Origin of the sequence: Hymenobacter sp. J193, from assembly GCF_024700075.1 — a bacterium.
Lineage (GTDB): Bacteria > Bacteroidota > Bacteroidia > Cytophagales > Hymenobacteraceae > Hymenobacter.
Genome location: NZ_JAJONE010000003.1, coordinates 170,365 through 222,213, shown reverse-complemented (window position 1 = coordinate 222,213; position 51,849 = coordinate 170,365). Strand labels below are relative to the sequence as shown.

Sequence of the window (51,849 nt, the reverse complement as noted above, 5' to 3'; positions counted from 1 at the left end):
CCAGGCTCTGGATATCCATTCCGAGAACCTGGGCCGGCCTTTCAATGCTTTTTGTAGGAGCGCATCGAACGTGCTTATGAAAAAGAAGAAGTAGGGCGGCGCAGGTGCCGCCCTACTGCGTTCATTATTCCACGTTACCGCCGCCACCGCTGTTGCCGGTGTTGCCTGATGATTTGAGATTTGAGGTGAGTTGAAGCCCCAGAAGAGATAACGACGTTGCTGGCCAGCCACATCATGCTGGTCGATATAGTCCGTTTGCCACTGATGAACTTCCTGGCGGTTTTAACCAGGCCGATCATTTCAGGAACATCCCATAGAGCGCCCTGGTATGATAAGCAACATCAGGGCTTTGAAGGAAGTCATCGTGAGCTGACGCCATTAGTTCTGGTGGCATTCAGTCGCTCTGATAAAGCCAATCAGCGGCCATCAGCCTGCCCTGATGGGGTGGCGGTCCCACTGGCCATGGACAGTGGAGATCAGCCTTGTTCATGTTGATTTGTTGCATCAGGCCACCACGGTGAGGTAGCTCCCAGGCCTGATCCAGGCCTCAGTGATTTTGCTTTGAACTGTCCATGGCAATTAGAAAAGAAAAAATGAGAAAGGGTAATGGTGAAAAAGGAGGGGGAATGGAGGGCCAGGCCTCCATAAAGGCTGGTTCTTTCAGCGTTAAGCACGAGGTCCACTTCGACTGGGTTGCCCAGGTACTCTTGCATACTTGTTTAGGCTGCTTGGTGGGATTAAAGTCGGGCCCGCCGGCGTGCTGCGTGGCAGCATCTTAGGATTCTGCCCGGGGCAGTGGTTTGAGAGCCGCCAAACCGCTTATTCTGTTCCCGTTTGTGGGCTGCTCGCCGCATGCGCTTGATCACCACACGCATCAGGATACCCATGCCGGAAAGCTTTCACCCGGCGCGAGAATCAGATAAAGCGGAAGGGTTCTACGCGGCTTTACGCGATTAACTTAGATTGCATTTCGCCGTTAAAGATAAAGAAAAAACCGAATCAAAAAGACTTTGCGCAATTTTTTCTAATCGCAGTACAGCAATTAAGATTAATTGCGTGGTAAAGGAGGCTTCATTGGGTAGTATTGTCTACTTAATGTCCATTTTCCTTCTTCATCCCCAACTGCCCATGAACTCACCACACCAACGGGGGCCGCCCGCGGCCAAACGACGACTCGGAGCTGGAACGGGCTTCAAAGACCAAATAATTTATCGTGCCCCTGGCCACCGGCTGCTTGGGGTATGACATTACCGACAAGGTCTGTAACGACTCCCGGCATAAGCTGAGAAGGGAGGGGAAACCTGATTGTCAGCAAAAAGTGATGGAAGGCAAGATCTGTGGCAGAGAAACGCCCACGACACGAAGGACAGCGGCTCGGTAGTAGACTTTGTAAAGACCCGATGGTCTGAACCTAGGCCAGACGCGGCAGCAGCTGCGTCAGTACCTGGGAGAGGGCGCTTCGGGGAGGATCGGTAGCAGCTGGCCCCGTGGCCGGAACCGACGCGCACGCGCCAGGCCGAGCGGGGGCCGGATGCCTCGGTGCCGGAGGACCCCCCCAACGGCGAGATGAGTTGCTGAAGCGGACTCTGGGCGTACAGCCGGCCCTGACGGATTGGGGCTTGCTGCGTGAGCGGGGCCTGAGCGACGAGACGATCAACGCCCCGGCCTCTGAAAGGGCAGGCCGCCGGGACCGGGCCAGAACGGCCCGCATAAGAACACGGTGTTCCCGCTGCTCATCGAAGGTGGTTTTTCGTCCTACAGAGGAGCGCAACCAATTTCCCGTCACTGATGCCCGGATCCTGCGACGGCATCTGGGTCAGCCACCCTACGCAGGGCAAGGGGAGCGCCGTAGAGTGTATCGTCATCGGGGAAAGTTTCAATTGACGCCATGAGCAAGTACCAGCTGGAGCAGCCAGGCGGATCAGGGCCAAGTACCATGTACATCACCAGCAGCGGCACCGTCTCGCAGCGGCAGGTGGAGTTGATGCAAAAAGACATCGACCGGCAGCATGGGAAAGAGGTGGTGCTATGCAACGATAACGATGCGGCCGGGGTGCGCTTCAACCCCCACCACATGAACGACTTCCGGGCACCGCGGCAAAACGTGGGCCCTGGAAACAGGTAGTGAAACGCCCGAGCAGCAGCGCGGCAACGTTACTCGGCAACCGAATGCGGGGGCGAGTATCACACGGATTTGAAAGTCACCTTGAAAACCGAGCGCCAGCGCGAGGGGAGGGCGGTCGTGGCCAGCCCGTGGTGAAAGGCTGCAGACGTCAGGCGCAAGGGAAGGGGGAGAGCAAGCCGCGTCGCTGCTGGAGCTGGTCCGCACGCAGCGACCAGACTGTAGCCCGCGTGACGGTGAATTAACGACCAATCGCCGCCAGCTGGGCGGTTTGCTGCAGGAGCTGCACGCCCAGCGTGAAGCGGGCATGTCTGGGGCGGAGCGTAGACAATCGCCTGGGTTTTTGATAGCGGGCCCTGAGTAGCAAGATTATAACTTAGATCTGACCGATCAGCAAACGGAACAGTGGATGCAGCGCGCCCGCGAGCAGGCCGGATTCGACAAAGGGGTGACTGCCCAGCAGGCTATGTTTTCGCCCATCGAGCGCCCCTTGATGCTGGAGATTGTCGAACAAGGCCAGCGGCAGAATGGGGGCGGAGCAGCCGGCCAGATTGAGCAGGGACCTTCGTAAGGCTGGCCTATCAATCCTTGACCGGAAACAGGAAATTGACCACGCCAGTGGTGTGCGCACCACGCACCTGCAGGCGCAGTACCTGGTGACCGACCCCGATCCACAACGCAAGGCAATCAGCAGCTCCAGCGCTGGAAATTATCACGCGCGCCCCTGGCGTCACGCTGACTGAAACCGAGGCGCACGCGCAGGAGCGTCGGCAGCTAACAACCGCCCCCGCTGTTAAGCCAGTAGAGCTGCCGGATAGCCAGTTTTGGGAACAGTAGGGCGGTTTTCAGCGCAGCTACGAAGGAGTTAAGCAAAGGCCTCGAAGAGCAAGCAACTCCCCGCAGGCGGCCCGATTCTGCTGAAATAAGCCGGAATGTACTGGAGCGGGATATTATGCCTTTACCGGCCTTGACCGCGAAAAACCTGAATGGGGCGATAGCGATAGCGGAGAAATTTGCAGCCCTGCAGGAAAAGCGGCAGCCAGGGCCGTTGGTGCTGGGGGCCGTGCAGCAGGCGGACAAGTCAATGCATGAGCGCTACCAGACGGTTCAGGAACTAGGGGGAGTGGTGTGCAGCGAGGCGCTGTAATAGTACTCGATGAAAAAGCCGGGGAGAAAACTGGGCGTACCCGTATGTTCGGATCTGTTGGCTGTGGGCGCCGGCGTGGGCAACATCGTGCAGCGCGAAGTTGCTCCAGGAAACCAAGAGCGATGGATAGATTTGCATTGATGATCCGGCACTCCTGAAGCCAGGCGGCTGCAGGCGTAGAAGCCGTACCGCGGGCCGCTGAGCGCAGTCCCGGCGTGATGGTCGAGGAGCCCGCGCAGGCCTAGCAGCTTGGCGGGGGCCGCCGTATTCAGCCAGGAAGAACAGGCTGCCGGCAGGGCGGTAAACTCGCTGCGCCCAACGTATCCATCCAGCAGGGCTGAATGCAGAATCCTACGCTCGTGACCAGCGTATTTCCAGCTGTAAGCCCCGAGCTGCGGGAGCAGGCCGATGTGGTGCGAAAAGCGGGGGGTTATCGCCCCGTTGGCGGGGCAGAGCTCAGGCAGGGAGCAGACGCAGCTGGTTAGGCTTTCATTTACAGGACTCCGTCATGGGCGCCATCAGCCGAGTTACCCGGCAAATGAGTGAAATGGCGGCAACCGCTACGATGTGGAACGCCGCGTAAGCGTTGGGGAAGCCGGTGAAGGGTGGGCTGGCCCGGTCCGCCTGACAGAGGCCCAGGACGTTATTACGCGTACCCCACAGATCCTGGATGATCTGCGCTCGACGGCGTCCTCATCCTGGTACAGCAGCGCGTCGAAGCGCCGGCGGGCTTCGTGCGCGAGGAGCTACGCATTGCTTATCAAACGGAGCAGAATCCCCTGGGCATCGGGAACGTGCCAGATGCGCCCAAAACGCAGCCCCGGTAGAGTGGAAGAAGGAGCCCGGCAGCAAAGGAGGCCTGCGAAGCCTGGCTAACGCTGACCGGGAGCGATGAGGCGGAGCCACGCCGGCAGCAGGTCGAGCATAGGGCAAACGGCCCGGCGCACGGCGGATGCGCTGGAACGACGTCCGGAGCAGACTGGAAAAAACACCGGTATAAAAACAATCGTCAGCTGACTTTCAAAGCCGTTTGTAGCGGCCGCGGGCAGGAGTGCCAGCGAGCTGGGAGGAGGTATGCACCTTATGGAAGGCCTGGACCAAATTTTTCCGGGAAAAAAGCAATGGAGGGAGCCGGAACTAAAGCCCCAAGCTACGAGGAAGTGCCGCGCAGTATGCACACGCCTGATGCTTCGCATCCGGTTCGTTTTGTGCAGTTGGAGGCTGGTAGTGGTGTGGAAAATGCGCAGCGTCTGCAGGAATCAGTGCGGCAGTTGGAGCGGGCCGGCGGGACCCCCAGCCCGCTGCAGCAGGAGCCGGCAGGGGCGTACATATTTGGCGATGGTCGCTTCACCGCCTGGACCAGACGGAGCTGCCGCAGATCCACCGGCTTTTGTCGGAAACGCAGAAAGGAGGGCCAGCTTCCGGCGCTCAATGAGCAACCCGGCCTTGTCAGCCGAGCGCCTGCTGGAGTTGGAGCGGGGGGGACAGCCGGAAGTAGGGGCGTCAAAAGCGCCAGCATTCGACCTTAGCCACCGAGCAGCAGCGCGGCTCCCCGGCCGTGGAGCACCTTTACCGCTATGCCGAAATCAATATGCCGGGCAGGCGGCCAGCAACGAGGATAAGTTGCGGTGATGCGCAAGGACTTTGAGCAAGCCGGGGCGTCTGTTACGGCCGTGGAACGACACCGCGACCCAGCTGGCCGCGAGCGTTGCGCATCATGGTGGGCTACCGCATCGACCAGCCCGAGCTACCCCAGATACAGGAGTAGCTACGGGCCGCGCAGCAAGCCGATACAGTACTCTACAAGGAACGGGGTGGCTCAGGGCCATGGAACGTAGCTGGGAGTTGGAGCGGCGCTAGCGCGAACCCGGCGTTTCCTGAACTTCGGCCCCGGAGGCAACCCACCCCAAGGACCCAGGCTGCGAGGCTGCCGTTGGCGGGCAACAGGGCACTGGTCCAGCCAGCGTGGGGCAACAAAGCTGGCGATTACTATCCGGCGGAAGGCTTAAAAACGCAGGTATTGCGGGACCGGCGCGATGATGAGCTGGCACCGGTGGCGGCGCAATTGGTAAAAGTAGGAGCGCAGGTAGGCGGTACCCTGCCCGATGGGGCTGGTGGCCGCGAAATGGTCGTCAGCTACCATCCCGCCGCCGTGCCGCAGGACAAAGTGCTGGAGGTATTAGGAACCCACCGCGCGGCCCGCGAGGTAAACCGGGCCACAGCAGGCAAGCACCTCGGTCCCAGGCGCTGAGCGGGCCGTAGAGGCAGCCCCGCCGTGCGCACCCCGGAACGGGCCAATGAACCCGCGCCAGCACCTCCAGCCGGCCGTGGCCACGACGACCAGCGTGAGCGAGCAGCCGTTCCGGACAGTCGGCATCAGTATCGTTGAGGAAGGCCTGCAGCAACGCGCCCAGCAGCTGCGTCAGGATCTGCAGCAACAGGGGGCCATCGTCAGCGAGTTGCAAAAGCGCGAGAGCGGGCAGGACCTGAGCCGCCAGCATTTCACGGCGAGGCTATCCGCTGGGCCCACAGAGCGCCGGCATAGCCCAGACTTTGGAAACAGCAGGCCGCCAACCCGGAATTAACCTGGAGGAATCCATGACGCAGCAGCGGGAGCGGCAACGCCTGTACGGGGGGTGAAGTACCGGCCATCAGTGGCACAACGGTTGCGGCTGCATCGGCCTACGCGGCCGGCCCGCCCCATGGCCCGGGCAATTGGCGGCAAGGGGTGGTGCTGGTAAGCGACACGGAGGAGGAGCGCACGCGCTCGGCCACCGTGCGCGAGGCCCTGCAGAAAGCCGGGGCGCAAGTCGGGGCAGGGGGGAACGGAGCGACGGTGTTCCCGGTACTGCCATCCGCTATTCCTACCAAACCCAGCAGGAGCAGCTGGAGCGCGTAAACAAAGTGCTTGATACGGCCGCGAAGAGCGAAGGCATCGAGGTAAAGGAACAGAAGCCCCAGCAGCCGGGGCCGGAGCTGGAAACGCGCACCGGCAAGTTCAACCAGGCCGTGATTTCAATTGATGATACGCCCGAGAAGGGCAAGGCCCGCGCCGAGACCATCGGCGGCGAGCTGAGTAAGGGAGGGGCCATCGTCGGCGAGGCCAAAGTAGTCGGCAACCACGTCGAGATGCCGGTGAGCTACCATACCAAAACGCCCAACATCCAGCACATCAACGACACCTTGGACAAGGCCGCCAACAGCAGTGGTATCCAGGTGAAGGAAAATGGGGAAGACCGGGGCGCCCGCCTGCAGGGCGCGCGTGACGTAGCCCGGGAATCGGGTGGTGGGTCCACGTTGATGGAGCGTGAACGAAGCTAGCCCTTACTGCTGCTGCATTTTTTCACTTATTCCTGCACCCTGATGAATACATATGACATGTTTGTGCTGCTGGGCTGGGGCCTGTTGCTGGGCGGCATACCCACGGCTGGCTATTACCTCTACCAGTATGGCCGCGCCCTGATGGAACGGCGGCGAAACCTGCCTTTCGACCCCTTCACCCGCCAGGAACGGGCGGCATTATGGAGGCAGGAGATAGACTTCCGCTTTTTCTGCACCGCGTTGGCCTTGTTTGGGCTGATGCTCTGCAACTGGCTGGCAAAATCCTAACCGGGCGCACTGCCATAGCACGAGAAAAAGGCCGTTGGATAAGCTGTGGGCTCCAGCGGCCTTTTTCCCAGTTGCCCTTTCACTTAGTTCACCTATGAATTGGCTGATAATTTCAGTCTAGTCTTAATAAGTCCGTTTACGATTATTCATACTTATCATAAAACGACTTCTCGGACAGCCTCAATAAGTAGCCTTATGTTTGGCTTCTATTTATCATAAATTGACTACTAAAAGACAATATGGCGAAACGGCTTAAGTCTGGGCACATTTTACGGATACCACTATACCACAACTGGGGCTTCGCTTACGCGAAATATGTTAATGTCATTGGTGTACAAGGCAACCAGTCCTATCCAGACCTCATCAAGATTTTTGATTACCGTTCGTTGGTCGATGAACCTATTGACGCGGCTCTCCTGCATACCTACCTGATGCAACCCATCCTACTTGCAGGCCGGCTCCCCACCCTTAGGCATGGATTCTGGTCTATCGTAGGAGCATTGCCACTACTGCCTGAGGATGACGAGTTACCTGATTTGCGGGTTGACGAATCGACTATTGCGGACCGTATGGTGATTTATCAGCAACCCCGGCCTGGTGCCACACTCTATACCAAAAACTTGGAGTTACGTCCTCAATTTGAAACGTCTCTCGCCAATGTTGAGCATTTAGAATTTTTAGGTGCTCGAGGGTCAGGCCTGATTGAAATCAGTGCTACCATGTCGTTCATGCTCCAAGACGGGGTCTATCCTGGCGACTTTTTGACTTAGATGACCCAACTTACAAGTATGAGTACGGGCTTCTCAAGTCTCGTCCCCTAGCTAACTCTCTCTCCTCAAGAATTATATGGACGCGCCCGCCAGCCTAACCAACCAGGATACGTGCCCCTTTAGTAGTAAACAGTACTTTTTCCGTGCTGAGCGCTTCTAGAAAGCGACTCCCTTATCTGAATTTTATCTCTTAACATAAAGTAAGGTATACCCAGGGCCTCGGAAAGCTGGTAAATTTTGGCTTGGTTAAGCGGGCGTAAACGTTTAGTATTTTTCGGTTACGATACCTCTCTATTATGCCCGTCGCTACTCAGCCGCCTCCTATTCGTCACAGACTAACTGCTTACCGAAAGACAAGGATAGAATTCGCCGCCCTGGGACTGCTCCTAGCGTGTTCGCCCGTGAGGCGTGCTCCTTCGAATCCGTATCCCCTCGCGCGCGCTGTTCGCCTAACAGTGCCTGCAACGCGCCTCGTCACGCAGGGCGATTCCATCTCTCTTTCCTTTCGCTTTACGAATGCGTCGACTGACACGGTCTGCTTCAATCCCAGGGCCCTGGTGTACCTGCGCCGCCGACCACAGGGCTACCATTCGGCGATAATGTGGTTGGACTCGACCAGCCTTCGGCCTGCGCGGCCGCTCGTCGCGTTGCTGCCAGGCGATACCCTTTCCGTGCCCCGATCCTTCCCACTTGATACGACGCTGTTATCGGCTCCAGAGACGCCGTGGATGGTGTTCTCGCTGCATCCCTGTCCTACTGCGCGACCTGCCTCGAATCGGCAATGGTGTGGTACCTTGGCCATCGATTCAGTGATACTCGTTCGACCTCAGCACGGGGGAGGTAGGCAGCCCACGCAGGACAGTGCTCACTCTGCCCTTTCAATAGGGTACGCCTGAGGTGGTCCGATTACGCTGGACAGTTTAGGGCACTAAGTTGAAGGAGCTGTTGATGAGCGTGATACGGTGTCTGATAATCAATGCTGGAGTGTAGGCGCTCGTGATTGTAGTAGTCAAAATAGTCGGCTACGCTGGCTTGCGCGTCCGCTAAATCGGCAAAAACGGGCCGCTCTCGGACTTCGAGTACTTCGGTTTTGAGGCGTGACCAGAGGCTTTCGGCCTGCGCGTTGTCATAGCAGTCGCCGCGGCGACTCTGCGAGCGCACTGCCTCGTGGTCGCGTAGCAACTGTCGGTAGGCGTTGCCGCAGTACTGCCCGCCTCGGTCAGAGTGGACGACGAGGCCTGGCGTGGGCGGCTGCGCCCAAAAAGCGCGCTGCAAGGCGCTGGTAATCAATTCTTCGGGCATAGAGGCGCCCACTTGCCAGCCCACCACCTGTTTGCTGACCATATCTTGGTAAGCGCACAGGTAGGCCCAGTCGCCGTTGGCCAGGGGAAGGTACGTGATGTCGCTGACCCAGACCCGATTGGCCTGCGTAGGCTTGGGCTGGTCGAGCAGCCGGTTGGGGGCGCACCGCAGCCCGTGGGTGGAGTCGGTCGTGCGCGGGGTGAAGGCCTTGGGTTGCAGCGCCTTCAGTCCCCGCCGGCGCATCGCCGTGCGGAGCCGCTGCCGCCCGACGCGGTAGCCCTTGCGGCGCAGTTCAACGCGCAGTCGACGCGTACCATAGCAGCGTTTATGCACCCCAAATGCCTTAACCAACGCCGTTTCCCAAGCGGGCTCTGACTGATTTACTACTTGCTGCTGAGCTTGTTGCCATGCGTAATAGCCACTGACAGGTACTTGCACCAACTGGCAGAGCAGGCGCACGGAGTGGTGCCCCCGCTGCGCTTCGATAAAGCGGTAACGGCTCATTGGTTGGGTGTCTGTGAGAAGATGGCAATGGCTTTTTTTAAAATTTCCAACTCCTGCGCCTGCCGCCGATTGGCGGCGCGCAGTTGGCGCAACTCCGCCGCCGTGGCCGGGTCGAGCTCCGCCCCACGGGCCGCCGCCACGGGGGTAAGGGCTTCTTTCTGCCACTTGTAAATACGTTTGGGGTCGATGTTGAGGGCACGCGCCGCAGCCTGGGTCGAGCGGCTTTCACTGGCTAGGCGCAGGGCCTCGGCGCGGAAGGCGGCATCGTAGCGCCGACGTTTAGTGGGTTGAGGACGGTCTTTCATGACGTGCGAAAGTTAAGACCCTATTCTGTCCAGATTTACCCGACCACCTCAAGTACAATAAGTAGAAAAGGTACTGGGACATCAGTCCCAGTACCTTTTCTACTTATTGTACTGTATAGGTCAAGTTAAATTTCCCGTTGGTTAAGGCAACTGAGCGGGTGTTACTGCCCGGACTGCAGACGGTGCCGCTGAATGTTCCACTAATGGTTTTGCGTTGACTGTCGAACGCGATGATCTCAACCATCCGGTTCTGGGAAGAGCAGTTACGCGGATCAAAGTACAAGGCTCGGTTATTCACCATTTCTGTATAATACGGCCCATCTGCAGAAGCCGGATCGGTGATGGTGAAGCGGCCAGTGCGGCTGTTGAAGTCAGTCAACCGCACGACGACGCGTGAGCCATTCGTCGCATTAAAGGTGACCAATAACTCTTTAGAGGCGGGTCGAACGACTGCGGTAGCTGTGGCTGCTGTACTATCAAATGGTTTCCCCTCTACATCGACGGTAGCGGTATTAGCTGGGATAGACGGCTGCGCCTGTTCTTTTGATTTACTGCCACATTGTTGAAGCGAAAGGACGCTCAGTAAAAGCGGCACGGCATAATGCGTTTTCATGGAGGGGTAGTTAGGTAGTTAAGCAATAAAGGTAAACGGTTGTTAGCATCTTTTTAGAGCGTGCTTAAGCAAACCTGATTTAGACACCGCTGACTCAGTAGGCAATCGTAATATACCCCTTATACTGCCGCTGATTGGAGTATTCAATCAGGTAGAAGTACACACCACCTGGCAAGCCACTGCCATCCCAACGGAAATCCCGCTGAGTGGAATTGTATACCTGCTTGCCCCAACGGTTGAATACCTTGATACCTGCGAACCGTTGAGTACAGTAGTCCGGTGGCAAGTCAGGTAATTCAAAGGCATCATTCAGTCCATCATTGTTTGGCGTGAAGATATTGGGAGGTGTAAAGGCTATTGCCTCTGGGTTTTGCACTTCAAAGCGCACGGTCCTACGTTGAGGCTGTGGGTTACACGTCGTTTCCTGCAACTCAAAGAGAACCTCGTAGCCATGTGGCGCTGTCACCGTACAACTCGCATTCCACCGGAATATTCCAGTAGCTCGCCCTTGCCCATTGTGAGGCTCGAAGCTCATCCCAGCAGCCGCCAGCTCAAATCCTACGCCACGTGCCGTGAGCACTAGGGCGTTCTTATCAACATCAGTTCCTTCGATCTTCGCCTCTAGTACAGAACCGGGCAATTGCTGTAGTGGAAGAGGCGTTGTACTCCCGGCAAACAGAGACGAAGTCAGCTGTGGAGCGCTATTAGGGTTGACAATTTGAATAGCCACCCGTAGGATACTGGTTTTTGGCTCGCCACAAGGGGCATCTTTAGCCGTGAACTCAAATTCATACAAGGATTTACCTTCTTGCGGGCAAGGTACCCGCCAAGTGAAATGCCCTTGCTGTACATTGCCAGTAGTCGTCTGCGTAAGCTCGGCCGCAACGCTGGTAGCCGTAAACCCTATCCCTGCCATTGACAGAGAGAGCAAATCGTTGTTCGGATCCGTAGCTCGCAGATCAAACGACACCAGCTCTCCCGGTTGCGCTCGCAGCGGCGTTGTGCCGGCGTTAGCCGTTATCTCTGGTGGCTTGTTGCTAAGGTCAATTCGGATCGGAATAGTAAGGCTCGCCGTTTGCGCTCGATCACAGGCGGTTGAGGCTGCCGTAAAGGTAAACTCATAGAGCAGGTTGCTCGCTGAAGGGCAAGGTACTACCCATCGAAAGGTTCCGCGGTTTTCACCAGCCGCTCTATTCTGGCTGAGCTGTGCGCCTACATCTTGTGGCCGGAATCCTTGTCCTTGCATAGCCAGGCTAACGGTATCCTGATCAGCATCCGTGCCCAGCAGCGCGAATTGCAGCACTTGGCCGGGCTGCACTACGAGTGGACGATTCGAATCGGCAGTAGTGGTTAGCACAGGGGGAGCATTGTGGTTCTCAACCTCAATAGTCACCAGGATACTATCCGCTTGTGGACGGTCACAGGGGGCATCAGCACCCACAAAGGCAAATGTGTAGCTCCCTACCGCGGAGCAGGGTATACGCCACCGGAAGCTCCCGCGGACCTCATGGCCAGTCCGCGTTTGTGATAGCGCCGCACCTACGGCACTGGCCTGAAACCCCTGTCCATGCATAGACAAGGTAAAAGCATCCCGATTCGGATCACGGACGTTTACGTCGAAGGTTATCAGTTCACCCGGCTGAGCCCGTAAGGGAGCAGGCGCGGTAGTGCTCAGTACAGGTGCGGAGTTGGGCACCATTGTAGAAATGAACGCTACCTGCACGGTATCGCGTCGAGGTAAACTGCAGCCATTATCGGCTACAATAACATCTAGCAGGTACACCTTCCCCCAGTATCTATACACGTTGGAAAACACAGCTGAGAGACGAGGGTATCAGGGGCATTCGGGGCATGTACGGTTCCCTGTTTCAGCGTCAAGGAAGGCAATGTGCCTTTGAAGTTCACGGGGCGCAGCGAAATGGTAAGCTGTGTAGCCGTATCAGGATCGGTGAAGCGCAGGCTTAGGCAGCGGTCTGCACCGGCTGACAGGCGCAAGGTGTCTTTACCCGGCTGATACTGCTTTCGCAAGTCGGGTAGCGGACCGTTAGCGCAGGGGTTTGATTGGGAGGGCAATTGAGGACTTTCAATTGAAAATCCCGTCGAACTTCCCCCAAGTTTGATGCCCTGGCGGTATTCTGAGCAGCGAACACTAAAAACGAACAGGCCTAGTTGGGCAGGCCGCACGGTTAGCCGTCCGGAATGCTGGTCGATACCTAAAGCGGGAGCCCCCTTTATCTGGGTGTCGGTAGCATAACCGGGTAACCAACGAATGGGGGAATAGGGTGCCGGGGAAGGCGTTTCAGGCTTGCCATCCGCATCGGTTGCGTGCCCGTTCAGCGGTGTAACCATATCATACACCAGAGAGTCTCCATCCGCATCCTGACCGCCAAAATCGAAGTAGAATAGCTCCTGTATACAGGCATAATCACTGAGGGGCGGAAAGATTTGGGGCGTGGAATTAAGCAGCGGTTGTCCGTTGCGCACCACGGGCGGAAACTCCAAATAAAAGGTTTGCCCCGCGCCTCCTGGCTCCTCAATGTTGTTAATCGTTCCGTTACGGCAACAGCGCTCTACGGCGACATAGTATCCAGCTGCATTTGTATAGTGGCAGCGGGTAATTCTATCAACAGCGTATAGACCAAGCGGCGGGTGCGCAAGGAGGGGCTCTCGCACGCTGGATTGGTGTAAGCGACAAACGTGCTGCTAGTAGTGGTAAACTCACCCGCTGCATAAGCTGATTGTTACCCTTCGCAAAGATTCCAGCCGTGAGCTCATCATCCAGCGCGCCTAGACTGCCATTGACATCATCAAAATATAAGTTCAGCGTAAGTCGGTACTGAGGTGGTCCAGTTAGGCTGGACAGTTTAGGGCACTAAATTGAAGAAGCTGTTGGTGAGCGTGATACGGCGTCTGGTAGTCAATGCTGGAGTGCAGGCGCTCATGATTGTAATAGTCAAAATAGTCGGCGACGCTGGTCTGCGCGTCGGCCAGGTCAGCAAAAACGGGCCGCTCACGGACTTCCAGGACCTCCGTTTTGAGGCGCGACCACAGACTTTCGGCCTGGGCGTTGTCGTAGCAGTCGCCGCGGCGGCTTTGCGAGCGCAGGGCCTGGTGGTCGTGCAGTAGTTGGCGGTAGGCGTTGCCGCAGTACTGCCCGCCACGGTCCGAGTGGACGAGCAAGCCGGGTGTGGGCGGCTGGGACCAAAAAGCCCGTTGTAAGGCGCTGGTCACCAGTTCCTCGGGCATGGTGGCTCCGACCCGCCAGCCGACTACCTGCTTGCTGGCCATGTCTTGAAAAGCGCACAGGTAAGCCCACTCGCCGTTGGCCAAGGGCAGGTAGGTGATGTCGCTGACCCAGACCCGGTTGGCCTGCGTGGGTTTGGGCTGGTCCAGCAGTCGGTTCGGCGCGCACCGCAGCCCGTGGGTCGAATCGGTGGTGCGCGGCGTAAAGGCTTTCGGCTGGAGCGCGTGCAGGCCCCGGCGGCGCATGGCCGCCCGCAGGCGCTGACGCCCCACCCGGTGCCCGTTTTTGCGCAGCGCTACCTGGAGGCGGCGCGTGCCATAACAGCGCTTGTGAACCCCGAAGACCTTGACCAGCGCCGTTTCCCAGGCCGGCTCCGGCCGAGTTACAACCTGTTGTTGAGCCCGTTGCCACGCATAGTAGCCGCTGGCCGGCACTTCCACCAGCTGGCAGAGTAGCCGCACCGGGTGCTGGTCCCGCTGCGCCTCGATGAAACGGTAGCGGCTCATTGGTCCGGTGTCTGTGAGAAGATGGCAATGGCTTTTTTTAAAATTTCCAGTTCCTGCGCCTGCCGCCGATTGGCGGCCCGCAGTTGGCGCAATTCGGCGGCGGTGGCCGGGTCCAGTTCCGCCCCACGAGCGGCGGCCACTGGGGTCAGCGCTTCCTTCTGCCACTTATAAATGCGTTTAGGGTCAATACCCAGGGCGCGTGCCGCGGCCTGGGTCGAGCGGCTTTCACTGGCCAGGCGCAGGGCCTCGGCCCGGAAGGCGGCATCGTAGCGCCGGCGTTTGCTAGGTTGGGGGCTGTCTTTCATGACGTTCGAAAGATAAGGCCCTATTCTGTCCACATTTACCCGACCACCTCATACGTACTGCCCGTTTGGTGCTGCAAGTCCAGCTCACCGCCAACGATATGCGTAGCACTAGCCGATTGTGCCAGTAGCAAAATAAGAATACACCACCCGAGTATCCGACCAATCGTTAAACGAGGTACAACCTGGATCATAGACAACTAAACGCATAAAATCTTAGCCGGCTCAAGATACTACTTCCTAATGGTGAGAGCACCTTTTAGCAACCTGATGTAGTCAAGCGATAGTTTGTTGTCAGGTATCGCATACCTAATTCTTCTTTTCTTGCGTTTTGTCACATATCTTAAACGGACGTTTAACAAATGTGACAAACTGCTATCTTGCGCTTTTTCCACTCCTTTATATAAGGTGTCATGACGCGCTACGTCGCCTACTTCCGCGTGAGCACCGCCCGCCAGGGCCAGTCTGGCCTCGGGCTCGAAGCCCAGCAGGCCGCGGTAAGGACCTTCGTCGGCACGGAGGCGAGCATCGTGGCGGAGTACGTGGAAATCGAGAGCGGCCGTAAGAACGCGCGACCCCAGCTGCAGGCCGCTATTGCATACGCCAAGCAGGAAGGCGCCGTGCTGCTCGTGGCCAAGCTCGACCGGCTGGCGCGCAACGTAGCCTTCCTCGCAACACTCATGGAAAGCCACGTGCGCTTCAAGGCCGTGGACCTGCCGGCCGCCGACGAGTTTACCCTGCACATCCTGGCGGCTGTGGCCCAGAAAGAAGCGACGGCCATTTCCACTAGAACGCGCGATGCCTTGGCCGCCAAGAAGGCGCGCGGATTTCAGCTTGGTACGCCAGCTAATCTAACCGCTGCCTCGCGGGAGAAGGCGCTGGTGTCGCTGCAGCGCAATGCGCAGACCAATCTGAGTAACCGGCAGGCCGCACAACTCGCCGTGTTGTTGCGGGCCACGGGCGTAACGTTGCGGGAGATTGCCGCGCGGCTTAATGAATCGGGCTATCGGACGCGGCGGGGAAAGGCATTTCACCCCATGGGCGTAAAGCGCCTACTGCCGAACTTGATAAGTAAGTACCTGATTTGCTATAGCAAATCAGGTACTTACTTATAGATTACAAGCCACTTTTAACTAACTGTTTGAGTGTCTTACTACTGCCTTCTTTATGTAATCGGCCGCCAGCGTGATTAAGGGATCGCAATATGGCAAGGGACCCGATGACCGTTATAGGTGAGTGCTTGACATCATTTGGTGCTGTTGCTATTGTGCAATAACCGGTGGGATACTCCAGATAGGCTCCTGCTGCCAATTGACGGGAAAACCCATGGCGGAGGGATCTACGTTGGGGTGAATAGCAAATAGCCCCTGCAAACGGAGGCCCAGGCCAAACTCGGGTGAGATGGTGAAAAGCAAGTGATTCATGCAGCACAACGCAGCATAAAGTTTATTCTGTACTAGCTGTGGGATGGGAGCATAATACAACTCAGGCCTGGGCCGCTTGATACGCTTAGGCGCTGCGGCAATGGTGCGGTTCCACAACCGGGCATGGTGGGCGCATACGTTGCGCACCTGCGTGATACTTTGCAGCCAGCCCGAGAGATACTTCTGTGGTGGGACCATAAAGTAAGCAGCAATTTCATCCCGACCCGACAGCTCCTTGCGGATGTTGCCATATAAGCGGGAAAGGGTGCCTAATGTAACGATTTCCAAGGTTTTCCAGGCCGGTGGGCGGCGGACGTCAGTGCCGTAGCGGGCCTTGTGGTCGAGGATGAATTCTTCGTGGGAGCGAGATAACTCGGCGTCGATGGAAGCCAGGGCCTCGGCGTGATCGTCTGAGCTGGTGAAAAGGGTGACATCCTCGAACCACCAAGGCGTGTGATTCATGGACATGGTGTAGATAAGTTGAGTGCGAATGCTGACCTCTATGCGTTCGATAATATCGAAGACCAAGACGCGTAGCTTTTGATCGAATCGGTACAATTCCAGCGCAGTTTCGAAGCGGCTGCCTATCTTGTAGATATGTAGCGACTTGTCTGACTGAAACGGAAGCAAGTAGCCAGCCAGACGATAGTAACTGATGTTACTGAGGTGACGAATAGCCGCTACTTCATCGTCAATGGCAAGACCTCGTTGGCGCAGTAGCGCAATTTGGTCAATGATGGAAACAGCTTGCTTGTTATAGTCCATAGTTTATCGGAATAGTCCAAACTTTGAAATAGGGACAAAAAAGACTCGCCCTGGTACGCTGTTCTGACGAGAAGCGTGGCGAGTACTGTTAAAACAAAGGTACGACAAATTCAGGAATTAGGCCAATCATAACGCTATCAACTGTGCTATTATGCTCATGCAATAAATGCAAATCATGATTTTAGATTGTTACAAAGCCAATAAACATGCTACCTCGTTGGCGTGATTACGGGTAACACCGTAGTTAAAAAAGCCTAATACAACTGAGTCTACAACTTTTTTAAGACAGCGGGATCAATGTAAAACCCGACGCCGGACAGCTCATTGGCAAGGCGACGCTTCCATGCGCCGGCCTTGTCATAGGTTTCGTAGACAACGCCATGGAAGTCGCTAGGTTGCTCGAGGCCGGAACCGGCAACGAGTACAAAGACGTTTTTGCGGCCGAGCAGGGCAACGAAGTAGCCAAGCTCAAGTACAACGTTCTGGCGGGCACGGGGCGAAAGCTTGGGTGCAGTTTTGCCAACGCGGATGCCGCCCAAATCGTCGGGACTGAAAAGGACGACGGCGTAGCCACAGGCACGAGCTTCGCGGTCAAACTTTTCGATAATGGTTTGGCCCTCATTGATTTCCTCAAAGAGAACGATACCATCAATGCCGAAGCGGTTGAGGGTTGCTTGAGCATCTTTGCGCATGGCGTCGTCGCGGCCATGGACAATGAATACTTTGCGGCTCTCGTCGTCGACAGCTTTGAGAACGCGCAGGAGACTGGTGCGGGCTGTGCGCAAGGTGGTCATGTCAACGAGCGAGTGACTGAAGGCATTACCCGTAACTTTCAACTTTTCGGCCAGCTCCACCAATTTCTTTTGATGACTGCCACCACGCACTAGCTTGGCCTTACCCACCAGCCCGACCGCGGTAGTAGCAGTCGCGGCCAGAGCTTTTTGAAGGGCTTCGTCCTGACCGTATTGACGGCCATACCGGTCCTTGGCATCAGGTAGCACAATGGCTCCTATTTTTTCACGCAGGAGTTGTAGCTTTTTGCGGTCCATCAGGGAAAGAATGATGACTTCTGCCTTGCAGGCAGCGAGTAAAACTACTAAAATTGAGAAAAGGCGCTTGGCAAATAGAATCAATTGAATTGTAATCTACCTAGTTTGCACGCCTATCTACCATTGCTCAAATTATTGGTATGCCCCAACCTTTACTAACTCGCTATCTCCGTGACCTTTATTTTATTCACCAAACAGGAGGTGGCACTGAGGAAACATCGTTTTACGGGCCATTGGAGAACCTGCTCAATGCAATAGGTGAAACGTTGCGTCAGCCCGTACGATCGGTATTTCAACTCCAAGACTTAGGAGCTGGTAGACCGGATTTCGGATTATTTGCGGTGCCGTCGGGGCGTTCTTCGCGACCGTTGCGGATGACTGGGCAGCAGCCTGAACGCGGCGCTGGGGAGGTGAAAGGACCAGGTGCGTCGCTAAAGCCGTTATTGGAAGGCAAACAGGTTTCAAAGTATTGGCAGCATTATGGGCAGGTGTTGGTGACAAACCTGCGGCACTTTGCTTTCTTGGGTAAGAATGAATTCAACCAGCTGATGGTGCTGGATACACTAGAGTTGGCACCTGACGAAGTAAGCTTTTGGAGCCTGTGCGCGCAACCTGAGATATTATCGGCGGAGCAGGCTGATGCGGCAGAGCAGTTCTTAGCGCGGTGCATGCTGCATGGCGCTCCGTTGGACCAACCTCGGGAACTAGCGTGGCTGCTGGCCTCCTTCGCTCGGGAGGCACGAGACCGGCTCAGCGGGGTGGACCTGCACGAACTGGTCCCGTTGATAACCGCCTTGGAGCAGAGCTTGGGGGCACGATTCGATGGACCAAAAGGCGTACGCTTCTTGCACGCTACCATCGTTCAAACCCTGTTTTATGGGGTATTCTCGGCATGGGTGTTATGGCATCGGGAGCAGCCGGACCGCAAGGATGAATTCGATTGGCGCACCACGGCCCATTACCTTCAAATACCGGTCTTGCAAGTGTTGTTTGAGCACATTGGCGCATCGTCCAGTGTGGACCGCTTGAAAATGCGGGACTTGATGACCCGTACTGGGCGCACGTTGTGCCGAGTACGAAGGGACAGGTTTTTCAACCGATTTGCTGACAGCACAGCCATTCAATATTTCTACGAGCCGTTCCTGGAAGCGTACGACCCGCAATTGCGGAAGGAAATGGGCGTGTGGTATACACCGCCCGAACTAGCTTCTTACATGATAGCGAAGGTAGACCAGATGCTCAAAGAGAAATTGGGCATCGAAGAAGGCCTAGCAGATGAGCGAGTAGTGGTTTTGGACCCATGCTGTGGGACGGGAACGTATTTGGTGGAGGTACTGCGTTTCGTGGGTAGGCGGCTACTGCAAACGCATGGCGCCTTAGCCGGAGCAATGCTGCGAGAGGCTGCAACTCGTCGCCTGTTTGGTTTTGAGATTTTGACAGCTCCGTTTGTAGTAGCCCACTTACAATTAGGGCTCCCTGCGGGCGGCAGGTGCCCCACTAGGGGATGGCCAGAAGGCTGCTATTTACCTAACCAACGCGCTGACCGGGTGGGACCCCGCTGAGCATGAAAAGCAGTTGGTCATTTTGCCCGCGCTGGCCCAAGAAGCGGAGCAGGCGCGGCATGTGAAACGAGAAGAGCAGATTATGGTAATTCTGGGAAATCCGCCTTACGATGGGGTCTCTGGATTGGCCATTTCGGAGGAACGCCGCCTAACCGATGCTTACCGCAACCCAGCCCGGACGGTTCAGCCGCAGGGACAAGGGCTCAACGATTTGTATATCCGATTCTTTCGCATTGCGGAACGCCAAATCGCCGAGCGGTCAGGGCGCGGATTGGTTTGCTACGTGTCGAATAACTCGTGGCTAGATGGATTAAGCCACCCCGGACTACGGGAGCGGTTGTTGACGGCGTTCGACCTAATTTATATAGACAACCTGCATGGCGATAAGTATCGAACAGGAAAGACCTACGACGGTAAGCCTGACCCAAGCGTGTTCAGCTCAAAGGCCAACCGGGAAGGTATCCAAGTGGGTACCGCTGTGGCTACATTGGTGCGCACAAGAGCAACAGCGGGGACGGAGAATATAGCCTATCGGGATATCCGCGGCTCCGATAAACTGAAGCAGCTGGAGCTATTGGCAGCACCTGCCGACGACTTGAGCAGCATAGGACGACCGGATGTACCTTACCAGCGTGTGACGCCCGTTGCTGAATTAGGGCTTACATTTTTGCCCCGAACAGTGCGCGCTGGCTATCTGGATAATCCCACATTGCCAGAGCTTTTCCCAGTGTCCTTTCCCGGTATTAAAACTAGCCGAGACGAAGCCTTAGTAGACGGTGATAAAGCCCGACTAGAGTCACGCATGCGTGCCTACTTCAATGCAGCGTTATCGAATGAGGAATTGACAAAACTAGTGCCTCGCCTGATGGAATCTGCTACGGGTTTTAATGCAGTTCAAACGCGACATACTCTGCTCAATCACGGCTATGAATCCGGCCAGATAATCCCTTATCTATACCGGCCATTCGATTTGCGTTGGCTGTATTGGAATCCGCATACCAAACTCTTGGATAGAGAAAGAGCGGATTACCAACGCAATCTGGCTCATGGCACAGTATGGCTGGAAGCAATGCAGGCAAGCCGCAAAGCCTACTCACCTTCGAATTTCACTACCGTTGCTGGCAGTTTGCACGTCAATGAGCGTGGCACCAACTTTTTCCCGTTGTTTAACACGCCACAGGTGGCTGACTCAGAGCCTGTCTACAATCTTTCTAAGCTGGCCTGGAAATACTTGTATAAAACGGGGGAAGCGCCAGAGTCATTGTTTTACCACGCGTTAGCAGTGATGCATGCCCCTGCATACCAAGCGCACAACGCTGGCGCATTGCAGCAGGATTGGCCTCGGCTGCCATTGCCACCGGATCCGGCAGTATTGTCTGGTAGTGCTATGCTGGGCCGCAAACTGGCGGCCTTGCTTAACGTGGCCGCACCGGTGAAGGGCGTTACGCAGGGTACGCTGGCATCAGAACTGATCTCCATAGCTATGCCTCGGCACTATGATGGCGTGCGACAGTTGGATGCAAATGCGGAACATTTTGAAGTGAAAGCCCGCTGGGGATACCTTGGCCATAAAGGGCAAGTCATGCCAGGCCCTGGCTTACTGAGTACGCCGCGCGTTGCGGAGGAATTCAGAGCGGCGGAGTGGGGAATTCAAACAGTTAACGTGCATCTTAACGAGGATGTGTATTGGGCCAACGTGCCGATGGGGGTATGGAATTACAATATAGGCGGGTACCAAGTGCTCAAAAATGGCTTAGCTACCGCAGCTATGAGGTGTTGGGCCGCTCGCTACAGCTTCAGGAAGTAATGGAGTTTACGCATATAGCGCGTAGGATTGCAGCGTTGCTGCTGCTCTACCCTGCGCTGAACTCTAACTATGAGGCTATGCTGTCGCCGATAGAAGAAGCTGTATTAGTTGCGGTATGAAAGCGCTCAATTTTCAGTTAAAGCAGATCACCGAGTACGGCTGTAGTAGGGCTCTGCTTTGGCTTATTGTGCGGTAATTCTTATTAACAGTGTTACACACGGCATCGGGCAAGACGTATAAGTTCTTACTATTCGTTGCAACATACTACGAACGTGCGTTTATATAATGATACAAATAGTTCTGACTTGGAAGTGAGCTAGAAAGAGATTCATTCGGTGAGCCCATAACGGTTTATTATCTTGATCTTCATATCAAGCACTTCGATATGAGTAACACATAATATCCATGTCACGCGCAGGAGGGTCGGCCACTTTATCCGGAGTAGAGTATCAGGTACTGTACACGGCTTTTCGCTTCGCAGAAGCTATTACCGAAGACGATATCATTTTTTTGCGGCCCGAAGCACACCACGTCGAGCTCCCAACGCCAGCTGACGGTTTGCCTAATCCAGCAGCACTGCAGAGGTCTGCAGTGGATGACTTGCTAATTACCCATCGCAGCAAGCCTAGTGAATACATTAGCTTAAAGTACCGGGACAGCAATGGTAGTTGGGATGCAAAGCAACTCAGAGACCGCAAAATACTCCATGACTTTTTCAGCCAACACCAGCAGGACAGCACTGCGCGGCTGCTGCTGATATCCCAATCTCCAGTAAACCGTGACTTAGATGACTGTGTAGAAAGGGTCAATACTTCTGAGCTGGCCAACTTGGAAGCCGACTTAGCAGGAGGACCTTACCAGGTTTTTAAAGCAATCGAAACGTATCTGAAACAGGAATTTGCTAGCGCTAATCCCTCCCGTAGCGATACTCTTCGATTCCTCCGGCAAGTGGAGCTTTATGCTTTTCCTGTTCCATTGCTCTCTGAGAATCTGCTATTACGGTTGCAGCCCCATGTCGCTGACGCTACTGCTGCTAAGAATAGCCTTACTGCACTAGCCCTCCGTGCGGGTGCTGCTCAATTAAGGCTCACGCCTGACCTCATCCGGCAGGAACTGATTCAGCAGGGCCAACCACTCATTCTACCACCCGCTGTTGCGGATGTAATGGCACAGCTACGGCAGGCTAGTTCGTCGCTTACCAGTGAGCCCTACACCATTGGCCACCTGCCCGCGCATCACATCACCCGCCCAGAGGTTGCCGAGCTCCTCTCTTGGGTATTGAACCCTTTGTCACCTCCCCAACCGGGCGAGTCGGCAGCTAGCCGAAAAAGCAAGATTCTGATTGGTGGCGCAGGGGTAGGTAAAACTGTATTGGCGCGCGCCCTTTGCCTCGCATTGCAGCACGAAAATGTACCGGTACTAGGCCTTAAGGCGGACCGGGTAAAGGGCAGTACCAAAGGCGAACTGCTGAGCCAGATTCAGCGTGACGGCTTGCACCACCCCCTCAAACAGGCTCACGGCGGCAGCCTCCACCGAGCGGCCGGCAGTCGTCATCATCGACCAGCTCGATGCCTTGTCCATGTGCCTGTCCACTGACCACGGACAATTGAAGAGCTACACGGAGTTGCTTTCCGAGCTGTATGTTTTGCCAAACATCCGGTTTGTCTTTTCATGCCGCACCTTCGACCTACAGCACGATGTCGATTTAGCGCCTTTCCGTCAGGCGCAACGGGTCGAGGTTCCCTTGCTCAGTCTCAGCCAGTGGAAGAAGCCTTGCAGGTCACCCAAGCAGCCCCCAATTTAGGTGGCCTTTCAGTCGTCCTGCAGGAACTGTTGCGAGTTCCCTTGCATCTGGCTATCTATTGTGCATTAGATGATGCGGCTCGGAGCCAAAAGCCCATTACCAGTTTGCAGGGGCTTTACGGCCGGCTATTCGACGACTTCTTGGTGCGTCGTAACCGTCTGCCCGAAGGGATGGCGTCAACTCGAGTCAAGAATTATTTGACAAGTCTTGCGGTAGCCATGCATACAGGCCAAACATTAACCCTGCCCAAATTTAACTACCGGGAACAGGATGTAGAGGTATTTGAGTACCTGTGCAGCCGCGGCGTTTTAGTTACCACCGGCGCGTCTAACCAGCACGTTGCCCTTTTTCACCAGTCCTTTTTCGAATACTTATTTGCCCGTCAATTTGCATTTTCTGGCCAGCCCCTTGCTGATTTCGTGCTTAGCTCGGGTCAAGGCTTGTTTCAACGCTCGCTGATTCAACAAGTATTGGTGTATTTGCGGGGCGTCGGGTCTCCTGAATATTTGCAAGCACTGCAGCAGCTTCTTGGCTCGCCGGCCTGTCGCTTCCACATCAGACTGTTATTGGCCCAACAGGTTGCCTCGCAGCAGGAGCCCACTGCCGAAGAGCTCACCATTGTGCAGGAGCTTATCCTGAGCGATGAGACACTACGGGTAGCTTTTTTGGAAGCTATTCGGGCGCGGCCGTGGCTTACGTGGCTGGTTTCTCCTACCATATTCCAGTTGCTGTTGCCTGAGTCAATAGCGCCGGAGGATACAGCCATTGGCCGGGCGCTGTTCTGGCGGCTTACCAACCACGCCCCCGATTTGGCGTTGGAGCAGGTTGACGCACTCCCAAACAACATTCATAAGACGGCGTGGATAGCTGCAGTGCTTCCCTACGCTAAAGCGCGTGAGCATCGGCTGTTTGTCCCATTGTTTGAACAGTTGTTCACTATAGAAGAAGTGCCGCAGAATCAACAATTCATCTTCTGGCGGCTGTTGCAAAAAGGCGGCCATCTATCTACCAGAATGGACGGCGAACAAGGTGTACGAGCAGTTGGTTGATTGGCCTGATTCCTCCCGTGCCCATGTTGAACACGAGGCTTACTTTCAGGCCGAAGTTTTCAAAAACCTTTATAAAACGGCTCCAACTGTATGTTTTGACCTTTGTAGCCAGTTGCTCCGGGATTGGATTAAGAAAGCGAACAACTACCGGGAACCACACTATCGGAACTGGAAAAGCAAGTATACTCTTCTGCCCCCGCCATACTTTCTGGAACGGGATTCGGCAGACAAAGAGGAACCACATAATGCGCCGGATGCCGTCCAGTATTACGTGTGGAAATACTTGGTTGAGCAGAGTAGTGAATTCACTGCCAAAGACTGCCAAACCGTTGTGAAATGGTTGAATAGTCGCACTAAAACACTCGTTAGCGCCGCATTGGCAGCGGTAGCCGCAAATCTGCCCCCTTTCACTAACGCGCTGGTTGCACTATTTGTCAAGCCCGGTTGGTTAGCGGAAGCAGCCCATCGTGAAATAGGCTACCAAGTGCTCACTATTTTCTCAATGGTGTGGGATGCAGCCTCGCCTGACCAACGCCGGTTGCTGGTAGCCGTCCTGACTAGCCGAACGACCTTGGTTGACGAGGAGGTTTACGTGCACGATGGTCAGCGCAAAGCCTATAGCCGATTTGGCCAGGCAACGCTACGTTACCTGTTGGCACTGACCCCACCCAGATTTGCTGCTTTCCCGGAATTAGTGCGGCTATACCAAGAACTATTACGCAAGTGGGGAAATATTCCCAATGAAATGACTGGTATGGGAATCAAGGTGACCCATGGTTACCCTTCTCCTGCAGAAAACTGGAAAATAGACGCTGTCACGGCCAATGATTGGCTCAAAGCACTGCGAAAATACCGCGACAAAGACCGCCCGTTCCACAGTGAAGAAGGAACGTACGAAGGATTGATACAGCAGCTTTCTGGTTTGGTAAAAGAAGCGCCAGCTCGCTGGAAATCAGTTCTCCAATATCTGGTCGAGCATAAAGACAGGAGTGTTGCTACCCTGTTGCCCGTCTTCGGTGATGTAGCCCTCGAACTGGCTCAGCCGCTGGTTGACCTGGCTTTCCAGCTTGAGTTGTTGACACACGAAGAAGTTCGACGTATTCGCCGGAATGTCCGCGTTGATGCCGACGGCAAAAAGCGGAAAGCCGACCCGGAAGATATTCGTGCAGACTTGATGCGGGTGCGCGACAATCTTACTACGCCGCCAACTGTTTCAGGTGATAAAGTAGAATTGACAACCTATGCCTTAAACTCACCAGGTGGCAATGCTATTTTTAATCTGCTGCAAGAAAAGCTTCCTGACGAGGTTATTTCTGAGGTTTTAGATACGCTGCAACTGGTGGCTGCGGAAGGCTCCCGGTATGTTCGGGCTGGTGCCGCCTATCATGTAGCCATGCTACTGAATACCCAGGTGCCACCTAAAGACATTGTGGCGCTTTTTGTAGGTCTGATAGGCGGTGATTTTGAACTGATGGAACCAGGGATGTGGTCGTTGCAGTACTTAGTTTGGCGCGATTATGATGCCATTCTTATTCTTTGTCAGCAGGCTATCGGCGAAGAAAAAGCCCATAAGCCCATTACCAATATTCTGACGGTGATGTGGGCCAATAACAAGCCTGGAGCTTATGAGGTGCTGATTGAGCTATGGGCTATCAACCCCGATATGCGCGCGGCTTCGCTCAAGATGTTGACTAACGGATATGACGACTGGCCGGATAAGCAAGTCTTCTTTGAGGCCTTTGAGATGTTTCTCGTGCCAGCACCGACAGAAAAGCTTCGGCGGGCGTACGACTCCATTTTTATTCACTTTCCTCCGGCCGATTTTGAAAGAATAGCACCGTTACTCCCGCGCTATCTAATCAACTGTGCAGCCGATTTTGACAGGGACCATTTCCTTGTTGACTACTTAGCCAAAAGCGTTAAGAACCATCCGGTTGAGTGTATTGATGCCTTAAATACGCTGTTTTCACAGATTCCAGTTTCCCGAGGTTATTGGCCAGCTAGTAGAGCACTGGAAGTTTTGATAGAGGCGTATATCTCACTTCCACATCACCTTGCTGACGATGCCGATAGCAAGGCTGCTCTTGACTTGTTTGATAAACTATTGGCCCGCCCTGATTGCCGTGAAGAGCTAGACAAGACGCTAGAACAGGTGCAAAGTGCCCGCTAATCAAACAGAAGACACTAGATTGAGTGCCGACAATGAATGATTACCTATACTAAGTTGAAGCTTACATCATCGAAACTTCTGTCCCCTATAGAGTCATCTGACACCTTACTTCAATGACCGTTTAACAAATGTGACAAAGTGAAATAGTCGAAGGCATTAGCACAAATACCACCGTTTTCTTGGCCTACTCGGCCAGCAAGCACTGCCTATTGCTGCCCTCTGGCCTCAGCGGGATACAGCTCGGTCGTTCAACGCCACTCAAACCAAACGACTAACCGCTGGTGCTTCGAGGCTTCATCCAATGTTTTCATTAACTGAAACAACAGGCTCCACCCAAGAGGCCACGCCAACTCCTGTTCCGCCTCAGGATGGTCCTGCCAGTGGATGGCTGCTATTTCATCATAGGAAAGAAAGGTATAGCCCCACATGCTCATTTGGGTGGCATCGTTGCCTAACGATTCTTGGACCCCTTGGGCCGTCCACCACGCCAGGTTTGGCGGAAATCCCCGGCGGTGCGCCAGCGGCACCGGCAAGCCACGGGCAGTGGCTGGCGGCACGGTCTGTTTCGATTCGCCAAATAACACATCGCACACGTCACCGGTGAGCAAGTTTAAGCTACTGAGGTCGAGGCATGTGAACCACACGTAATCCTGTTCCAGGTACCCCTCGTACCCATTCGCTATTTCAAGAAATCCGCAAATGTCTACTCCCATCGTTTTCGTGCTGTAGCCATAAAATAAGTATCGTGCCGTGGCGCTTGAAGAATGCTCTTGCTGAAATAAGAAAGCCAAAATACGGCGGTAAAGCTGGAGCAAACGCTGCATTAGAGGAGTTCACGAAACTCATCCACCGGAAAGGGTTTTCTGTACTTAGCTAATTGAACCAGTTTATTGAACTCGACCGCTCCCAAGGCGCAGGTTTCAAGGGACTATCAGAGCCCTTTTGGAGCGGTTCACTCAAAGGAGCGTTAGCGCTTACGTTGAAGTATCTTTGTCTTGTCCTGAAATAAGTTGACCGTTTAATGGTAGTCCGGGTCTGCGTTGACCGTTTCGGTGGTAGTCCTAAAATTACTTTCCTTTGGCTCGTTTGCAACGGGTGGTTTGTAGTAGTTTTTCCAGCGCCGCTCTAACGGTCCCCAGCTGCGATGTGCTTCATCAGGGCTTTGGTAGTTGCAACTCAGATGGGGGCGTTTATAGTTGTAGAGAAACACGGCTCGTTCAAGGTGTTGCTGCGCTTCATCCAGCGAACGTACCGGCTGGTGACTTAAATACTCCTGCTTGAGGATGCCATTAATACGTTCAGCCACGGGGTTTTCCAGCGGGTCGGAGTTCTCGGTCATGCTCACCTGCACGTGCCACGCGGCCAACGGGGCCAGGTATTCCTGGCTGCAGTACTGAATGCCGCGGTCGCTGTGATGAATCAGGTGGCGGCCGGCCCGCTTGCTGATTTGGCGCAGGGCCATTTCCAGCGCGCACCGACAGTGGACCGTGGCCAGCGTTTCGGCTACAGCGAAGCCCATGATGCGGTGCGAGTAGGCATCGGTGAGCAGCGAGATATACAGGCAGCCGGCTTCAGTAAACCAGTACGTGATGTCCGCCACCCAGACCTGATTGGGCCGTAAGGGCGTCAGGTTCTTAATCAGGTTCGGATACTTGCGGAATTTATGCCGGGAAAAGGTGGTGATGGCCTTGCGCTTGCGCCGCCGAATCAGCAGGTTATTAGCGGCCAGCAAGTCAAAGAGGGCATCCCGGCCCAACTTGATGCCTTGGGTCATAAACTGCTCTTGCAGCAGATAGTACAGCTTTTTACCGCCCATGCGCGGGTGGTCCTCCCGCACTTTGGCGACCAAGTCCAGGACGTACTGTTCGCGTTCCTCGCTGGTGAATTGTCGGTTTTGGTGCTGGTAGTAAGCCTGGCGGCTGAACCCAAGTACCCCGCTGACCCGCCGCAGGCAAAAGTGCGGGCAGCTGACTCGCAGGAGCTGGACTACTTGGTAGCGGACTTTTTTCGATGCTCAGGCCCAGCTCCTGCTCGGCCACCCGGATGACGTTTTTGTAATAGAGCACCTGTAACTCGGCTTGTTCGAGCTGTTTCTGTAACTGCTTGACCTGGCCGGTCAGCGCATCGGCGTGCTGCACCACTTGCTCGACGAGCGTCGTAGGTGGCTTTTTCGCGGTGTTTTCCATGGCTTCGGTACGGGCCAGTTCTTCTTGCCGGACACGTTCCACCCATTTGGTAACGGTCGAGCGGGTGAGCACCTGGTATTTGCTCATCGCCGACTCAATGGTGTGGCGACCAAAGGTGATTTCTTCGACCATCTGGCGCATTTTTAACTCGTGCGCCTGCTTGCGTAACAGAAATAAGTGTTCCATCTGCGGGGGATTGATGGTCAACTCATTTTAGGACAAGACATCTTCAGCGAATCTACTGCTTGTTGGTAAGACAGCAGGGCGTGCTGGTTCCTTCCATAATAGGCTATTTCCCACGGTTCTTTGCAGGTGTAGCAGTAGCGCAAATCCATGGTAACCCATTTGAATATAAATAAGTCGCTCTCACGCTTGATGCCACTGAGGTAATCTACTTCTACTCTTTTCTGGACGTGCCCCAATCCGTAAACTTTGTCGCCCGAAAAGTGCACTTCGCCATTTGAGCGACTATAATGGCTTTGCCAGCCGGTTTCAACTACTGGTATGCCCAACGTCATTCTGTTGTCGTTGTACGCGTGTCCATACATTTTCAGCCGAAGCGTCATTCCACACATGAGCAAGAGCATGAGCATGGGTATAGCACCTAGTGGGAGCAAGCTTATAAGTTTTTTCATTGTGTCGGCCTACAAGGCATGCTGACGAAGTGCTGTGGTTCGTGTACTAAATGCTAAAGCAGCCGATCAGCAAGCAGATGAACGGCTAATGAAACGGTCCGAATAGTGATACGAGCATTTAGATTAGCGCTTAGACGGTGTTATGGACTTGTGAGCGAAATTAGCGGGTATGGAAATTACCCGCCGCGCTTACCCCAGCGACGTAACCGACGACGAATGGGGCTTTTTATTGCCTTACCTGTTGCTGGTGCGGGAAGATGCTGCCCAGCGACAATACCCGCTGCGTGAGCTGTTTAACGCGTTGCGCTACGTCGTGCGCACGGGCTGCACCTGGCGCTACTTGCCCCATGATTTGCCGCCCTGGGCCACGTGCTACCAGCAGTGGGCCCGCTGGCGCGACGCCCGTGTGTTTGAGGCCCTTACCGACGACCTGCGCCAGGTGCTGCGCTTGAACGAGGCCCGGCCCGCCGACCCGAGCGCCGTGATTTTTGATTCGCGTACGCTGCAGAGCACGCCCGAAAGCGGGCACCGGGCGGGCTACGACGGCGCCAAACGGCGCAAGGGCAGCAAGGTGCACGTGGCCGTCGACACGCTCGGGCACCTGCTGGCGGCTGTGGTCACACCGGCCAACGAGCAGGACCGGGCGCAGGTGGGTGTGCTGGCCGAAGAAGTGCAAGTAGCATCGGGGCAAAGCGTTACGCTGGCCTACGCCGACCAGGGGTATACGGGGGAAGCGCCCGCGCAGGCCGCCGAACAGCACGGCATCGAGCTGCACGTGGTCAAACTCGACCAAGCCAAACGCGGCTTCGTGCTCTTGCCCCGCCGCTGGGTCGTCGAGCGCAGCCTAAGCTGGAGCGCCCGCTACAAGCGCCTGGCCCGTGACTACGAGCGGCTGGCCGTCAGTTTGCAACAACTCCACTACCTGGCCTTCGCGGGGCTCATGTTGGCCAAAGCCGCTGGCCTTAATTTGCTCGCAAGTGCATAACACCGTCTAGGTGCCGTATCCCGCGCGTTTTACTCTTGGAATTGAAATGCAATGGGCCCCGTACCCAAGCTGTCGGTCAACCGCTGGAACTGAGCGCTGGTGAGCGGTTTGCTGATTAAGGCCCCAATGGCGGGGTCCCCAGCGTCGGTGCTGCGGTCGTTGCGCACCGCAAACCAATAATACTGACGCCCAGATTGGATGAACACGTAGCCGGCTTGGTAGCCCACCCGGGAAACGTCTTGAAAGCGGTCAAAGTCTACGCCATTAGGCCCCCGGTAAAAGAGGCTATAGCCGGACGCCGACGGGTCACGGGCGACGTAATACGGGCCGTAGATGGGGGTTTCCCGCGTGAAGAGGTCCGTGCAAGCCGACAAGCTGCTGCCGGACACGCACAGCAGCCACCCCAGGGCATATCGAGCAGCGACCAAGCGGTAGTCAGTGGAATACCATTTCAACAAAGGCATGGCATAAGCTACTTCGCGTAGGTTCAAGATAACGATCATTTCAGGTAAAGGAGGCTTTTAGGAATAGGTATTTGCCGTAACCGTGCCCTTCATCCGGAGGAACATTCTAGTTCGATCCTTTACCAGCTTGCATAAAAGATGCTTTCACCCTCGATGAAGTTTTCAATAAAGTTCTTTTGGAAGTTTTGCTGCAACGCCTCTAAGGTGCTTATGTGGTCATCTTTAAGGTATTCGTATGCCTTTTTTACACTTAGTAAGTCGAAATACGGTCTTCCATTCTGAAAGTCTTTATAGAACAGGCTGCTCATGCCTTTACGCTGGTATCCTTTCTCCATGACGTATAAAACTGTCATGGTCACTTTCGCTTCTTCATCGTGTACCTCTGCTAATAGCGCTTTATGTTTTTCTATAAACGCTGGCGAAATACTCAGTTCCTCTACGGGAAAGTACTCTAGTTGCTCAACCGCGTGCGTCTTGGCAATAGGGACAACATGACTTACATCTAAGCCCATAGCTGATAGTAGCTGAAAGAGTGTGCGGCGGCTTGGGGCTAACAAACTGGTTCAGGGAAACGGAGGAGCCCTAAACGCGTCTGGTTCAGACGAAGGAGAATAGAAAAGGCAGCAGGCCGTAGGAGAGCATGCCCAGCAAGGCGTAGCCGGCTCTCACCGTTCCTACATCACCTTGATAAGCTGACCAGTAGCTCCGAGGATGCCGGCGAAAGTAGAGCACAGTTGCTCCGGCTGCGATGCCGCTTAGCCCCATGTACACAAGGCCTGTCATACGCGGCACATACGCCGGGCCTACTTGCTGGAGCAGTACCAAATACAGCCCGACAATCGCAAAGTGCAGCCAGAGCCACAAGCCACCATGCGCAGTGACAAGCCGCAGATAGGGGGACTGCTGTTTGGAAGCAAGGTTATAAAAACAGCGAAACAGAAAGTCCATCACACATCACATAAAGAGAACTAGCCAGGGTTTGACTCTTCAAGCCAAAATCAGCTGTTGGGTTAAATAAACGGTGGTTTGAGCAGCCTCTAACTTCATGATTGGGCCTAGTACTGCTAGCGGTACGAACGAAAAAAGCCTAATGGTTTTTAGCAAGTCTCATCTCTCAATCGTCAGACTTCCGTTGACTTTGCAGCTAGGGCAGCATAGCGCAATATGTCGAAAAAAGCCGCCCCACCCGGAACGGCTTTTTTAGAAGAAATGCCGCTCTATTTTCTTTAAAACGGCTTCGCCTGAACTTGGGTGGCTATTTGGGTGTCTAGCCTAACCGAACGGGACTGTGACGAGTAGCTTTTACTCCCTCACCACCTTCACCTGGGCGGGGCGGCCGTCAATGACCAGGCGCACGATGTAGAGGCCGGCGGGCCAGCTCGTCAGCTCGGGCACAACCAGCTTGGCGGGGCCAGCCGGGGCGCTGATCAGCCGGCGCAACAGCACGCGGCCGGTGATGTCGGTCAGGGTCAGAGGCGCAGACACCAGTGGGGTGGCCAGGGTGAAGTCCAGCGTGAGAACAGCCCCGCTGCCCAACGGCACAGGGGCTGCCCGTAAGCCGCCAGTGCGGGCCGAGAAAGCGGGCAGGCTCAAGGGCAGCGAACCGTCACCGCCTTCGATGAGGAGTGGGTCCGTGCTGAGGGAAGGTTCGCCGAGCTGTTCGCTTGAATTGTTGCCCCAGGCCCAGAGGGTGCCGTCAGTGCGCACGGCTACGGTATGATACAGGCCCGTCGCCGCGTTTGCCCAGTTCGTGGCCGTGCCCACCTGTACGGGCGCGCGACGGTCGACACCGGTACCATCGCCGAGTTCGCTGTTGCCGTTGTAGCCCCAGGCCCAGAGGGTGCCGTCAGTGCGTAGGGCCATCGTGTGCCTGGGGCCCACCGCCGCGCTCTTCCAGGTGGTAGCCGTGCCTACTTGCACAGGGACTATGCGCATGTTGGCTGTAGTGCCGTAGCCGAGTTGACCGTCGTCGTTATAGCCCCAGGTCCAGAGTGTGCCGTCTTTCCGAATAGCTAAGGTATGAGAACCGCCCGCCGCCACGCTCGCCCAGTTCGTGTCCGTGCCCACTTGCACGGGCACGTGGCGGTTGACTTTGGTACCGTCGCCGAGCTGGCCGTTTTCGTTCTGGCCCCAAGCCCAGAGTGTGCCGTCAGTGCGCACGGCTACGGTATGAAAACCGCCTGCCGCCACACTCGCCCAGTTCGTGTCTGTGCCCACTTGCATGGAGGTCATATGGGCGGTATTGGTGCCGTCGCCGAGCTGGCCGTCATAGTTGCTGCCCCAGGCCCAGAGAGTACCGTCGGTGCGCAAGGCCACGGTGTGGCCAACGCCCGCCGCTACGCTCGTCCAGGTGGCCGTGCCCACTTGCACAGGCACGCGCTGGTTGACTTTGGTACCGTCGCCGAATTGCCCGCCTTCGTTCAGGCCCCAGGCCCAGAGTGTGCCATCTTGCCGAATGGCTAAGGTGTAATACCTGGCCGCCACCACGCTCGCCCAGGAAGTGGCCGTACCCACTTGCACGGGGGTGCTGCGGCCGGTGATTGGCACACCGGTGCCGAGCTCACCATTTCCGTTGTAGCCCCAGGCCCAGAGTGCGCCATCTTGCTGGATGGCCCTGGTTTGATACTGGGCCGCCGAAACGCTGGCCCAGTTGGTGGCCGTGCCAATGCGGGCCGGGAACATTTGGCGACCGGGTACCAACTGCGTACTGCCTACCTGGCCTTCGCCGTTGCTGCCCCAGGCCCAGAGCGAACCGTCGGTGCGCTTGGCCACGGTGTGCCAATCGCCCGCCGCAACGCTCGTCCAGTTGGTATCGGTGCCCACTTGCACGGGCACGCGGCGGTTGTCGGTGACGCCGTTACCGCGCGGGCCGCTGCCGATTTGGCCGTTGTCGTTGCTACCCCAGGCCCAGAGCGTGCCGTCTTTGCGCACGGCTACGGTGTGGTTAATGCCTGCTGCCACACGCGCCCAGTTGGTGGCCTTGCCCACTTGCACGGGGGCCGTGCGTCGGGTGATGGTGGAGCCGTCGCCGACCTGATCGCTGAAGTTGCTGCCCCAGGCCCAAAGCGTGCCGTCGGTACGCACAGCTGCGGTGTGCAAGTTGCCTGCTGCCACGCTGGCCCAGGTGGTGGCTGTACCCACTTGTGTGGGGGTTAAACGGTTGTCAATGGTACCGTTGCCGAGCTGGCCGTAGTCGTTCACCCCCCAGGTCCAGAGTGTGCCGTCAGTGCGCAGAGCTACGGTGTGCAAGTCGCCCACTGCTACGCTGGCCCAGTTAGTGGCCGTGCCTACTTGCCCAGGCACGCGGCGGGTGTTAGGGTAATCCGTGGAGGTGCCGTTGCCGAGCTGGCCGTGGTGGTTCAACCCCCAGGTCCAGAGCGTGCCGTCGGTACGCACAGCTACGGTGTAGCCAGGACCCGCCGCCACGCTGGCCCAGTTGGTATCGTTGCCCACTTGCACGGGAGTGCTACGATCAGTGATGGTGCCGTCGCCGAGTTCACTGAAGGTGTTTCTGCCCCAGGCCCAGAGCGTACCGTCGGTGCGCACGGCTATAGTGTGGGCATTGCTCGTCGACACACTGGCCCAGTTGGTATCGTTGCCCACTTGCACGGGAGTGCTACGATCAGCGAAGGTGCCGTCGCCGAGCTGGCCGTAGGTGTTGTCTCCCCAGGCCCAGAGCGTGCCGTCGGCGTGGATGCTGAAGGTGTGCTCACCACCGGCGGCACATTGCTGGGCCTGGGCCGGCGCGGCGAAGGCCAGCAGCCCCAGCAGTAGCGCGGATAGCCACCGGCCGCGTATCAGCAAGAGAGTCAAGAGCGAAGTCGGCCCAGAAAGGCGCGAGGCGGCCTGCGGGGCCACCAAGGAAGGATAGTGCATGTAAGCAACAGGGAGTGCCACGTCCCGGGGAAAGGCTGAGACGAGCGCGTTGCCGCTGGTAGTCCCGTATACTTAACTAAGATCGAATAAGCCGACCAAGATACTGCTTCTCAGGGTTCTTGTTGCAAAGGACCGTCAAGAACAGCTTCATGGCGTCCGTGTGATAGCAGGTCGAATACCACTAATAAGTCCTCAGTTGATCAACCCGTAGAAGAAGTGGTGTAGTCTGCCGTTTGCGACAAAGGTGACTCTACCTTTAAATACTTATGGACCGTACCCACCGGCACTTGCACGGCGGCGCTGATCTTGCGGACGCTTAGTCCCTCCTGCTGCAACTGCTGGATCCGGGCCACGAGTTCACGCGCCAAGGCCCGGCGGCCGTGCACGTACACCTCGCCTTGTTCGGCCGCCTTCTGCCGCTTCCGCGCTAGGCCCGAGCTCACGTTCTCGCTCAGCCGCTGCGAGTAGTAGCCGGCGGCCCAGGCAATCATGGCCTTCATCAAGTCCTTCATCGGGCCGGTGGTGTTGAGCAGCGGCTCGGCGTAGCTCCAGAAGCTTACCCCGCACTGCTCCAGCAGGGAGGTGTGCTCAAATACCTTCTCGATGCCCTCGCGGCTGAAGCGGCTCAAGTCCCACACGCGCACCAGGTCGAACTTGCGCTTCTGCGCATCGCGCATCAGCTCCTGAAAGGCTTTGCGGCTCTCGCTCCTGCGGCCCGAGTCCTGATCCACGTATTCCTTGTAGACCACGTCGCCGGCGCGCTCAGCCTCCCGGCGCAGCACCAGCAGCTGATTCTCCGGATCCTGGTCCTTGTCGGCGGTGGACACGCGGGCGTAAAGCGCTACTCTCATTCCCTGAAGATAGGTGTTCAGATTACCTGTCCGAAAACACCCCTGAAAAACCGCGTTTTCGAGGGCGTAAGGGCAGCCGCGAAAACCGTTCAGAAAAGACCTGTGGCTGTTGCAGAACTCGTCAAGCAGTGTCAAATCGGTTTGTGCTAATCCCAATGCAGGTGCAAAAGGCCCGTTTATGCGCATTGCGGGCTCGCTTCAAGCTCTACACCGCCGGTTGGGCAAGTCAAACCGGGGTTCTGCAACAGCCACACCTCTAATCTGAACAGCTTAGCTGGCTCCTTCGCCAGTCAGTATCGAGAGCAGATGCTTCTGTAATTGCAGGAATGAAGCCCGCGCAAAAAGCTGGTTTAAGCGATGGTGGCAGACAATCGGTTTATCACTCTGGTAAACGGCTTTCTCCATCTGACGAAGCTCCTCCACAACTTCTTGTTTGTTCAGCCCCTGGGCCGCTTTGAGGATGTTGTTCGGCCACCAATCGAAGGCGTACACGCCGCAACACTGTGCTACGCAATCGACTTCCAACTGATTCCAAAAAATATCCAGAGAGGTCAATGCCAACGCACCCGCTTCGGTCGCTTCCGGACGGCCCAATTCTAACATAGCGTCGCTTAATGGATCGAAATCCATCAGGTTAATCGATTCACTAGTACCGATCCGGAGAGAATCTTGCTTGGGCATAGTATTTAGGAAAAGTGAGAGTCAGTACATGTAGCAACTAAAGAGATAAACTATTAAGCTACCAATACTAATGGAACACCTCTTACTAGTAGGTTCAGCGAAACGGTGATAAAGTAGCGACCTGTTTCCGATAAAGTCTAATAGGGCCACGCTAGCGGTTTCTACTTTAGCTACAAGCATCGTCCAATAACCGACCGTGGCTGCTGCAGAACTCGCTGCAGGTCTGTTGAGTGAGGGTTCAGCGAGCTGAACCAAGCTTCAAAGACTCACGAAGAGGCTTTTATAGGCCCCCTAGGCGTTTGCATATATGGTTATTATGCTACCCCATGACTTCTGCAACAGCCACGACCGTTTTTTGGATGGTAATTACTGGGCTAGATGGGCCGACAGCGGGCTCTACTTAGAACTAAGCAAAAGGCCATAGCTTGCTTGAACGACCCTTTTGTAAGAAGAACCCTTTAAGCCTTATCTTGAGCAGCTTATTCGATTGCAGTTACGGGACCCTTAGCAGCAACGCGCGTGTCTCTGCCTTTCCCCGGGACGTGGCACTCCCCATTCCTTAGATGCACTATCCTTCCTTGGTGGCCCCGCCGGCCGCCTCACGCCTTTTCTTGCCGACTTCGCTGCTGACTTCCTTGCTTACGCGCGGCCGGTGGGCGGGCCAGTGGCTGCCCGCGCTGCTGCTGGGGCTGCTAGTCCTCGCCGCTCCGGCTCAGGCCCAGCAATTTGCCGCCGGCGATGGACACACCCTCATCATCCACGCCAACGGTGCGCTCTGGGCCTGGGGCAACAACCGCCAAGGCCAGCTCGGCGATGGTACCAACACCAATCGCCGCTTCCCTATGCAGGTGGGCACTGGTACCACCTGGGCGAGCGTGGCGGGTGGCGAGTGGCACACCGTGGCCGTGCGCACGGACGGCACACTCTGGACCTGGGGCTACAACAAAAGCGGCCAGCTCGGCGACGGCGCCACCACCCAGCGCATGGTCCCCGTGCAGGTGGGCACTGGTACCACCTGGGCCAGCGGGTCGGCGGGCAACGACCACACCGTGGCCGTGCGCACGGATGGCACGCTCTGGGCCTGGGGCAAGAACAACTCCGGCCAAGTAGGCGACGGCACCATCACCGATCGCAGCGCGCCCGTACAAGTGGGCACGGCCACCAACTGGAAGAGCGTGGCGGCGGGCAACGACTATACCGTGGCCGTGCGCACGGACGGCACGCTCTGGGCCTGGGGTAACAACAACTCCGGCCAGCTCGGCTTGGGCGACAACACCCGGCGCAGCACGCCTGTGCAAGTGGGCACCGCCACCAACTGGGCCAGTGTGTCGGCAGGCAACGACCACACCTTGGCCATCCGGCAAGATGGCACGCTCTGGGCCTGGGGCAAGAACAACTCCGGCCAAGTAGGCGACGGCGCCAGCGGCACCGACCACAGCGAACCCGTGCAAGCTGGGCGCCGACACCAACTGGGCCATTGTGGCAGCAGGCGGGTCGCACACGGTGGCCGTGCGCACCGACGGCACGCTCTGGGCCTGGGGCAACAACTACGAAGGCCAGCTTGGCGACGGCACCACTACCGACCGCAGCGCGCCCGTACAAGCTGGGCACGGCCACTACCTGGAAGAGCGTGGCAGCGAGCACCAGCCACACCCTAGCCGTGCGCACCGACGGCGCACTCTGGGCCTGGGGCAGCAATAGCAACGGCCAAGTAGGCAGTACGCAACTGCTGCCCGGGGTCCAGCCCGTTCCGGCGCGCATTAGCACGGCCACCACCTGGGCGAGCGTGTCGGCGAGCGAGCGGCACACCGTGGCGATGCGCACGGACGGCACGCTCTGGGCCTGGGGCAACAACACCTTCGGCCAACTCGGTGATGGCACCACTGCCGGCCACAGTGCCCCCGTACAAGCTGGGCATCCATATTAACTGGGCCAGTGTGTCGGCGGGCAGAGGCCACAACGTGGCTGTGCGCACCGACGGTACCCTCTGGACCTGGGGCGACGGCATTACCACCGACCAGCGCTACACCCCCGTGCAAGTAGGCACGGCCACCACCTGGAAGAGCGTGGCGGCAGGCAGGTTGCACAGCGTGGCCGTGCGCACGGACGGCACGCTCTGGGCCTGGGGCGACAACCGACAAGGCCAGCTCGGCGATGGCACCACTACCCTGCGCACGGTCCCCGTGCAGGTGGGCACCGATACCAACTGGCAGAGTGTGGCGGCGGGCAACAACCACACCCTGGCCGTGCGCAAGGACGGCACCCTCTGGGCCTGGGGTAACAATGAAAGAGGCCAGCTCGGCGGCGGTACCACCACGGAATACCGTAACAGCCCCGTGCAAGTAGGCACGGCCACCACCTGGAAGAGCGTGGCGGCGGGCAACGACTACAGCGTGGCCGTACGCACCAATGGCACGCTCTGGGCCTGGGGCAGCAACGAAAGAGGCCAGCTCGGCGATGGCACCTTCACTAACCGCAGCGTGCCTGTGCAAGTGGGTACCGCCACCACCTGGGCAGGCGTGGAGGCGGGCTATTTGCACAATGTGGCGCTACGCACCGACGGCACGCTCTGGGCCTGGGGCAACAACGCCGACGGCCAGCTCGGCGATGGCACTAGCGGCACCGTCAGCAGCGCGCCCATACAAGCTGGGCAGCGATACCAACTGGAAGAGTGTGGCGGCGGGCAACGAATACAGCGTAGGTGTGCGCAAGGACGGTACACTCTGGGCCTGGGGCAGCAACAGCTTTGGCCAGCTCGGCCTACCCTTTTTCAGCGCCGAACCGCTCCTCATCGAAGGCGGCGACGGTTCGCTTCCTTTGAGCCTGCCCACTTTCTCGGCCCGTGCCACTGGCCTGAGGGCAGCCCCTGTGCCACTGGGCAGCGGAGCCATCCTCACGTTGAACTTCACCCTGACTGCCCCGCTGGTGGCCGCGCCCCTGACCCTGACCGACGTCACCGGCCGCGTGCTGCTGCGTCGGCTGGTCAGCGCCCCGGCTGGCCCTGCCACGCTGGTCGTGCCCGAGCTGGCTGGTCGCCCCGCCGGCCTCTACATCGTGCGCCTGGTCATCGACGGCCGTCCCGCCCAGGTGAAGGTGGTGAAGCAGTAAAAGCTACTCGTCACCGTTCCATATGGGTAGGCCAGCTACCCAAATTAAGGTAAAGTCATTGTAACGCGAATAGAGTTAGTTTTCTACTGAAAAAGCCGTTCCGGGTGGGGCGGCTTTTTTGGCTAGTGCCGGTAGCGACCCCGACCCAACCGGGAAGATAAAGGTGGCTCACTTTCTTGGGGCCAAATAAACTGACAACGGGTCCTTCCCAGAACTTGTCTGAAAGACCATACCTTGCTTAAACTATCCTATTTCTGAACTCAGCCCTAAGCACAGTCCGCTTTCCCTCACTACCGAACATAAAATACCACCCATCTCTATTCACGAACGATGACTAAAATCCTACTTTACTTATTCCTGTTGCTTGCATTTATTACCACCTCCTGCGAATCCGTTGAGCAAGAGCCTGCCCCACCGCTTACCACCAGTATTGCCCTGCAAGTTCCTCAGCTAGCAAATGATAGTACCGCCGTGCTCACCTGGTCGGCGCTCAATAACCCCGACCTGAAGGAGTACCATATCAAGCGATGGGAAATCCTCAACGATCCCGACGCTGATACCTTCGCCGTGCGCCCCGCCACCCTTGTCGAACCTACCGTTTCCTACCTCGACGCCACCATCCCCTACTCGGACGATGTCCTCTACCAGGTCGTTGGCGTGCTGGCTTCAGGCCAAACCATCGAGAGCAATACCGTTACTTTCCACCGTCCCAACGTCCACATTGCGCGCGCCCATATCCGCGATGTGCTTTTCGACGAAACCACCCGCATGCTGTACTTCGTTGGCCCCACAGGCACCGTTAGCCAGTACAGCCTGGATGGGCATCAGATGATCAAAACCATCGAAGTGGGCATGGGGGTCAACTATGGCAGCTTGAGTACATTCCAGGGCCGACGGGAGCTCTATTTGCCATTCGACGATGGCATCGTCCTGATTTACGACGCGTCCACCCTCACCCAGGTCGATAGGCTGCGGGTTTACACTATTCCTACTCCCCACGGCCTGAGTTCTGTGCTGGCCAGCAATGGCCAGCTCTACATCAGTACGACGCGCTACATCGGTCCCACCATGCGCGTCTACGACCGGGCCACCAAGGCTCAGCTGCCTTACGAGGACAGCCGCGATGGGCACAACCAGCATCTTTACTTGGTTCCCGGCTCCAGCAGCGAGGTGCTGGGTATGGGCATGTCTACTTACCCCATGCCCCACACCTACTATAGCTTCACGCCAACCGGCAACTTCCTAGGCTCTCAGCGCAACAGCTCCCACCGCCTCCACACCTCTGATGGCCGTGTTTTCGCCTTTTTCCCCGATGGGCAGCACTACATCACTGGGGCTTACGGCGACATTTATCACAAAACGACTACGCATCAGGCCAGCCTGCCGAACCTGTCCACTATCTACACCTGCTACGGCCCCGACGCCGCCACCCAAACCCTCTACGCCGGTACCACCGACCGCCGCCTCTACGCCTTCAACCTGCAAGCCCCCTACTCCCTAAAGCGGCAAATCAAAACCCGCTTTTACCCCTTCAAAATCTTCAAAGACCCCGCCGGCGGTTTTATCCTCCTCAGCATTGACACCCCCGTCAACGACTTCTTCGCTTCCACCTACTTCTACGACGCCAAAGTCCTTATCGAGCACCTCGACTAAGTGCTCGTGCCTTCACGCAAACGCCCCGGGCAGTAACCTGCTGGGAGCGCTCGCACGGACCCTATAAGATATAATTAGTCTCTTGCTATAGGAATCATCACTAATCCTGTATCACGTGTAGGTTCAACAGGAGAGATAGCTTGATTCGTTACTGCTGATGGCGGGATTGCTAATAATCCCAATGTAAAAAGTCAAGCTGATGTAGATCAGCTACATTATGGAGGTGATCATACTGGCTCAACCGTTCCTGCTTTTTATGCAATGCTACCTGCCTACCAAATCAGCGCAGCCAATATAAATTCTTTGGGAATCGCCTTATACCTAGCATTATGTCAAGAAAGGATTCCGTGAAGCGCCTCCGCGCAAGTGAAGAAGTAGCTCTCGCTTTTGTACACTTCCTGGCCTTGCGTAGCTTCACGACATGATGGAGCAATTCAGTGCGCTGTATCCTACCGGCACCGTTCGCTATAGCCAAACCACCTACTTAGAGTTGACTACCGCCGTAGAGGTCCACCGCATTGATTTTCACCGCAAGGTAGCCGCTACTCTCAAGCGAGGTACTGGCGGACCGGTAAGCTATCACGGCGAGCACCCCGCTCTAACCTATTACAATGGTCCCCTCGCGGCCCTGACCGTTCGGGCACCTAAAGGGTTGCCTGTCGGTTTTCTAGCAGCCTTTTACAAGCGCTTTGTGACCCTAGCGGTGGAGTGGCAGGCGTTCCTTCCTCTGTGGAGTGGGGTACAACGCAACCAGCAGTGGTTAGGCGAATACTTACAGCAAGGCCACCAGCACACGTTCTACCTCCCCACCGAAGTGACCCATGAGCTTCAAGCACTCTGTTGGTTATTTGAGGTGGAAGCATCCTACAGGGAATGGCAGGAACTGCTACAATCACGATACTTCGTACCGGAACCGTTGAGGATTGCTCCCCCTTTCAAAGCGTTGTTCATAGGGCAGAACTATGTCATCGCCCGCGACTTTTTTGTAAGTACCCTGCGGTAGTAGACCTCATGTCCGATACGTCCAATTACGTTAAGCGATAATTCTGTCAACAGGCATTCGTTGGCAAAACCATTGTCAGGGTGTGGTGTCATCTGAAAAGACCCGACTTTAGGTTGAACGCAAGAATATCTGCAAGAAGTAAAGTATTAAAATGGAGAACATTTAGATTTATTTCGGCATATTTCGCCCGCCATTGTTTGCGATTAGCAGTAATGGCAATATTGCTTTTTTCACCATAAAAGGACAGGTGCCTTTCCTGCTTCCACTCATGCCGACCGCACGCACTATCTACGACGAACCCCAAGGCTGGCAGCACCTCCAGACTTGGTTTGAACGCAATGACGACCCTAAACGACCCTGGAATGTTTCGGCCATCAGCCGGCACGTGCGTCTGCCTCAGGCAGTAGTCCGAGCCCTGCTGAAAGGTCCGAAAGGGGCCTTTGGTATGAGCCGAACGGCCTTTACCGTCCAGCGGCTTCGCTTGTTTCAGCGCATGTTCCGCACCTACGGCTACCGGGTTTCGGTAGCGGAAGAGCTAGGCACGGATGGTAACTGCCGCGGCTATGTAGCAACGAGTGGCATCCAATTGGCGCCTTATGCCTTTACGGGGCCGCCGGAACTACGAAGCGCTCGGGCTGACGACGACGAAGACGATGGCTAACGCTCGGCAACAGCCCATTTGCAAACCCTGGCCTGACGGCCGGGGTTTTTTGCTTTAGATGGGTCTTTCTACATTTGGGCGTTGCCCAATGTCTTCATTCTTGCCGCTTCACAACCTGAACAAGCCGTTTTTCATGCCTAAACCTTCAGTAGAGTTCCCAGGCCAGGCCGTGCCCATTGCGCCGAATGCCCGCACGTTTGCTGAAATGGTAGATTCCAAAAAAGCACCGGTACGCACTATCACGGATCGATTGGGCATGACGTTTCGCACCTATCTGAAGCGGCGCAAAGATCCAGCAGGGCTGAGTTTGGCGGAGGTATTTCGGTTGGCAGACTGGCTGGCGGAGGCACCCGAAAAAGTGCTGGCGGAGCTGATGATGCATACCGTCCTGGACTCCACTTTATTGGGCCCGGGCATTACGCGCCATCCGAACGGAATTGACCGGACAGGGACAAAATAGGGGCTACTTTTCTTACCCGATTAAAAAGTAGAATTAATACTTTGTGTATTATCTATTAAAATATTATGATATGCCGATTATTGTTGCTATACTCATACTGCCAACCTGTTTTGGCTAATTTTATAAAACTGACTTGGAACCCATGAAGACCAATTCTCTCGGTTACTTAACCTTAACTTGTCTTCAACTGGTATTGATTTCAGCTAGTTTGATGAGCTGTAATCAGAACGATAAAGTATACGATACCCTCCACCCTATAGAGGAAAACAAAAGCGCTCCTTTAAAATTTACTGATAAGCAGCTTACGAAATTGACTTCGGCATTGGCTATTGCTGAAAATTCTATTAATGACTCTCTATTTAGGAGGATTCTCATTGCTCAATCAACTGCTGGAGTCTATGAATGGGATCATGATCGGTTAGAGGAGGTTCCTGAACAACATCATAAAGATCCTGTTACCTTCTTCCTTTCTGAGTTTCGGTCGCGCGGCTTGCCGACGGTAAAGCAGTTTGTTGCTAAAGACGGCTATACTGACGACGATGTCACAGGAAGCACAGTAGCTTGTTCAGAAAAAATCAACTTCAATGTTGACAATTTAGACAGGACCTCTCGCACCCCTACTTATGTTGCAGGCACTATAGTGCATGAAAGAGTGCATAGTTTTTGTTATCAGCATAGAACTAATGATTCAAGTGAAGATTTCAACTTATGTGATTTCGCATATCATGCAGGACATTTAGCCATCGTTATAGCTCAGTACAGAGACAATAACTCACAACCCATTACCAAGCCGTCAATAGAAATATGTGCTTCGCTTGTCAAACGTCTTAAAGATGAAAAAATTATAATAAGGTAGCTTTTGATGAGGCCTGCCATCTTGCACTTTGCAAGAAAAAAGGGAAGCCTGCTCCAGGCTTCCCTTTTTGTCCTCGTGCCGACTATTATAACGCCCGCAGAATGCCGGCGAAATAACAATACGTCTGCGTGAAGCTGGCAACGGAGACGCATTCGTTTTCACCGTGCATCCCCTGAGGGTCAGTAGTGGGGGAAAAGCGGTATATATCCGTCGTAAGGGGCTGAAAGTGCCGGGCATCGGACTGGGCAACGAACAGAAAGGGCGTGGTAACCACTCCCGGCACCAGTTGGTGCAGCTGCTGGTCAATGAGGCGGTAGCCCAGCGTTTCCGTCGAAGCCGCCGCCGTCGGTTCCGAGACCGGGCCCACGGGCCGGACCTGAACGCGCTGATCCGGCAACCAGGCCCGCACCTGCGCCAGCGTGCCGGCGGCCGTAGTGGTTGGCAGTAACCGTAAATTCACTATGGCTGAGGCCGAAGCCGGGATGACGTTATCCTTCATACCCGCCTGGAGAACAGTGGGCGCAATCGTCGTGCGGACCGCTGCTGCGCCGGCAGCCGTTGCACGGTAGGCGCGCAGAATAAGCGGCCGCAACAGCCATTGATTGGCAAAGGCTACCCGTTGGCCGAAGGGCAGGTGAGGCCCGACGTGGGTGGCAAAGTCCTGCATGGCCGGGGTCAGCTGGGCGGCAAACTCCTGCTGCTGGAGCGAGGCCACGGCCCCGGCTACCAACCCGACAGCCGACTCTTTTTCCGGCATGGCCGCATGCCCACCGGCAAGGCTGGCGCTCAGCTGCAGGGAGAGATAGCCTTTCTCGGCAGTGCCAATCAACGCAACCGGGCGACCAACCATGCCCGGAACCTTTCTGCGCGTGATGTAGCCGCCTTCATCCAGTACGAAGGCCGGGCGGATGCCCCGCCGCTGCAGCAGCTGCGCTACCTGGCGCGCGCCGTGCATACCGCCAACTTCCTCATCGTGGCCCAGCACCAGAAAAACGGTGCGCCGGGGCTGCTGGCCACGCAGAAGGGCACTTTCTACGGCTTCCAGCAGCGCCACCGCATTAGCCTTGTTATCCGTTGTGCCACGCCCCCAGATGGTATCATGAGCCTGTACGGCCCCAAACGGCGGGTATTTCCAGCGGGGCAGCGTGGCCGTATCTACCGGGACCACATCATAGTGCGCCAGCACAATAACTGGCGCGGCGGAAGGCTCCTGGCCGGCCCACTCATAGCAAAGCGAATAACCGCCGACAACCTGGCGGCGCAGTGTCCGATGCAGTAGCGGGTACGTGCGCTGCAGCAATCGGTGAAAGCCCAAAAACTGGGACGTATCCGCCACGTTGCCCGAACGATAGGATTCCGTGCGGAGCCGCACGGCTGCCTGCAGGTGCTCAACGGCGGCGGCCGGCAGCTTGGCCACGACCGGGTTTTTCACTGGTGCCGGCGGGGAAATTGGCGTAAACCGAAGGGTTCTAAACAGGACCACGGCCCCGAGTAGGGCCGTGGCTACCAAAAGGACAAGAAGAATAGAGCGAAGCATGGGCGCAAGTTACATGAAGCGGCGTAGGGTGCTGCTGACGGCCCCGCGGTTGAAGCGGCGCCGGAAACCGGGTATCGGCTGAAGCACAATATGTAGGGTCTCTCCTTGGCCGATCAGCAGCTGCTGGGCGTAGTAGCCTTCGAAGACAACAACCACGGCGCCATTGCCAGTGGCCGGTACCGGCAGGCAAAATCTGCCCAGGGAATCCGTAATGCGTTCCTGGGGAAACAGCCCCCGCAGGCGCACGGAGACGCCGGAAAGCGGGTTTGTCATTTCGTCGGTTACAGAACCAGTCAGCCATCGACGAGCCGGCCGCTCAGCGCTGGGATAGAGGCCGGCCGGGGGCGGCACTGCTGCTTCAGTAGGGCATTCCAGCCCAACGCCGGCAAGCCAGAGACGGGCGAGTAAGGAACCGAGATGATAGGGTAACATCTGGAGGGCAGGGTAAATAACACTCAGGGAGTTGTAGTGGAAACGACCGTCGAGCTGGGCAGCACGGGCGTAGGCTCCACGACGGCTGCCGGCGCAGTTGGTGCGATGGGGGTCGGCGCCGGAATCGGGTGCAGAACGGCGATGTAGCGATATGCCCCCTTCTTGCCACTGTAGAGCGTTAGGCTGTAGATAGCTGTTTCATATCGCTCACCCTTACCCTCCAGGCAGTAAACGGGTGTAGGCTCAATTTTCATCCGCTTCAGTTCCCGCCGCAGTGGCTCGAAGTTGCGCGCCAGCTGAGTTTTGAATAGCACGTCCGTTAGATTGCCCGGCATTGGCCGGAGGCTAAGCCAGAATTCAGGCGTATCACCATCCAGACTATCCGTAGCCATTAGCTCGGTTGTCCAGAAAACTTCGGGAGACATATCCACGTGGCCTTGGTAGGTCCAACCAACCGGCAGCAGCACGGTGGTCATTTTTGCCAGTGGCAAGCCCTGTGGAAGCGTGCTGAGCTTATGCAATTGTTCCAACGGTAGCGATTGCCCCTGAGCCGTTGCAGTTGCCATACCTGCTAGGATGGCTAACCAAATGCGCAAGTGTTTCATGGTCGAGGGTATAATGGTACTGGCCCGGCGAGTGGGTACCCGCCGGGCCAGTACCGGTAGAAGTTATTTCAGCTCAACGGTTAGGCCCAGATAGGCTAACCGGCTAATCTGGGGGCCGCCGTAGACCTGTATGTTGGTCGTGTTGGCCAGGTTAGTGCCCCCGGCCTGGACCGTCGTATGATACTTGCTCAGGTGGTAACCAACCTGCGCATCGAGGGAGGAGTAGGCCTTCAGCTCACCGGCAGCAAACGGCGACTCAAATAAATGGCCTTCGGCCCAGCGGTAGTTGAGCGAGTAGTTGAAGGCCTTGCCTACTTCCCCGTAAGCGCCCAGGTTGAACTTGTGCCGGGGCGTGTTGTAGTACGCTTGGAAGCGCTCAGGCAGGCGCTTGCGCTCCAGCAAACTGAGCGTGTAGTTGCCCGTCAGGTTCAGCTGCTTGCGGGGCGTGTAAGTCAGCGAGGCCATGCTGCCGGAGGCGTGCACCTGCTGGGCCGCGTTGGCCTGCACCTGGATCACGCGCGTCGGGCCGGTCTGCAGCGGCCGCGCCCCGGTGGCCGCCGCCGCCAGCTGCGCCGGCGTCGGACGGCTCCCGTCTATATTGGAAATCAAGCGCACTTGGCCAATGAAGTCCTGATAGCTCGACCGGTAATAGTTCAGATCAAGCACGACATTTGGCACGACCAGCCCCTTGTAGCCGATTTCCCACGTGGCCACACGCTCCGGTTTGAGCCGGTCAGCATTCAAGGCGTAGGTGTCCAGCGTTTCCTGGGCCGTAGCAGGATTGCTCAGTATAGAGCCAAGGGAGCCGGCAACGGCGGTGCTATAGCCCTGGAAGCCATTGCTGATGTTGCCCAGCAGCAAAACCCGGGAAAGATCCAGGCTCAGGTACTGGCCTTGCTGGGTTGGAGTCCGGTAGGCCTGGTTATAACTGGCCCGCAGGTTGTGCGTCTTCGCCTTGTCGAAGGCAAACACGGCCGAGCCCCGAGGCGAAAACACCGGCTTAAAGTTTTTGCTGTCATCGACCCGCCCGGCAGCCGTGAGTTTCAGGCGGTTCTGCAGCAGCTCTTTCGAAAGTTGGAGGTATGCTCCAAACTCATCGTTGATGATGCGCTTGCCGTCCTGATCAGAGAAGAGCATGCCATCAGAACCCAGCCGGTACTGGCGGGAGGCACCGCCGACAACCGCGTTCACCAGCTTTGATTGATAATCGTACTGCCCCGATACATCGTTGAGCAGTGAGCTGGGGTTGATGCGGGAGCCCACGCCAGGCGTTGCGTCATTCACTACCCGCGAGCGGGCCTCATTAAACTCGGGGGAGCCGGCCGTAAGCTGGAAGGGGGCGGCCTGCGCGCGGGCGGCCTGCTCGGCCCCGGCCGTGTTGCCGGCGTTGGCCGGGTTGGCCAAAAACGTGTTGTAGGCCAGGGCATAGGCCCCGAAGTACTGCTGGGCGTAGCTTAGCCCAGCTTCGCTGCGAGGGTCCTTCTGGGTTTGGATGAAGCTGCCGGTGAAGGGCAAATCATAGGAGTTCTTGCCGAAATCCTGGGTCTGGTAGGCCAGCACAAACCAGCGGTCACTTTTCAGCTCCGCCCGGAATTGATTTGTTGCAAAGTTGGATAGACGGTAGCGGTTGGTAAACTGGTAAGCCGTCGTGCCCTGGGCCCGCTTGAACTCCACCATTGCTTTCACCTTGTCCGTCACCAAAAAATGAAGGGAAGGGACTATGCGGTAAAGCATGGCCTTGTCATCGCCGTCGATGATTTCGCGTTCGGTCCAGCCGGGCATGAACACGGTCTTGCCGTTGAGCGCCCCGCCCGTGGGGCCGAACGTGGTGCCCACGTCCCCGTAGCGGTTCACCGCGTCGTAGCCCAGGCCCGAGCCCTGGGCGTTGTTGCCCGGCGCGTAGGCCGCCGTGAGCGGGTCGTAGGTGGCGGCAATCCACTCCTGGCCCGTGGCGTAGCTGCCCGTCAGCTTGAGGGCCCAGCGCTGGCCCAGGCGCCGGGCGTAGCGCAGCTGCCCGTCCAGGTAGCTGCGCGTGCCCCCGCGCAGGCGCACGCTCAGGCCCGGGTGCTGGAACGGATCTTTCGAGGTGGTCAGCACCACGCCGTTGAAGGCGTTGGCCCCGTACAGGGCCGAGGAGGGGCCGTGCAGCACCTCCACCGAGGCCATGTCCACTTCCGGCAGGCCCAGGGCGTTGCCGGGGTTGATGTTCAGGCTCGGGGATTGCGTGTCCATCATGTCCACGAGCTGCACCAGGCGTTCGGAGGTGGCCCCGCTGAAGCCGCGCGTGCTGGCGCTGGCCATCAGCAGGCCCGAGCTGGTCACGTCCACGCCCTTCTGGCGGGCCAGGCCCATGACCAGGTCGGGCGTGCTCAGGCGGGCCAGGTGCTGGGCGTTGAGCTTATCGACCGTGACGGGCGCGCGCAGGATGTTCTCCTCCACCCGTGAGGCCGATACCACTACTTCGTTGATGAGGGCGGCACTGGGTTGCAGGATAATAAACAGCGGGCGCCCCGTAATGCTGAGCGTATCCATCGCGGATTCATACCCGACAAAGGAAACCATCAGCGGCGCGGGGAGCATAGTGCCCGGAACCAGCAGGCGGAAGTTGCCGGCCGAGTTGGTTGTGGAACCAAGGTACGTGCCCTTCAGAAAAACCGTGGCCCCGGGTAAGGGCTCACCGGCATCGGTCTGAACTGTGCCCGAAAACTCTGTTTGCTGCTGGGCAATACTACTCAGTGGAATTCCAAAGAGTAAACCCAGCGTGCACAATGTAGAAAAGGAACGCATAAATGGGAATGAGGGATGGTGAGAAAAAACTAGTGAAAAGGCTGATTCAAGCGTTAATAGGGGGCTGGAGCCACAGGCTTCCTAGCGGCTGCAGCTGCCGCTGGCGGCCCGGCACTACGTGCGGCTGTGCAGGGGCTCCGCCGGGGCCTTCCACCCAGACGAGCACCGAACCGTTCCGGCCTCTGATCCAACCCCCTGTCAAACTAAGGCAGGGGACTACCCGGCAGCGCGAATGCTGAGGCGCTGAAAGCCGGGTAGCACGGTAAATCAAATGACGGATCACAACCATAGGCAACAAAGATAGGAAGTCAATCCAAACGCAATTAAATCTAATTGCAAAAGATAGGGCAGCGGGGCAATAAACGCGGGGGGCTTACTAGTTTTTTGTGTATAAAAATCAATGTAGAGGCTTATTTCAGTGGAAAATAGGCCAATAAAAAAACTTAGGATTATCACCGCGCTACCGGCCAGCACCAGCTAATCGGCGGGCGCTAAGGGTGGATTAGCAACTAAAAAGAGTTGCATTGAATACGGCGACCCTATGTAGTTTAGCAAGTAAAAAACGCAGGTAAAATGGGGGGGTAGAATAGCAACAGTATAAAGTTATTTGCGTATAAATAGCAACAAACAAACTACATCATGGGAGCAACGGACATTACAGTTAGCGGGCACGGTAAAAGCATGAATGACGCTTTTTGCAGACTACAGCAGGAGGCCGCAGACGAAAGCGGCACGGATGCCTACAGCGGCAGCTTTTACACCATCAGCGAGTACACCGACAAAACGGACGAGTGGCGCAACAGCGGCTTGTCGGCTAGTGAGTTCCTGAATCAGGGCGAGCTACTGGATGAACTCGATAAGCGGAGTGCCAACGGGGTCTGCCTGCGTCCCCCTACTAAGGCGAAGGAAGGAAAATATATGTTCGTCGGCTGGGCAGCGGAATAGCCCGCAAAAACCAGAAAAGCGGGGTGATAATTATTTGGAAAACTCCGAAAAATAGACCCCAAAAAGCCGCTCTACGCAACTGTAGGGCGGCTTTTTGCGTATAAATAGCAACAACGCAGATTTTTCTTTCCCTCTTTAAACCCACAAGATGAACACACAAACCCTTTCGCAAGCCGCGCAGCCGGTAACCCTGCTAACAATTCCCCTATCGGCCATCTATCTGGCCGACAACTACCGTAGTAGTATTGACCCGGTAGGGCTGAAATCTCTGGCCGAAAGTATTCGCACCGGGGGGCTGATACAACCCGTTGCGGTGCGTCCGTTAGCGGTGCCTTTTGAAGGCTATGAGTATGCACTGGTAGCCGGTTTTCGCCGCTTCGCGGCCCATGAGCTGGGCCAGTTGCCGACCATTCTGGCAACGGTGCGCGACATGACCGACCAAGAGGCGCAGATGTATCGCCTCGTGGAGAACATTTTGCGCGAAAATCCCCATCCCGCAGACGAAGCCGTAGCCGTGGGTAAGCTCTCGCGGGAGGGCATGAATACGGAGGAAATTGCCGCCTATCTTGGTCAGACTGCGCGTTGGGTAACCCAGCGCCGCGCCATAAGTGAGCTGCTGCCGGAGTGGCTGACTGATTTACGACAGGACAAGCTGACGCTAGGCGCGGCGGAGGAACTGAGCCGGTGGCCTGAATCCGTGCAGCGCCGCTGCTTGGACAACCGTTCGCAGTACGTGGTGAACGAAAGCACCGTAAAGAATTGGGTGGCCCGCGAAAAACAGGCCCTGAGCAGTGCGCCGTGGCCGCTGGACGATGCCGCGCTGTACGAAAATGCCGGCGCTTGCACCGGCTGCCCGAAGCGCAGCAGCTGTAGCGTCATGCTGTTTGCCGAACTCGCGGAGGAAGGCAAGGATACGTGTCTGGACAGCGCCTGCTGGAATACGAAAATGGGGCGGCGTATCGAGCAGGTACTAGCCGAGCAGAAAGAACTGGCCGGGGAGGCCCCGGTAGTGCGCCTATCCACTAAGTACTATGAGGCACCAGCCGGGGCGGTAAAGCCCGATAAGTACGAGGTCAGCAAGCGCAAGAAGGGTACGGTAGTGGGCGTGTACGTCGATGGGGCCAGCGCCGCAACGGTGGTACGGGTGCTATTGGCCCAGGAAACCACCAAAGCGCTCGAATCGGGGAAGGTGGAGCTGTCGCAGGGTGAAAAGAACCGCGAAACCCGCCAGAAGCGACTGCTGAAAGAGGCCGGGAAACGGGTGCTGGCGGAACGCTGCTATCACGCCCTGCAACTGTCCACCGACGAAGCCAAACAGGGCCGAGTGCGCGTGTTGGCGAAACTTGTTGCTGAGAGCCTGATGCAGGGCCGGGTTATCGACCTGCTGACGCTGGCCGAGCTAACGCGCACTTGGGGGTGGCCGCTGGCAGGCAAAAATGGGCCGGACACGAAGGGACTGCCTTACCGGGAGTGGGTCGAAGCGCAGGTGCTGCTAACTGCCCCAACGGAGGCCCTGCTGACGCAGTTGCTGCTGTTCTCGGTCACGCACCGGGGCTTGGGTAGCGAGTGGAACGACAATCAGAAAACCGCTGCCAGCTTGGTCGGCAACCCACAAGTACAGGAAGGGCTTGATGAGGCGACTCAGGCGCTGTTCGAGCGTGAGTACGACCCGCGCACCCTGCGGGCCAGAAAAGTGCCACTTGTCGAGGTTACGCAGCTTGTCCCGGCTGATGCCGACGAGCAGCCCGGCGAACAGTGCGCGCAGGCTGCCTAAGTAAGGTAGGATTTACCAAAGGGCCACGGAAACCGGAAGCGGTTTCTGTGGCCCTTTGCAATTAACTTTAATTGCAATCAGCATAATTTTACTTTTCTTTATGCGGTCGGGCGGGGGCCTCTGGTGAACAGCCGGGTACTCGCTTTCTGCTTCATCCCGACTGCCCCCTTTATTTCCTCCTTCCTATGGTTGCCATTTCAGTGCTTCCTCTCCGCACCGCTGGCTGGTTCTCTTTAGCTGTCCTGCCCTATGCCAGTTAGAACGGTTGTCGCTCACCAATTGCCAGCTGAGGCCAC

Annotated in this window: 48 protein-coding genes and 2 pseudogenes (1 of these 50 only partly in view); 28 read left to right on the top strand and 22 right to left on the bottom strand. The window is 56.6% G+C overall.

Annotated features, from left to right (window positions below; genetic code table 11):
* Positions 1-231: hypothetical protein (locus LRS06_RS22500; RefSeq protein ID WP_257873619.1), on the bottom strand; the 231-nt coding region annotated here is incomplete at its 3' end.
* Between the two features lie 1,657 nt (positions 232-1,888).
* Here LRS06_RS22500 and LRS06_RS22495 point away from each other — a divergent pair.
* From LRS06_RS22495 to LRS06_RS22460, 8 genes are all read left to right on the top strand, one after another.
* Complete coding sequence (locus tag LRS06_RS22495) at positions 1,889-2,125, top strand: toprim domain-containing protein (RefSeq protein ID WP_257873618.1); 237 nt, start codon at positions 1,889-1,891, stop codon at positions 2,123-2,125.
* Between the two features lie 406 nt (positions 2,126-2,531).
* Complete coding sequence (locus LRS06_RS22490; RefSeq protein WP_257873617.1) at positions 2,532-2,693, top strand: hypothetical protein; 162 nt, start codon at positions 2,532-2,534, stop codon at positions 2,691-2,693.
* Positions 2,694-3,089: 396 nt separating this feature from the next.
* A complete protein-coding gene (locus LRS06_RS22485) occupies positions 3,090-3,269 on the top strand; it encodes a hypothetical protein (protein ID WP_257873616.1) in 180 nt (59 codons plus the stop codon).
* Between the two features lie 2,020 nt (positions 3,270-5,289).
* Positions 5,290-5,520, top strand: coding sequence for a hypothetical protein (locus tag LRS06_RS22480; RefSeq protein ID WP_257873615.1), 231 nt, complete (start codon positions 5,290-5,292; stop codon positions 5,518-5,520).
* A 46-nt stretch (positions 5,521-5,566) separates the two neighbouring features.
* The gene (locus LRS06_RS22475) at positions 5,567-5,854 is read left to right on the top strand and encodes a hypothetical protein (protein WP_257873614.1); all 288 of its coding nucleotides are present in this window, start codon (positions 5,567-5,569) and stop codon (positions 5,852-5,854) included.
* 319 nt (positions 5,855-6,173) lie between these two features.
* The gene (locus tag LRS06_RS22470; protein ID WP_257873490.1) at positions 6,174-6,590 is read left to right on the top strand and encodes a hypothetical protein; all 417 of its coding nucleotides are present in this window, start codon (positions 6,174-6,176) and stop codon (positions 6,588-6,590) included.
* A 42-nt stretch (positions 6,591-6,632) separates the two neighbouring features.
* Positions 6,633-6,878 carry a hypothetical protein gene (locus tag LRS06_RS22465; protein WP_257873489.1) on the top strand — a complete coding sequence of 82 codons (246 nt, stop codon included), beginning with the start codon at positions 6,633-6,635 and terminating at the stop codon, positions 6,876-6,878.
* Between the two features lie 239 nt (positions 6,879-7,117).
* On the top strand, positions 7,118-7,648 hold the full coding sequence (locus LRS06_RS22460) for an immunity 26/phosphotriesterase HocA family protein (protein ID WP_257873613.1): 531 nt from the start codon (positions 7,118-7,120) through the stop codon (positions 7,646-7,648).
* A 906-nt stretch (positions 7,649-8,554) separates the two neighbouring features.
* Here LRS06_RS22460 and LRS06_RS22455 read toward each other — a convergent pair.
* From LRS06_RS22455 to LRS06_RS22430, 6 genes are all read right to left on the bottom strand, one after another.
* On the bottom strand, positions 8,555-9,454 hold the full coding sequence (locus LRS06_RS22455; protein ID WP_257873487.1) for an IS3 family transposase: 900 nt from the start codon (positions 9,452-9,454) through the stop codon (positions 8,555-8,557).
* Complete coding sequence (locus LRS06_RS22450) at positions 9,451-9,759, bottom strand: transposase (protein ID WP_257873486.1); 309 nt, start codon at positions 9,757-9,759, stop codon at positions 9,451-9,453. The genes LRS06_RS22455 and LRS06_RS22450 overlap by 4 nt, the downstream gene beginning before the upstream one ends.
* Before the next feature lie 103 nt (positions 9,760-9,862).
* Positions 9,863-10,372, bottom strand: coding sequence for a hypothetical protein (locus LRS06_RS22445; protein ID WP_257873485.1), 510 nt, complete (start codon positions 10,370-10,372; stop codon positions 9,863-9,865).
* Between the two features lie 94 nt (positions 10,373-10,466).
* Positions 10,467-11,675: a gliding motility-associated C-terminal domain-containing protein gene (locus tag LRS06_RS22440; RefSeq protein ID WP_257873484.1), complete on the bottom strand. Its 1,209-nt coding sequence runs from the start codon at positions 11,673-11,675 to the stop codon at positions 10,467-10,469.
* 1,547 nt (positions 11,676-13,222) lie between these two features.
* Positions 13,223-14,122 (bottom strand): IS3 family transposase, encoded by a 900-nt coding sequence (locus LRS06_RS22435; protein WP_196956052.1) that lies wholly within the window; start codon positions 14,120-14,122, stop codon positions 13,223-13,225.
* The gene (locus LRS06_RS22430) at positions 14,119-14,427 is read right to left on the bottom strand and encodes a transposase (protein ID WP_257873482.1); all 309 of its coding nucleotides are present in this window, start codon (positions 14,425-14,427) and stop codon (positions 14,119-14,121) included. Before LRS06_RS22430 ends, LRS06_RS22435 begins: the two co-directional genes overlap by 4 nt.
* A gap of 410 nt (positions 14,428-14,837) precedes the next feature.
* On the opposite strand from LRS06_RS22430, the gene LRS06_RS22425 reads away from it, so the two are divergent.
* Positions 14,838-15,539, top strand: a complete 702-nt coding sequence (locus LRS06_RS22425) for a recombinase family protein (protein WP_257873612.1) — start codon at positions 14,838-14,840, stop codon at positions 15,537-15,539.
* Between the two features lie 147 nt (positions 15,540-15,686).
* Here the strand turns inward: LRS06_RS22425 and LRS06_RS22420 are convergent, their stop codons facing one another.
* A complete protein-coding gene (locus LRS06_RS22420; RefSeq protein WP_257873480.1) occupies positions 15,687-16,613 on the bottom strand; it encodes an Abi family protein in 927 nt (308 codons plus the stop codon).
* 269 nt (positions 16,614-16,882) lie between these two features.
* Positions 16,883-17,746, bottom strand: a complete 864-nt coding sequence (locus tag LRS06_RS22415) for a nucleotide-binding protein (protein WP_257873479.1) — start codon at positions 17,744-17,746, stop codon at positions 16,883-16,885.
* Between the two features lie 56 nt (positions 17,747-17,802).
* Here LRS06_RS22415 and LRS06_RS22410 point away from each other — a divergent pair, with 56 nt between their 5' ends.
* From LRS06_RS22410 to LRS06_RS22390, 5 genes are all read left to right on the top strand, one after another.
* Positions 17,803-19,224, top strand: coding sequence for an N-6 DNA methylase (locus LRS06_RS22410; RefSeq protein ID WP_257873611.1), 1,422 nt, complete (start codon positions 17,803-17,805; stop codon positions 19,222-19,224).
* A gap of 22 nt (positions 19,225-19,246) precedes the next feature.
* Positions 19,247-21,031, top strand: a complete 1,785-nt coding sequence (locus LRS06_RS22405) for a type ISP restriction/modification enzyme (protein WP_257873610.1) — start codon at positions 19,247-19,249, stop codon at positions 21,029-21,031.
* 405 nt (positions 21,032-21,436) lie between these two features.
* Positions 21,437-22,627, top strand: a complete 1,191-nt coding sequence (locus LRS06_RS22400; protein WP_257873609.1) for a hypothetical protein — start codon at positions 21,437-21,439, stop codon at positions 22,625-22,627.
* 165 nt (positions 22,628-22,792) lie between these two features.
* Positions 22,793-23,884 carry a hypothetical protein gene (locus LRS06_RS22395; RefSeq protein ID WP_257873608.1) on the top strand — a complete coding sequence of 364 codons (1,092 nt, stop codon included), beginning with the start codon at positions 22,793-22,795 and terminating at the stop codon, positions 23,882-23,884.
* A complete protein-coding gene (locus LRS06_RS22390; RefSeq protein ID WP_257873607.1) occupies positions 23,865-26,054 on the top strand; it encodes a hypothetical protein in 2,190 nt (729 codons plus the stop codon). The genes LRS06_RS22395 and LRS06_RS22390 overlap by 20 nt, the downstream gene beginning before the upstream one ends.
* Before the next feature lie 248 nt (positions 26,055-26,302).
* Here the strand turns inward: LRS06_RS22390 and LRS06_RS22385 are convergent, their stop codons facing one another.
* The 3 genes from LRS06_RS22385 to LRS06_RS22375 all read right to left on the bottom strand — a co-directional run bounded on the left by LRS06_RS22385 (position 26,303) and on the right by LRS06_RS22375 (position 28,806).
* Positions 26,303-26,878: a hypothetical protein gene (locus LRS06_RS22385; protein WP_257873606.1), complete on the bottom strand. Its 576-nt coding sequence runs from the start codon at positions 26,876-26,878 to the stop codon at positions 26,303-26,305.
* Positions 26,879-27,072: 194 nt separating this feature from the next.
* Positions 27,073-28,005 (bottom strand): IS3 family transposase, encoded by a 933-nt coding sequence (locus tag LRS06_RS22380; RefSeq protein ID WP_257873621.1) that lies wholly within the window; start codon positions 28,003-28,005, stop codon positions 27,073-27,075.
* A gap of 438 nt (positions 28,006-28,443) precedes the next feature.
* Positions 28,444-28,806, bottom strand: coding sequence for a hypothetical protein (locus tag LRS06_RS22375; RefSeq protein ID WP_257873474.1), 363 nt, complete (start codon positions 28,804-28,806; stop codon positions 28,444-28,446).
* A 238-nt stretch (positions 28,807-29,044) separates the two neighbouring features.
* Here LRS06_RS22375 and LRS06_RS22370 point away from each other — a divergent pair, with 238 nt between their 5' ends.
* Positions 29,045-29,860, top strand: coding sequence for an IS5 family transposase (locus tag LRS06_RS22370; RefSeq protein WP_257873473.1), 816 nt, complete (start codon positions 29,045-29,047; stop codon positions 29,858-29,860).
* A gap of 29 nt (positions 29,861-29,889) precedes the next feature.
* Here LRS06_RS22370 and LRS06_RS22365 read toward each other — a convergent pair whose 3' ends face one another.
* The 6 genes from LRS06_RS22365 to LRS06_RS22340 all read right to left on the bottom strand — a co-directional run bounded on the left by LRS06_RS22365 (position 29,890) and on the right by LRS06_RS22340 (position 35,732).
* Complete coding sequence (locus LRS06_RS22365) at positions 29,890-30,363, bottom strand: hypothetical protein (RefSeq protein WP_257873472.1); 474 nt, start codon at positions 30,361-30,363, stop codon at positions 29,890-29,892.
* A gap of 80 nt (positions 30,364-30,443) precedes the next feature.
* Complete coding sequence (locus LRS06_RS22360; protein ID WP_257873471.1) at positions 30,444-30,836, bottom strand: hypothetical protein; 393 nt, start codon at positions 30,834-30,836, stop codon at positions 30,444-30,446.
* Positions 30,837-30,921: 85 nt separating this feature from the next.
* Positions 30,922-31,275 carry a hypothetical protein gene (locus tag LRS06_RS22355; RefSeq protein WP_257873470.1) on the bottom strand — a complete coding sequence of 118 codons (354 nt, stop codon included), beginning with the start codon at positions 31,273-31,275 and terminating at the stop codon, positions 30,922-30,924.
* Positions 31,276-31,626: 351 nt separating this feature from the next.
* On the bottom strand, positions 31,627-34,200 hold the full coding sequence (locus LRS06_RS22350; RefSeq protein ID WP_257873605.1) for an RCC1 domain-containing protein: 2,574 nt from the start codon (positions 34,198-34,200) through the stop codon (positions 31,627-31,629).
* A 200-nt stretch (positions 34,201-34,400) separates the two neighbouring features.
* Complete coding sequence (locus tag LRS06_RS22345) at positions 34,401-35,051, bottom strand: recombinase family protein (RefSeq protein ID WP_257873604.1); 651 nt, start codon at positions 35,049-35,051, stop codon at positions 34,401-34,403.
* Between the two features lie 270 nt (positions 35,052-35,321).
* Positions 35,322-35,732, bottom strand: coding sequence for a DUF6331 family protein (locus LRS06_RS22340; RefSeq protein WP_257873464.1), 411 nt, complete (start codon positions 35,730-35,732; stop codon positions 35,322-35,324).
* Between the two features lie 563 nt (positions 35,733-36,295).
* Between LRS06_RS22340 and LRS06_RS22335 the strand changes: the two are divergent.
* The 10 genes and pseudogenes from LRS06_RS22335 to LRS06_RS22300 all read left to right on the top strand — a co-directional run.
* A pseudogene (locus LRS06_RS22335) lies at positions 36,296-37,126 on the top strand (RCC1 domain-containing protein); the annotation flags it as partial.
* 85 nt (positions 37,127-37,211) lie between these two features.
* Positions 37,212-37,433 carry a hypothetical protein gene (locus tag LRS06_RS25665; RefSeq protein ID WP_374679460.1) on the top strand — a complete coding sequence of 74 codons (222 nt, stop codon included), beginning with the start codon at positions 37,212-37,214 and terminating at the stop codon, positions 37,431-37,433.
* The gene (locus tag LRS06_RS22330) at positions 37,363-37,659 is read left to right on the top strand and encodes a hypothetical protein (protein WP_257873602.1); all 297 of its coding nucleotides are present in this window, start codon (positions 37,363-37,365) and stop codon (positions 37,657-37,659) included. Before LRS06_RS25665 ends, LRS06_RS22330 begins: the two co-directional genes overlap by 71 nt.
* Positions 37,607-38,359 (top strand): annotated as a pseudogene (locus LRS06_RS25660) (RCC1 domain-containing protein); the annotation flags it as partial. The gene LRS06_RS22330 and the pseudogene LRS06_RS25660, both read left to right, overlap by 53 nt.
* Complete coding sequence (locus LRS06_RS25655) at positions 38,274-38,840, top strand: T9SS type A sorting domain-containing protein (protein WP_374679461.1); 567 nt, start codon at positions 38,274-38,276, stop codon at positions 38,838-38,840. The pseudogene LRS06_RS25660 and the gene LRS06_RS25655, both read left to right, overlap by 86 nt.
* 360 nt (positions 38,841-39,200) lie before the next feature.
* The gene (locus tag LRS06_RS22320) at positions 39,201-40,493 is read left to right on the top strand and encodes a hypothetical protein (RefSeq protein WP_257873461.1); all 1,293 of its coding nucleotides are present in this window, start codon (positions 39,201-39,203) and stop codon (positions 40,491-40,493) included.
* Between the two features lie 421 nt (positions 40,494-40,914).
* Positions 40,915-41,496: a hypothetical protein gene (locus tag LRS06_RS22315; RefSeq protein WP_257873600.1), complete on the top strand. Its 582-nt coding sequence runs from the start codon at positions 40,915-40,917 to the stop codon at positions 41,494-41,496.
* A gap of 268 nt (positions 41,497-41,764) precedes the next feature.
* Positions 41,765-42,157, top strand: coding sequence for a hypothetical protein (locus tag LRS06_RS22310; protein WP_257873459.1), 393 nt, complete (start codon positions 41,765-41,767; stop codon positions 42,155-42,157).
* An 88-nt stretch (positions 42,158-42,245) separates the two neighbouring features.
* The gene (locus LRS06_RS22305) at positions 42,246-42,617 is read left to right on the top strand and encodes a hypothetical protein (protein ID WP_196957344.1); all 372 of its coding nucleotides are present in this window, start codon (positions 42,246-42,248) and stop codon (positions 42,615-42,617) included.
* Positions 42,618-42,759: 142 nt separating this feature from the next.
* The gene (locus LRS06_RS22300) at positions 42,760-43,473 is read left to right on the top strand and encodes a hypothetical protein (protein ID WP_196957345.1); all 714 of its coding nucleotides are present in this window, start codon (positions 42,760-42,762) and stop codon (positions 43,471-43,473) included.
* A gap of 85 nt (positions 43,474-43,558) precedes the next feature.
* Here LRS06_RS22300 and LRS06_RS22295 read toward each other — a convergent pair whose 3' ends face one another.
* From LRS06_RS22295 to LRS06_RS22280, 4 genes are all read right to left on the bottom strand, one after another.
* On the bottom strand, positions 43,559-44,905 hold the full coding sequence (locus tag LRS06_RS22295; protein ID WP_257873457.1) for a M20/M25/M40 family metallo-hydrolase: 1,347 nt from the start codon (positions 44,903-44,905) through the stop codon (positions 43,559-43,561).
* A 114-nt stretch (positions 44,906-45,019) separates the two neighbouring features.
* Entirely contained in the window at positions 45,020-45,283 is a 264-nt protein-coding gene (locus LRS06_RS22290; protein WP_257873599.1) for a hypothetical protein, read from the bottom strand.
* Positions 45,284-45,465: 182 nt separating this feature from the next.
* Positions 45,466-46,047, bottom strand: coding sequence for a hypothetical protein (locus LRS06_RS22285; protein WP_257873598.1), 582 nt, complete (start codon positions 46,045-46,047; stop codon positions 45,466-45,468).
* Between the two features lie 63 nt (positions 46,048-46,110).
* Positions 46,111-48,834 carry a TonB-dependent receptor gene (locus tag LRS06_RS22280; RefSeq protein ID WP_257873597.1) on the bottom strand — a complete coding sequence of 908 codons (2,724 nt, stop codon included), beginning with the start codon at positions 48,832-48,834 and terminating at the stop codon, positions 46,111-46,113.
* Positions 48,835-49,515: 681 nt separating this feature from the next.
* Between LRS06_RS22280 and LRS06_RS22275 the strand changes: the two genes are divergently transcribed.
* From LRS06_RS22275 to LRS06_RS22265, 3 genes are all read left to right on the top strand, one after another.
* Positions 49,516-49,779 (top strand): hypothetical protein, encoded by a 264-nt coding sequence (locus LRS06_RS22275; RefSeq protein WP_257873596.1) that lies wholly within the window; start codon positions 49,516-49,518, stop codon positions 49,777-49,779.
* Between the two features lie 148 nt (positions 49,780-49,927).
* On the top strand, positions 49,928-51,553 hold the full coding sequence (locus tag LRS06_RS22270; RefSeq protein WP_196955986.1) for a ParB/RepB/Spo0J family partition protein: 1,626 nt from the start codon (positions 49,928-49,930) through the stop codon (positions 51,551-51,553).
* 249 nt (positions 51,554-51,802) lie between these two features.
* A protein-coding gene (locus LRS06_RS22265; protein WP_196955987.1) for a hypothetical protein crosses the window boundary here: on the top strand, positions 51,803-51,849 show its 5' end (the start). The gene runs 586 nt beyond the window's last position; only the first 47 of its 633 coding nucleotides appear in the window; the start codon lies at positions 51,803-51,805; its stop codon lies beyond the right edge, outside the window.

What these genes read in the sequence shown, in the direction of transcription:
- LRS06_RS22290 (WP_257873599.1), bottom strand. Translation starts at nt 45,283, where the DNA reads ATGACAAACCCGCTTTCCGGCGTCTCCGTGCGCCTGCGGGGGCTGTTT.
- LRS06_RS22430 (WP_257873482.1), bottom strand. Translation starts at nt 14,427, where the DNA reads ATGAAAGACAGCCCCCAACCTAGCAAACGCCGGCGCTACGATGCCGCC.
- LRS06_RS25655 (WP_374679461.1), top strand. Translation starts at nt 38,274, where the DNA reads ATGTGGCGCTACGCACCGACGGCACGCTCTGGGCCTGGGGCAACAACG.
- LRS06_RS22420 (WP_257873480.1), bottom strand. Translation starts at nt 16,613, where the DNA reads ATGGACTATAACAAGCAAGCTGTTTCCATCATTGACCAAATTGCGCTA.
- LRS06_RS22340 (WP_257873464.1), bottom strand. Translation starts at nt 35,732, where the DNA reads ATGCCCAAGCAAGATTCTCTCCGGATCGGTACTAGTGAATCGATTAAC.
- LRS06_RS22455 (WP_257873487.1), bottom strand. Translation starts at nt 9,454, where the DNA reads ATGAGCCGTTACCGCTTTATCGAAGCGCAGCGGGGGCACCACTCCGTG.
- LRS06_RS22475 (WP_257873614.1), top strand. Translation starts at nt 5,567, where the DNA reads ATGAACCCGCGCCAGCACCTCCAGCCGGCCGTGGCCACGACGACCAGC.
- LRS06_RS22285 (WP_257873598.1), bottom strand. Translation starts at nt 46,047, where the DNA reads ATGAAACACTTGCGCATTTGGTTAGCCATCCTAGCAGGTATGGCAACT.
- LRS06_RS22370 (WP_257873473.1), top strand. Translation starts at nt 29,045, where the DNA reads ATGGAAATTACCCGCCGCGCTTACCCCAGCGACGTAACCGACGACGAA.
- LRS06_RS22360 (WP_257873471.1), bottom strand. Translation starts at nt 30,836, where the DNA reads ATGGGCTTAGATGTAAGTCATGTTGTCCCTATTGCCAAGACGCACGCG.
- LRS06_RS22425 (WP_257873612.1), top strand. Translation starts at nt 14,838, where the DNA reads ATGACGCGCTACGTCGCCTACTTCCGCGTGAGCACCGCCCGCCAGGGC.
- LRS06_RS22345 (WP_257873604.1), bottom strand. Translation starts at nt 35,051, where the DNA reads ATGAGAGTAGCGCTTTACGCCCGCGTGTCCACCGCCGACAAGGACCAG.
- LRS06_RS22365 (WP_257873472.1), bottom strand. Translation starts at nt 30,363, where the DNA reads ATGATCGTTATCTTGAACCTACGCGAAGTAGCTTATGCCATGCCTTTG.
- LRS06_RS22280 (WP_257873597.1), bottom strand. Translation starts at nt 48,834, where the DNA reads ATGCGTTCCTTTTCTACATTGTGCACGCTGGGTTTACTCTTTGGAATT.
- LRS06_RS22305 (WP_196957344.1), top strand. Translation starts at nt 42,246, where the DNA reads ATGTCTTCATTCTTGCCGCTTCACAACCTGAACAAGCCGTTTTTCATG.
- LRS06_RS22445 (WP_257873485.1), bottom strand. Translation starts at nt 10,372, where the DNA reads ATGAAAACGCATTATGCCGTGCCGCTTTTACTGAGCGTCCTTTCGCTT.
- LRS06_RS22490 (WP_257873617.1), top strand. Translation starts at nt 2,532, where the DNA reads ATGCAGCGCGCCCGCGAGCAGGCCGGATTCGACAAAGGGGTGACTGCC.
- LRS06_RS22465 (WP_257873489.1), top strand. Translation starts at nt 6,633, where the DNA reads ATGAATACATATGACATGTTTGTGCTGCTGGGCTGGGGCCTGTTGCTG.
- LRS06_RS22410 (WP_257873611.1), top strand. Translation starts at nt 17,803, where the DNA reads ATGCCCCAACCTTTACTAACTCGCTATCTCCGTGACCTTTATTTTATT.
- LRS06_RS22315 (WP_257873600.1), top strand. Translation starts at nt 40,915, where the DNA reads ATGATGGAGCAATTCAGTGCGCTGTATCCTACCGGCACCGTTCGCTAT.
- LRS06_RS22385 (WP_257873606.1), bottom strand. Translation starts at nt 26,878, where the DNA reads ATGCAGCGTTTGCTCCAGCTTTACCGCCGTATTTTGGCTTTCTTATTT.
- LRS06_RS22275 (WP_257873596.1), top strand. Translation starts at nt 49,516, where the DNA reads ATGAATGACGCTTTTTGCAGACTACAGCAGGAGGCCGCAGACGAAAGC.
- LRS06_RS22435 (WP_196956052.1), bottom strand. Translation starts at nt 14,122, where the DNA reads ATGAGCCGCTACCGTTTCATCGAGGCGCAGCGGGACCAGCACCCGGTG.
- LRS06_RS22300 (WP_196957345.1), top strand. Translation starts at nt 42,760, where the DNA reads ATGAAGACCAATTCTCTCGGTTACTTAACCTTAACTTGTCTTCAACTG.
- LRS06_RS22450 (WP_257873486.1), bottom strand. Translation starts at nt 9,759, where the DNA reads ATGAAAGACCGTCCTCAACCCACTAAACGTCGGCGCTACGATGCCGCC.
- LRS06_RS22495 (WP_257873618.1), top strand. Translation starts at nt 1,889, where the DNA reads ATGAGCAAGTACCAGCTGGAGCAGCCAGGCGGATCAGGGCCAAGTACC.
- LRS06_RS22460 (WP_257873613.1), top strand. Translation starts at nt 7,118, where the DNA reads ATGGCGAAACGGCTTAAGTCTGGGCACATTTTACGGATACCACTATAC.
- LRS06_RS22375 (WP_257873474.1), bottom strand. Translation starts at nt 28,806, where the DNA reads ATGACGCTTCGGCTGAAAATGTATGGACACGCGTACAACGACAACAGA.
- LRS06_RS22400 (WP_257873609.1), top strand. Translation starts at nt 21,437, where the DNA reads ATGTCACGCGCAGGAGGGTCGGCCACTTTATCCGGAGTAGAGTATCAG.
- LRS06_RS22310 (WP_257873459.1), top strand. Translation starts at nt 41,765, where the DNA reads ATGCCGACCGCACGCACTATCTACGACGAACCCCAAGGCTGGCAGCAC.
- LRS06_RS22270 (WP_196955986.1), top strand. Translation starts at nt 49,928, where the DNA reads ATGAACACACAAACCCTTTCGCAAGCCGCGCAGCCGGTAACCCTGCTA.
- LRS06_RS22350 (WP_257873605.1), bottom strand. Translation starts at nt 34,200, where the DNA reads ATGCACTATCCTTCCTTGGTGGCCCCGCAGGCCGCCTCGCGCCTTTCT.